Source organism: Rhodovulum sp. YNF3179, assembly GCF_050586465.1.
Taxonomy (GTDB): domain Bacteria; phylum Pseudomonadota; class Alphaproteobacteria; order Rhodobacterales; family Rhodobacteraceae; genus CAJXYS01.
The window spans coordinates 325,174-381,596 of sequence record NZ_JBOCEG010000004.1 but is presented as its reverse complement, the minus strand read 5'-3'; the positions used below and the strand labels follow the sequence as shown (position 1 = coordinate 381,596).

Below are 56,423 nucleotides of genomic sequence, written 5' to 3'. Positions count from 1 at the left end.
TGATGATCCGGACCTTGTCGGGCAGGCCCGACACCCAGACCCCGTCGGTCTGGGCGCGCAGGATCTCGACGGGCCGGAAGACGACGCGATCCTCGGGGTCCACGGTCTTGATGCCGAGCCGCCCCTCGGCACTAAGCGAGAGGATCGCGGGCGACAGGAAATGCGCCCTCGCCTCGCCCGTCGGCAGGCGCAGCTCGGCGCTGACGCCGGCGGGCACCGCCCCGTCGGCATTCGCGACCTCGACCTCCGCCGCGAAGGTCCGGGTCTCGGGATCGGCGGCGGCCCCGAGGAAGGTCAGCCGCCCGGTGCGTTCCTCGCCGGTGATGAAGCGCACCGCCGCCTCCTGCCCCTCGGAGAGACGGCCGCGGGCCTGCTGGGGCACCCGGAAGGTCACGGTCAGCGGATCGCTGTCGACGACGCGCCCGATCTCGGCGCCCAGGGCGACGAATTCCCCGGGCTCGATCGCCAGCGACTCGAGCCGCGCGGCGAAGGGGGCGCGCAGCGTCGCGTTCTCGACCGCCTCCTGCGCGGCCGCGACCTGCGCTTCGGCCGCCGCGAGCGCCGCGCGGGTGTTGGCCACGCGATCCACCGTCGCCACGCCGCGGTCGAGCAACGTCTCGGCATTCTCGAAATCCCGCCGCGCCCGCGCGAGTTCGGCCTCGGCGCGGTCGCGCTCGGCGGCACGCTGCGCCAGGCCGATCCGGGCGATGACCTGGCCGGCCTCGAGCATCGCGCCCTTCTCGGCCAGCACCTCCGCGACCTCGCCGCCGGTCTCGGCGCGGATCGCGGTCATGCGATCGGGCTGTGCCTGCCCCTCGGCCACGAAATACTGCGTGATCTGCTCCGCCGCCGAGGGGCGCACCGCGACGGCCACCGGGCCGGGATTGCCCGCCACGGCGCCGTCCCCCGCCTCCTCGGGCGCGGGAAACAGAACCCCGCTGCCGAGCCACGCCGCGAGCACGACGACAAGCGCACCGGCGATCCAGCGCGACCGCCCGGCGCCCGGATCGCTCTCGAAGGTGAGGGTTTCACGTTCTGGGGGCGCACTCGTCCTGTTCATCGCGGTCTCCCGGCACTGGTCTCACCCGCATAGATAACAGCCCCGCGCGCAACGCCAACAGCCCCCTGCCCCGGCAGGGCGCGGTATGGCGCCGCGTGTCGCTCAACCACGCCAGACCTGCACCGCAACCGCCGCGGCGTAAATCACCAGCAGGAGCACGCTCTCGAGTCCCATCCGGGCGGGGCCGTTGCGCTGGCGCAGGATCAGCCCGGCCAGCAGGACCGCCGTCATCAGCGCGCCGATAACGAGCCAGAAGAAATCGCCCGGCCCGAGAGCGGCATAGATCGGGCCGTCGCGGTACCCGATATCCGAGATCGTCAGGAAAAGCGTGTCGAAGGTGTTGCCCCCGATGATCCCGCCCACGGCAAGCTGCAGCGCGCGGCGGCGCACCGCGGCCAGCGTCGTGACCAGTTCCGGCAGCGATGTGACGACCGCCGTCATCAGCGCGCCCACCAGCGACTGCGAGAGATCGAGCCGCAGGATCAGTGATTCGGCGGTCTTGGCGATGACCCATCCGGCCACCCCCATGAACATCATCACCACCGCGAACTGCACCAGCAGCGCGACGCTGCCGCTGCGGCTGCGCGCCTCGTCAGGCGCGTCGGTGCGGGTCTCGCGCGTGCCCACCGGCCGCCACATCGGGGCCGAGCGCACCTGCCCCGTGGCCCGCACCCCGATCGCGTAGACGACCGGAATGGCGAGCGACAGCGGGTGAACGCCCCAGATCGCCACCTCCGGCGCGGTATGGGCCAGAAGCGGCAACATGAGCAGGATGAAGAGCGTCACGCACTGGAAGAGGTTGGCCAGCTCGGCGGCGGCGTGTTCGAGATTGGCGCGGCGATAGACGAGGTCGGCCAGGGCGAGGAAGGCCGTCTGCACCGCGATCCCCCCGATCCCGTTGGAAAACGCCAGCGCCGCGTGCCCGTCCAGCGCCGCGGTGAGCGACACGATGGACCCCGAGAAGGACGTCGCCGCGCCCAGCAGCACCGCGCCCGCGACCGCCTCGCCCAGCCCGGTGCGGTCCGCCAGCCGGTCGGCAAGGCCGGTCATCCGGATGCCGGCGACGAAGATCACCGCGCCGGCGGCGACGAAAAGACCGATCAGGGCCGCAAGGCCCAGGGTTTCGAACATGCGCTCCGGTCCCGAGAATGGCCGCGGATACGGGATCGCCCCGCCGGTCCGGAGTGTGTGGCAGGGCGCCGGGCGGCGCAAGGCCCGGCCCGGCGCGCGGGCCTCAGGTGATGGCCTGGATCTCCGCGATCAGGGCCGCGTCGACGCTGATCCCCTCCGCCTCGAGCCGCGCGCGCAGCTCCTGGCGGCGGCGCCCCGGCAGGCGCGCGCCCTCGGCGCCCGCGATCTCGGCGGCCATCGCCGCGAAACGCGCGGTGCCGTCCGCGAAGAGCGCCGGGTCGATGGCGACGATGCTCTGGCCGACATGGGGCGGGGCGCCTTCGCCCTCGAAGAAGGACGAGGCCTCGTAGGCATAGTTGCTGCCCGTCAGCCCGGCCGAGAGCAGCTCGACCATAAGCGCCAGCGCCGTGCCCTTGGCATCGCCCAGCGGCGCCATCGTGCCGGCCATGCCCGCGGCGGGATCGGTCGTCGGCCGGCCCTCCGGGTCGAGCGCCCAACCCTCGGGGATGGGTTCGCCCTTCTGCGCGGCGGCCATCAGCTTGCCGCGCGCCACGCGCGACAGCGACAGGTCGACGACGATCGGCGCCGCGTCACCGCCCAGCGGGCAGGCGAAGGCGATGGGGTTCGTGCCGAAGAGCGCGCGCCTGGCACCCCAGGGGGCCATCGCGGCCGGCGAGTTGGCGAACATCATCGCCACCAGCCCGTCCCTGGCCAGCCGTTCCACCACCTGTCCCACGGCCCCGGCATGGTGCGAGCGCGCGATCCCGGCGATGGCGATGCCCTGGCCGCGCACCATCGCGGGCAGGTCCGCGCAGGCGCGGTCCAGCGCCGGGTAGGCAAAGCCCGAGGCCGCGTCGACCAGCAGCGCGCCGGGGCGCACCCGCTCGGCCCGCGGCGCGGCGTGGCCATCGACCTTGCCGCTCTTGGCCTGCGCCGCGTAGGACAGCACCCGGCGCAGGCCGTGCCCGGCCTGCCCCGTGAGTTCCGCCGCGACCAGCGCCCGGGCGACGCTTTCGGCGTTCACCGGCGCGACGCGGTTGGCTTCGAGCGCGGCGGCGGCGAGGGTCTCGGCCTCGGCCGGGGACAGCACGGGCATGCTCAGGCTCCCTTTTCCAGGTGTTCCAGCACGATCCCGGCGATCATGTCCGAGACGCGCGTATTCGATTCCGCGGTCACGCCGGCGATATGCGGCGTCAGGATCAGGTTGGACAGGCCGCGGAACTTCGCGCCCGCCTCCGCGCTCAGCGGTTCGGTCTCGAAGACGTCGAGCGCGGCGCCGCCGATCCGTCCCGCCGCCAGCGCCGCGGCCAGCGCGTCTTCGTCCACCACGCCGCCGCGGGCGGCGTTGATCAGCACGGCGCCGTCCTTCATGCGGCCGAGCGCGGCGGCATCGATCATGCGGCGCGTTCCGTCGGTGAGCGGCACATGGAGGCTGACCACGTCGGCCTCGGCCAGGAGGCCGTCGAGATCCCGGCGCCCGGTTCCGCCCCAGGCCGGATCCCCCGGCGCGACATGGGGGTCATGCGCGATACAGCGCATTCCCAGCGCCACCGCCCGGCGCGCGGTCTCGCGCGCGATGGCACCGTAGCCCACCAGCCCCAGCACCTTGCCGGACAGTTCGCGCCCGACCAGCGCCTGGCGCGGCCAGTCCCCGGCGGCGACGGCGTCGCTGGCCCCGTAGGCCCCGCGCAGCAGCGCCATGGCGGCGGTGATGACGTATTCGGCGACCGACAGGTCGTTGGCCCCGGTCGCGGGGCGCACGGCGATCCCGCGCCCGGCACAGGCCGACAGGTCGATATTGTCGAGGCCGACGCCCAGCCGGCCCACCAGTTCCAGCCGCGGGGCGGCGTCCAGCAGCGCCCCCCGGACCTGCGTGCGGTTGCGCACGACCAGCACGCGAGCCTCCGGCATGGCGGCGGCCAGGTCCCCGGGCCGATCCACCAGCCCCGGGTCGTAGAGCGTGTCACAAGCGGAACGCAGCCGCCCGACGGCGGCTGCGTCCATGAATTCGGAGATGACGATCTCGGGCATCGCTCCCCCGGCGATCAGGCGCTCCGGTAGAGCTTGGTCATGACGAACTCGCGGTGGCCCAGCGCCTCGGCGGCGGTTGTGCGGCCGTTGGCGGTGCGGCGGATCATGTCGATCAGCGCGTCGCCGGCCTCGTCGATCGTCATGTCGCGGCGCAGGATGCCGGACACGTCCACGTCGATATGCTCGCTCATGGTGCGGACCGTGCGCGGGTTCGCCGTGATCTTGATGACCGGCACGATGGGATTGCCCACGACGTTGCCCTGCCCGGTGGGGAAGGTGTGCACGACGTAGCCGCCGGCCGCCATCAGCGTGACGCACTCGGCCGCGGCGGAGGAGCTGTCCATGAAGTAGAGCCCCGGCCCCGATTCGGGCGCCTCGGCCGGGTCGAGAATGTCGATGTAGCGCGAGGTGCGGCCGATTTTCTCGAGGTTGCCCAGCGCCTTTTCCTCGATGGTGGTCAGGCCGCCCTCGATATTGCCCTTGGTCGGCTGGCTATCGGACAGGTCGTTGGTCTGGTGGGCGAAGATCACGTCGTCCTGGTAGGCCTTCCACATCTTGTACCAGCGCTCGCCCACCTCCTCGTTGATGGCGCGGCTCTTGCAGATATGCTCGGCCCCGGTGATTTCCGAGGTCTCGCCGAAGCAGCCATAGATCCCCTCGGGCAGCAGCTTGTCGTACATGTTGCCCACCGTCGGGCAGGAGCCGAGGCCGGTGGTCGTGTCGCTTTCGCCGCACTTGGTCGAGACCCAGAGATCGGCAATGGGGCAGTCCTCGCGCTGAAGCTCGCTGGCCCAGTGAACGAATTCCTTGGCCCGCTTCGAGGCGTCCATGATCGTCTTGTGGTCGCCGTTCTGCTCGATCGAGAAGCCCTCGACCGGCTTGCCGGTCTTGGCGATGCCGTCCACGATCTGCTTGGTCCAGCCGGGCTCGATCCCGATCACGATCACCGCGGCGACGTTCGGGTTGGACCCGATGCCGATCATGGTGCGGAAATGCAGGTCGAGATCCTCGCCGAACTGCAGCCGGCCATAGGCATGCGGCAGCGCCAGCGTGCCCTTGATGTTGTTGCCCACCGCCTCGCAGGCGGCGTTGGAGATGTCGTCGACCGGCAGGATGATGACATGGTTGCGCACGCCGACGCGGCCGTTCTCGCGGCGGTAGCCCTTGAAGGTCAGGTTGGAAGTGTCGAAAGGCATGGCTCCGCTCCTTACCAGCGCTTGGTCTTGAGGTTGTGGGTGTGGACGTGGCCGCCCTTCTCGACACCGGCAACCATCTTGCCGATATCCTCGCCGTACTTCATCGCGGTGTCGCCCTCCTTGAGGTCCTTCAGCGCGATCTTGTGGCCGATGGGCACGTCGGACTTGGACTCCAGCTCGAAGCTGGAATTGTCCGCGGTCACGACGCAGAGCATCTTGGTCCCGGCGGTCAGTCCCTCGACGACGACGACGCCGACGTTGTCGTCTTGCTCGTGCACGAGCAGGTGCGGTGCGGTCATGAAATGTCTCCCTTTCGCCGCAGTCATGTATCTTATGTCTTATAAAAGACTCAAGACTATGGCCGAGTCAACGCTTTCCGGCTATGACTCTCCCCGGACCGCCGCGAAAGAGGTGCCCCATGGCCGAGGAACAGAGCGCCGGAATCGGCTACAAGCCGCTCTACATGCATGTGCGCGAATCGCTCGTGCAGCGGCTGATCGACGGGCGCTGGCAACCGGGCGAGATGATCCCGAGCGAAATCCAGCTCGCCCAGGAGCTGAACGTCAGCCAGGGCACCGTGCGCAAGGCGCTCGACACCATGGTCAAGGAATACCTGCTGGTGCGCCGGCAGGGGCGCGGCACCTTCGTCGCCCAGGCCGACGACGCCAAGCTCGTCTTCCAGTTCTTCCGGCTGAAGCCCGACGAGGGCGGCGCGGTCTATCCCGATTCGCAGCTGCGCGCGCTGGACCGCGCGGCGGCCACCGACGACGAGGCCGAGATGCTCGATCTCGCGCCGGGCGCGGCGGTGATCCGGATGGAACGGCTCAGGTCCATCGGCGAGACGCCGGTGATTGCCGAGACGATCACGCTGTCGGCCGATCGCTTCCCCGGCTTCCCCGAACGGGACGCGGTGCCGAACAACCTCTACCATCTCTACTCGACGCATTGGGGCATCACGATCGCCCAGGCCGAGGAAACGCTAAAGGCCGTCGCCGCCGGGGCGGATGCCGCGGCGCTAGGCTGCAGCGTGGGCGCGCCGCTGCTGCGCGTCCACCGGCTGGCGCGCGACCTGTCTGACCGTCCGGTGGAACTGCGGATCTCGCGCTGCCTGACCGATGCGCTGCACTACGCGGTCAAGCTGACCTGACCTGACCTGGCCGGTCAGGCCAGCGCCGCCTCGACCGAGTCCGCAAGCCGCGCGACGATGCGCCCGATATCGGCCTCGGTCACGATGAAGGGCGGTGCAAGCAGCACGTGATCACCGGACTTCCCGTCGATCGTCCCGCCCATCGGGTAGACCATCAGGCCGCGTGCCATCGCCTCGCGCTTGATCCGGGCATGGGTCTTGCGCGCCGGGTCGAGCGGCGCCTTGGTCTCGCGGTCGGCGACCAGTTCCAGCGCGCGGAACAGCCCCCGCCCGCGGATATCGCCCACATTGGGGTGTTGCCCGAAGGCCGCGTGCAGCGCGTCGTCAAGCTGGTCGCCCCGCGCACGGACATTGGCCATCAGATCGTCGCGCCGGATCACTTCCTGCACGGCGAGCGCCGCGGCCGCGGCCATGGGGTGGCCCATATAGGTGTGGCCGTGCTGGAAAAAGCCCGAGCCCCCGTCGAAAGCCTCGAAGATGCGGTCGGACAGCAGCACCGCCCCGATCGGCTGGTAGCCGCCGCCGAGCCCCTTGGCCACCGTCAGCAGGTCGGGCACCACGCCCTCCTGCGCGCAGGCGTGGAGCGTGCCGGTCCGGCCCATGCCGCACATCACCTCGTCGAGGATCAGCAGAACGCCGTGACGATCGCAGATCTCGCGGACATGGCGGAAATAGCCCGCGGCGGGCGGCACCGCGCCGGCCGTCGCGCCGACGACGGTCTCTGCCACGAAGGCGGCGACGTTGCCCGGGCCGAGCCGTTCGATCTCGGCCTCCAGCTGGGCGGCGGCGCGGGCGCCGTATTCGGCCTCGGTCTCGCCCTCCGCCTGGTAGCGGTAGGCGTAGCACGGCGCGACATGGGCGACATCGAAGAGCAGCGGTTCGAACTGGGCCCGCCGCCAGAGGTTGCCGCCCGCCGCCAGCGCGCCGAGCGTGTTGCCGTGATAGCTCTGGCGCCGCGCGATGACGTGGCGGCGCTGCGACTCGCCCCGCTCCACGTGGTATTGCCGCGCCATCTTTAGCGCGGCCTCCACCGCCTCGGACCCGCCGGAGACGAGGTAGACATGGCCCAGGTCGCCCGGGGCGTCCGCGACCATGCGCTCGGCCAGCCGCTCGGCCACGTCCGTCGTGAAGAAGCCGGTATGGGCGTAGGCCAGCCGGTCGAGCTGCGCGTGCAGGGCCGCGATCACCTCGGGATGTCCGTGGCCCAGGCAGGACACCGCCGCGCCGCCCGAGGCATCGATATAGGCGCGCCCGTCGGCGTCGAATAGCTCGACCCCCTGCCCGCCGACCGCGACGGCGGGGGTGGCGTGGATGTTGCGATGGAGTAGCCGTGTCATGTCGTCTTGCCGGCGGACCGGTCCCTGTTCTGCGTGTCGGCCCCATCCTGCAGCGAAACGCCTGCATCATCCAGACCGGATTTACCGCACAGTTGTATCAGAGCGACATGCCGCTGCCTGTCGGCCGGGCGGATCCCGGTCCTCAGGCCGATCTCGCGGGACGCGTCAGCGGGTAATGACAGCGATAGCGGCGGCCGTCCGGCTGCGCCGACACGCCGGGCTGCACCTGCCGGCAATAGTCGTCGGCATAGGGGCAGCGGTTGACGAAATCGCAGCCCGTGGGCCGGTTCATCAGGCTCGGCACCTCGCCGGTCAGCGCGACATGGGTGCGCCGGCGGTCCGGATCGGGCTGCGGCACGCCGCGCACCAGCGCCTCGGTGTAGGGATGCGCCGGCTGGCGGAAGATCTCCTCGGCGTCGCCCTGCTCGACGATCCGGCCCAGATACATGATCGCCAGCCGGTCGGAGATATGGCGCACCACGGGCAGGTTGTGCGTGATGATGAGATAACCGAGGCCGTGCTCGGCCTGCAGATCCGCCATCAGGTTCAGGATCTCGCCCTGCACCGACACGTCGAGCCCCGCCGTCGGCTCGTCCGCGATGATGAGCTTGGGGTTCAGCGCCAGTGCGCGGGCGACGCCGACCCGCCGGGCCTGACCGCCCGAAAGCTCGTGCGGGTAGCGCGACAGGAACGCCTTGGGCAGGCGCACGAGATCGCAGAGCCGTTCGGCCTCGGCGTCCAGGTCGACACCGCGAAGTCCGTGGATCTGGAAGGGTTCGGTCACCAACGCGCGCACCGACTTGCGCGGGCTGAGCGAGCCGACGGGATCCTGGAACATCATCGCCATGTCGCGGCGCAGCGGCTTGAAATGGCGCTCGGGCAGGTTGCGAACCTCGTCGCCCCGGAACCGGACCGAGCCGCGCTCAGCCGGGACAAGGTTCAGCACCGTCCGGCCGAAGGTCGTCTTGCCGGAGCCGCTTTCACCCACCAGCCCCACCGTCTCGCCCGGACGCACCGAGAGCGACACGTCCAGCACCGCGTCCACGAAGGGATCGCTGATCCCTTTCATGCGGGCGCGCAAAGCGCCCATCGTCTGGAACCGGACGTTGAGATCCTCGACCTCGAGGACCGGTGTGTCGCCGATCGCAGGCGCCGGCAACGGCGCCGCCGGGGCGCGGCCGCCCTGGACCACCTGCACGTCTTCGGGCGGCGGCCAGCCGGGATCCGCGGCGGGGCCGTCCAGAAGGTGGCAGCGTGCCACGCCGCCCGCCTGCCCGGCGACGTCGGGCGGCGTGCGCTCGCGACAGATATCCATGGCGCGCGGACAGCGCGCGGCAAAGATGCAGCCGCCCGGCGGGTGCGCCAGGTCCGGCACGTCGCCCGGGATCACCGGCAGGCGGCCTTGGGTGTCGCTGATCCTGGCCGGGTCGCATTCCAGCAGCGCGCGCGTGTAGGGGTGGCGCGGCGCGTGAAAGATCTGGCGCACGTCGCCGGCCTCGACCACCTCGCCGGCATACATGACCACCACTTCGTCGCAAAGCTCGGCAACCAGGCCCAGGTTGTGCGAGACCAGCACCACCGTGGCGTCGAGGTCGTTCTGGAGCTCCTGCAGAAGGTGGATGATCTGCGCCTCCATCGTCACGTCGAGCGCCGTGGTCGGCTCGTCGGCGAGGATCAGCGACGGGTCGGTCAACAGCGCCATGGCGATGCCCGCGCGCTGGCGCATGCCACCCGAGAAATGATGCGGGTACTGGTCGATCCGGGTCTCGGGATCCGGGATCCCGACCTTGGCCATCAGCTCGACCGCGCGGCGGCGCTTTTCCTCGGTGGACATGCCCTTGCGACGGTAGAGCACGTCCTGCATCTGCTCGGCATAGGTCAGCACGGGGATCTGGCTCGTCATCGGGTCCTGGAACACGACCGAGATCTCCTCGCCGCGCACGCCGCGCAGCTGCGCCTCGGTCATCTTCAGGAGGTCCCGGTCGCCGAACTCGATCGCGCCGCCGGTCACCTCGGCGTTGCCGGCCAGCAGCCCGAGGATCGACCAGAGCACGGTGCTCTTGCCCGAGCCGCTTTCGCCCACCACCCCGACGAAACGGTTCTTCGGCACCTTGAAGCTCACGTCGCGCAGCGCGTGGACCCGGCCCCGCGTGGTGCGGAAATCGACCGACAGGTTGCGGATGTCGAGCAGCGTTTCCATGGCTCAGCGTCCCCGGTTCATGCGCGGGTCGAAGACATCGCGCAGCGCCTCGCCCAGGAAGGTGAAGCCCAGCGTCGTCAGGATCAGCGGGATGCCCCCGGCGATCACCAGCCAGGGCGTGTCGCGGATCACGAGATACCCCTCGTTGAGGATCGTCCCCCAGCTGGCGGTGGGCGGCAGTACGCCGAGCCCGAGGAAACTGAGCCCGGCCTCGACGGTGACCACGACCGGCACCTCCATCGCCGCGAGGATGAGCAGCGGGCCGATCACGTTCGGCATCACGTGATGAAAGAGCACCCGCCCCATGCCCGCGCCGAGCGAGCGTTCGGCGAGGATGAAATCGGTGGACTTCAGCGCCAGCGTCGAGGTCCGCGCGATGCGGGCGTATTGCGGGATCGAGGTGACGATGACGATGGCCAGCACCAGCTCGAGGCTCGGCCCGGTCAGCGCGACCGTGGCCAGCGCCAGGACGATCGTGGGAAAGGCCCGCACCGTGTCGAAGGCCAGGAGCAGCAGGTTGTCGAGCCAGCGCGGCCCGTAGCCGGCCAGCATCCCCAGGGCCAGCCCGATCACCAGGGCCACCGACACGCCGATCGCCGCGACCTTGAGCGCCACGCGCCCGCCATAGAGCATCCGCGAGAAGGTATCGCGGCCCAGCTGGTCCGTGCCCGCCCAGTGATCCAGCGTCGGCCCGGACATGCGCGCGGGTATGTCGATCGCGTTCGGGTCGTAGGGCGCCAGCCACGGCGCGAAGATCGCGCTGGCGAAGAAGAGCAGCACCAGCGTCAGCCCGGTCACGCCCTGCCAGTTGGTCAGGAAAAGCCGGAGCTTCTCGCGGCGTTCGCGCGCCGCGGATTCCCGCAGCGCGTTCGGGACCGTCTCGGCGGCGACGCCGGACGTGTCGACGGCAGGACTGCCGGTGGCGGTTTCAGAGCGTTTCTCGGACACGGGGATCCAGCCATGCGACCATGAGGTCGGAAATGAGGGTGATGACGATGTAGAGCGAGGTCGTGATCAGGACCGCGCCCTGGACGACGGGGAAATTGCGCGCCGAGACGGTGTCGAAGATCAGCTTTCCGACGCCCGGCCGGGCAAAGATGATCTCGGCGAAGACGGTGCCCGAGAGCAGGCCGGAAAAGCCCATGCCGATCAGCGTGATCGTCGGCAGGATCGCCACCCGCAGCGCGTAGCGGAACACCACCCGTCTCGGCGGCAACCCGAAGGCGTGGGCCGAGCGGATATAGGTCTCGCCCATCACCTCGAGCATCGAGGCCCGCACCATCCGCGCCAGGTAGCCGACCCAGCTCAGCCCGATGGCGAAGGCCGGCAAGACGAGGTGCTGCGCCTGGTCCCAGGGATCGCCCGGATCGCCCGCGCCGATGGCCGGCAGCCAGCCCAGCGTCACCGCGAAGATCAGCAGCGCCCAGATGGAAACCAGGAAGGACGGCACCGCGATGGTACCGACCGAGAGCACGCCGGTCACGCGGTCCAGCCAGGTGTTCGGGCGGACCGCCGCGAGGCAGCCAAGCGGAATGCCCAGCGCCACCGCCCAGCCGAGCCCGGCGATCACCAGCACCAGCGTGAAGCCCATCCGGTCGAGCACGATCGCCGTGACGCTGCGGTCCGAAAAGACATCGACGCCCAGATCGCCCATGAAGGCGTTCTTGACGTAGATGAGGAACTGGATCGCGACCGGCTCGTCGAGATGCATTTTCTCGGAATAGCGCTGCACCGCCTCCGGCGTGGCCCTCGGGCCGAGCGCGATGGTGGCGGGATCGCCCGGGATCAGGTGCAGGAGCGAGAACAGCACCAGCACCACGGCCAGCACGACCGCCATCGAGAGTCCTACGCGCTTGGCAAGGTAGATCAGCATCGCGCCCTGTCCTTCTTTGCAGGGGCGGCGCGGGACCGCCGAAGGCCGCGCCCGGGCCTGGCCGGCCGGGCGCGACGCCCCGGATCAGGCCCGGCCGAAGCGGCGGTAGTTCAGCTCGCCCGACGGCGCGGCATTCACCACCACCTCGGCGCGGTGCACGAAGGTCTCGGGCTCGTGGTTGATCCAGACATACGCGCCGGTCTCTTCCATGACCTCCTGCATCCGCACGTAGATCTCGTGGCGCTTCGCGGGATCGGTCTCGTTGATCCCTTCCTGGTAGAGCCGGTCATACTCCTCGCTGGTCCAGCGCTCCCAGTTCCAGACACCCACCTGGTCGGAGGTGAACCACTGGGTCGCCTCGTAGGGATCGGGCGTCGTGCCGAAGCGCATCAGCCAGAGTTCCAGGTCCTGCCAGGTGTCGCCCTTGCTTTCCTGGCCCATCTCCCAGAACGGTCCGCTGTCGAGCGGCAGAACCTTCACGGTGATGCCGACGCCGGCGAGGTTGGCCTGGATGATCTGCGCGGCGAGCATCCGCTCCTGGTTGTTGAGCGTCCGCAGCGTCAGCTCCAGCCCGCTTATGCCGGCCTCGGCCAGCAGTTCGCGCGCCTTGGCCGGATCGTGGTCGTAGTAGCGCGTCTGCTGGCGCTGGCCGATCAGACCCGGGCAGATGATCCCGTAGGACTGCTTGGTCGTGCCGGAATAGGCCCCCTGCAGGATCGACTCGACGTCGACCGCGTGCTGGATCGCCCGGCGCACCGTCTTGTCGGCCAGCTTGGGGTTCTCGGTATTCATGCCCAGCCACATGTATTGCAGCTCGCCCGCGACGGTGATCTCGGCGCCCTCGGGCATGTTCGCGGTGTAGCGCGCCAGCGTGTCGGCGCCGATCTCGGTGCAGTCGAGCTCGCCGGCCTCGAAGGCCAGTTCGGCCGCCTTGACCTCGGTGATGATGTTGGCCTCGACCCGCTCGAAGGCCGGTTTCGGCCCGGTCCAGTCGGGGTTCGCGGTGAACACCGCGCGCTGACCCGGCGTCTGGTCGTAGAGATAGGGGCCGCACACCGCCGGGAAATCCGTGGTGAACTTCTCGCCCACATCCTTCATCGCCTTTTCCGACAGGACCGCGCCCGGCCCGTGGCAGAGCGTGATCATGATGAAGGGCGCGAACGGCTTGTTGAGGACGATGGTGCCGGTCCGCGCGCCGGTCACGTCGACCCGGTCGAGCGCCTCGAAATAGCCCGACCAGTCGGTGTCCTTCATCCGCTCGTAGGAATACTTGACGTCCGCCGCGGTGACCGCGCCATAGCCGCCGGTCCAGACCAGGCCCTCTTTCAGTTCGAAATCGATATGGGTCGGATCGCGCTGTTCGAGCTTCTCGACGAAGTAGGTCGGCTGCCAACTGAAGGTGCCATTGTCGGTCGTGTATTCCGCGAGGAACGGCAGGCACTGCTTCTGGGTCTCGATCTCGGTGCCCCCGGTCATGAAACCCGGATCGAGAATGTCGTTATCGCCGTCGAAGCGCAGGCGGAGCGTGGCGCCGGACTGCGCGAACGCCGCCCCCGGCAGGCCGGGCATCATGCCCAGCGCGCCAAGTGCCGCGCTCGACGCGAGGAAACCGCGCCTGGAAGTGGTGAAGCTCGTCATGGTGGTTCTCCCCGGTGGATGTTTTTCTCGGCTATGTCCGATTAGACGGGCCGCAGGCCCGGCTGACAATTTCGCGCATCGCATCACTGTAAGCGCTCAGCGCGTCAATTCGCGAAATCAAACCATGTTTCGCGGTATCCGCTCTTCCCATTCCGCCTCGTGGACCAGCGCTTCGCCCTCCCAGGCGCGCAGCCGTGCCTTGATCAGGAACGCCTCGCGATCCGCACCCATCCAGGTCTCGGTCTTGCTGCGGATCTTCCAGTCGCCCCGCGACAGCGCATGCTCCCAGGTGATCTCGCCATAGGCGTCGGCGGGATCCCCGGAAGGGATCGTGTAGGTTTCGTAGCCCTGGTTGTAGACGGTCAGGTCGTTGTTCAGGATGCGGAACGTGCCGCTGCCATCGGCGATCCGCATCACGTGCCGGTCGGCCGCGACGTCATGCACGATCTCGAAGAAATCGTCGGCATCCGGCACGTCCTCGATGTCGAGATGCGGCCCGGACTGGGGCGGGCCGAATTCCGGCAGCCCTTCGTCCGCGGGCGCGGCCGGGCGCAGCGGCAGGTCCAGCGCGCTGTGCTCGGTATGCAGGGTCAGCGTGACGGGCTCGGGCGGGGTCCAGATCATCGGGAAATAGCTGGTCGAGATCCCCAGCCGGATCCGGTGCCCGGCGCGGAACCGCTGCGCGACGTGGTTCATCGGCACCGTGACGCGGTAGCGCTTGCCCGGCTCCAGCGGTTCCGGCGTCTCGTGGCCGTTGCGATGGGTCAGGTTGAACACGCCGAAGGTGACCCGCGTGGCCGCACCGTCCGGCGCGACGTCCATCAGGCGCACGGCCACCTGCGCCACCGGCCTGTCCACCGAGATGTCGAGCATCACGCGGGCGTCGCCGGCGATCTCGACCGGCGTCTCCAGCGGGGCGGTCTCGAAGACCAGGCTGCCCGCATCCTCCGGGCGCTGGTCGGCCGGCTGATCGCCGGGCTTGGCGTAGGAACACCACTTGCCCGACCGCATCCCCACCCAGAGCGGCGAGCTGTGCGTGAATTGCGCGGGGCTCGCCGGGGGGCGCGACGACAGCCCGCCCTCGCCGGTCAGGTAGAAGGGCGTGCGCGCGACGTTGGGCGACGGCCAGGACGGCTCGGCCACCCAGCGGCCGTCGCGCATCTCGTTGACCGCGTGGGGCCTGGCGTGATCCTGCATGAAGAACCGCAGCATCGGCTCGTCCATGATGCCGGTCTCCTTGCCCTTCAGCCAGTGGTCCCACCAGCGGAGTTCCTCCTTCAGGAACCCGATGGCGGGCCCCGGCGCACCGATATGCGGATACTTGTGCGCCCAGGGGCCGACGAGGCCCTTCCTGGGACCCTGAAGGTTTTCCATCAGGCGGAACACCGCGCGGCAATAGCCATCGGCCCAGCCCGACACCGCGTAGACGGGCACCTGGATCTTCGACCAGTCCTCGCAGACCGAGCCGTGTTTCCAGAACCCATCGCGGGTCTGGTGCTCCATCCAGTTCTTGAGCCAGAGCCCGCTGTGCTGCAGGCGCTCCATCCACATGTCGCGCCAGCGCTCCCCGACATGGCGCGGATCGGGCGGCAGCGTGTTGCGGCCGAACATGATCGAGGCCCAGGACAGCTGTTCGCCCAGCACGCAGCCGTTCATGTAATGCACGTCGTCGGCATAGCGGTCGTCGGTCGAGCAGAGCGTCACCACCGATTTCAGCGCCGGCGGCTGCAGCGCCGCGACCTGCAGCCCGTTGAAACCGCCCCAGGAGATGCCGATCATGCCGACATTGCCGTCGCACCAGGGCTGATCGGCGATCCAGGCGATGGCGTCGGCCCCGTCCTGCAGTTCCTGCGGCAGGTACTCGTCCAGCATCAGCCCCTCGGAGTCCCCGGCGCCCCGCAGGTCGAGACGGATCACCGCGTAGCCGTGCCCGGCCAGGTAGGACTGCATCGTCGCGTCACGGCGCGCCGTCAGGTCGTTCTTGCGGTAGGGAATGTATTCCAGCACCGCCGGCACCGGCGCGGCCTCGGCCCCCTCGGGCATCCAGATCCGCGCGGCGAGCCTGCAGCCGTCGGGCATCGGCACCTCGACATGCTCGAATTCGCGCACCTGGTGATCGAAATCGGTGACCTGCGTCATGGGTTACTCCGCGGTTGAAGGGCAAGGGGCCGCAGCGCGGCTGTCGGGTGCAGCTTGGCGCGGGCCGGTGCTTGTTCGCAATTTCGCGCCCCTTCGCGGGTTGACACGGATTTCGCTTCGTGCCGCTGTGGATGTCATGAGCCAGACCTTCGCCCGGAACCTCGACTTCCTCTGCAGTCACTATCCCTCCATCGCGGAGGTCTGCCGGAAGCTCGAGTTCAACCGACAGCAATTCAACAAGTACCTGAACGGCCAGTCGCGCCCGTCGCGTCACAACATGCGTCGCATTTGTGACTTCTTCGGCGTCACGGAGTCGGAAATCCTGCTGGAGCCGGCCCGCTTCGAGGAACTCGTGGCCGTGCGCCGCCGCCCGGTCCTGTCCGAGTCTCTCAGCCGCCCGATGCAGCACCTGGACGCGCTCTACGGGGCCAGCCAGAGCCTGGAACGCTATGTCGGCTTCTACTTCCGCTACTTCTACTCGTTCGGCCATGCCGGGCGGATCATCAAGTCGCTCGGTACGATCTACGAGGAAGACGGCCGTCATTACTGGAAGAACATCGAACTGATCCGGGACCCGGGCGGCAGCGCGCCCGCGACGGTCAACAAGTATGTCGGGGCGGCGTTCCTGATCGCCGACAGGATCTTCCTGGTCGAATACGAATCGCTCCTGAAGAACTCGGTGACGCAGGTGACGCTCTACCCGTGCTACCGCAGCCGGGTGGATCGGCTGGTCGGCATCCAGACGGGCGGCCCGGTGCGGCGCGGCCGCAAGCCGGGCGCGTCGAAGGTGATGCTGGAATATCTCGGGCGCGACGTGGACGTGCGCCGCGCGCTGCGCCAGAGCGGACTTTTCGACCACGACGACCCGCGCATCGGGCGCGATATCGTCGAGACCATCACCAACGTGATCCCCGCCGGCGGCCATGTGCTCGAGGTGGACGAGCCCTGAACGCATCTTTTTCCGGGGCACCCCTTGACCTTCCCGTGACTGGAACCCCTATCTCCCCAACCTGGAAGACAGGAAAAGGGGCCGTCATGGCACGCGATCTGACCGCGGAGAATGCTCTGCACACCACCACCCTCCGGATCGAGGGCATGTCCTGCGCCTCGTGCGTCGGACGGGTCGAGCGTGCGATCGCGGGGGCGGACGGCGTGGAAGAGGCGTCCGTGAACCTTGCCGCCGGAACCGCCCGGGTGCGCTACCACGCGCCCACGGACCCGGCTTCGCTGGCCGAAACGGTGGAGCGCACCGGCTATCACGTGGAAACCGCCAGGATCGCGCTGGATGTCGCGGGGGCGAGCTGCGCCTCCTGCGTCGGCCGGATCGAGAAGGCGCTGGCCGCCGTGCCGGGCGTCGTCCGGGCCGACATGAACCTGGCATCGGGGCGCGCCACGGCCGAGACGCTGGCCGGCGCCGTGGACCCGGCCGACCTGGCCGCCGCCGTGCGCGCCGCCGGCTACGAGGCCCACCCGGTCCGCGACGACGCCCCCGATGCCGACGCCGCCGCCGACCGCATGGCCGCGGAGATCGCGGGCCTGCGGCGCGCGACCCTGATCGCGGCGCTGCTGACGCTTCCCGTCTTCGTGATGGAGATGGGCGGCCATGTGTTCCCGGCCTTCCGCGACTGGATCGCCGCCAGTATCGGCGCCCAGCCGGCGCGGCTGATCCAGTTCGCGCTGACCAGCGTCGTGCTGGCCGGGCCGGGCCGGCAGTTCTTCACCAAGGGCGTGCCGCTGCTGATGCGGCGGGCGCCGGACATGAACTCGCTTGTCGCGCTCGGCACCGGGGCGGCCTGGATCTATTCCACCGTCGCCACCTTCGCCCCTGCGCTGCTGCCCGAGGGCACGCGCCACGTCTATTTCGAGGCCGCCGCGGTGATCGTGACGCTGATCCTGCTGGGCCGCTGGCTCGAGGCGCGCGCCAAGGGGCGCACCGGCGCGGCGATCCGCAAGCTTGCCGGGCTGCAGGCCCGCACCGCGCGGGTCGAGCGCGACGGCGCGACGGTCGAGCTGCCCATCGAGGACATCATCGCCGGCGACCTGATCCAGGTCCGGCCCGGCGAGCGCATCGCCGTCGACGGCACGGTGACGGCGGGCCGGTCCTACGTGGACGAGTCGATGATCACCGGCGAGCCGGTCCCCGCGGCGCGCACCGCCGGCGACGAGGTGATCGGCGGCACCGTCAACACCACCGGCACCCTGACCTTCCGCGCGACGCGGGTGGGCGCGGACACGACGCTCGCCCAGATCATCCGCATGGTCGAGGAGGCCCAGGGCGCCAAGCTGCCGATCCAGAGCCTCGTCGACAAGGTCACGGCGGTCTTCGTGCCCGCGGTGATGGCCGCCGCGGCGCTGACCGTGGCCGTCTGGCTGGCCGTCGGCCCCGACCCGGCGCTGACCTTCGCGCTGGTCGCGGGCGTCGCGGTGCTGATCATCGCCTGCCCCTGCGCGATGGGTTTGGCGACGCCGACTTCCATCATGGTGGGCACCGGGCGCGCGGCCGAACTGGGCGTGCTCTTCCGCAAGGGCGACGCGCTGCAGGCGCTGGACGGCATCGGCACGGTCGCGCTCGACAAGACCGGAACGCTGACCGCGGGGCGCCCGGAACTGACGGACCTGGTGGTCGCGGACGGCTTCACGGAAGAGGATGTCCTGTCCCTGGTCGCCGCCGCCGAGAGCCGGTCCGAACATCCCATCGCCGCCGCCATCCTGCGCGGCGCGGAGGCGCGCGGGCTGGACGTCGCGGCCCCTGACAGCTTCGAGTCGATCACCGGGCACGGCATCACGGCCGATATCTCGGGCCGGCGCGTGCTGGTCGGCGCGGCCCGGCTGCTGGAACGCGAGGGCATCGACCCCGGCGCGCTGGCCGACGGCGCCCAGCGCCTCGCCGGCGAGGGCAAGACGGCGCTCTATGCCGCGATCGAGGGGCGGCCGGCGGCCGTCATCGCGGTCGCGGACCCGATCAAGCAGGGCGCCGAGGACACGGTGCGCGCCCTGCACGCGCTGGGGCTGACGGTCGCGATGGTCACCGGCGACGGGCGCCGCACCGCCGAGGCGATCGCGCGGCGTATCGGCATCGACCGGGTCGAGGCCGACGTGCTGCCCGACGGCAAGGTGGCGGCGGTGCGCGCGCTGCGCGAGACCGCGGAGGGCGGCGTCGCCTTCGTCGGCGACGGCATCAACGACGCCCCGGCGCTGGCCGAGGCCGAGGTCGGTATCGCCATCGGCACCGGCACCGACATCGCCATCGAGAGCGCCGACGTGGTGCTGATCTCCGGCGATCCCGCTGGCGTGGTCAACGCGCTGCATGTCAGCCGCGCGACGATGCGGAACATTCGCCAGAACCTGTTCTGGGCCTTCGGCTACAATACGCTTCTGATCCCGGTGGCGGCCGGCGTGCTCTACCCGGCCTGGGGGGTGCTGCTCTCGCCGATGCTGGCGGCGGGCGCGATGGCGTTGTCGAGTGTTTTCGTGCTGTCCAATGCGCTCCGGCTGCGCTGGCTCGGGGCGGTGGCCGATGACGGCGGCACCGCGGCAAAAGGAGGCGCGGCATGAATATCGGAGAAGTGGCGCAGCGCAGCGGCCTGCCGGCCAAGACCATCCGCTATTACGAGGAAATCGGCCTGGTCGCGCCGCCGCGCGATGCCAACGGCTACCGCGCCTTCCGCGAAAGCGACCTGCACAAGCTGGCCTTCCTGGGGCGGGCGCGGGCGCTCGGCTTCACCATCGAGGACTGCCGCGCGCTGCTGGCGCTCTACGAGGATCACAGCCGCGCCAGCGCCGACGTCAAGCGGATCGCGCGCCTGCATCTCGACCGGATCGACGAGAAGATCACCGAACTGCAGGCGATGCGCGGCACGCTCTCGCAGCTGATCGAGGCCTGCGCCGGGGACAACCGGCCCGACTGCCCGATCATGGAAGACCTGGCCGCCCTGCCCGATGACGGGAGCGGCTGACCGGGCTCAGCCCGGCCCGCGCTCGGGATCGTTCAGCACCGGCACGGATCCGAGCCAGTCGGCATAGGGCGTTTCCCGCGATTTTTCATAGAGCGCGCGCAGCGCCGCCAGGGGCGATTCGGCCCAGTCGACCCGCAGCGTCAGCGGCGGCGTGTCGGGCGACAGCACCAGCAGCGCGGCCGATTGCAGCCCGCGCGAGTCGCTGCCGGCGGCCGCGCCCGCCTCGAGCGCGGCGAGCAGCCGCTCGGCCATCGGCCCGGCCACGGCCCCGAAGGTGTCGCCGACCGCGTCGAGCACCGCCTCGGAGGTCAGCAGGTTGCCCGCGACGACGCCGGCATCCAGCGCCCGGCTGCCCATGGCCGCGGCGTTCGCCGCGCCGGTGAAGGCGCCGGTGTGTCCACGCAGGTCCAGCGCCGTGAGCTGGCGATGCGCGCGCCCGTGATCGCGGCCGGTGACATGGGCCACCGCGTCCGGCGCATCCACGCCGCGGGCCATTTCCGACAGGACGTCCTCCCCCCAGAAAGTGCTCGGCGCCGCGCCCTGCGAGGCCGAGAGCCCGGCGCGGATATCGCCCCTGAGAACCCAGCCGCCGACGCAGAGGCTGCCCGTCGCAGCCGCGCCGCCGAGCGTGCCGGTCTCGCGATCCAGGGCCAGCAGAGAAAAGGTCATCGCAACATCCTGTCTTGCCTGCGGCCTATTTATCATGAAAATTTTGCCAATCGCAAATTATCATGATAATTTCCGAGTCACGTATCCAACAGGGGGATCGAAAAATGAAACTTCTCACCTTGACGCGCCGCGGGCTCTTCGCCGCGGCGGGCGCCGTTCTGGCGCTGGGCCTGGCGGGCAGCCCCGGCGCGGCGCAGACGCCGCCGGGCGTGCTGGTCGTCGGCCAGATCGCGGAACCGAAATCGCTGGACCCGCACGCGGTCACGGCGGTCAACGACTTCCGCATCCTGATGAATGTCTATGACGGGCTGGTGCGCTACAAGGACGGCACGCTCGAGGTCGAGCCGGCGCTGGCGACCGGCTGGGAGATCAGCGAGGACGGCACCGTCTATACCTTCGACCTGCGCGCGGGCGTCACCTTCCACGACGGCACGCCCTTCGACGCCGAGGCCGTGGTCTTCAACTTCGAGCGCATGCTGAACGAGGATCATCCCTATCACGACACCGGTCCGTTCCCGCTGGCCTTCTTCTTCTCGGCCGTCGAGTCGGTCGAGGCCATGGACGCGACCACCGTGCGCTTCACGCTGAACGCGCCCTACGCGCCGTTCCTGTCGAACCTCGCCTACCCGACCGGGCTGATCGTTTCGCCGGCGGCGGTGCAGGAGCACGGGGCCGATTTCGGCCGCAACCCGTCGGGCACCGGTCCCTTCGTCTTCGAGGAATGGCGGTCCAACGAGCGGGTCGTGGTCGTGCGCAACGACGATTACTGGGACGGCACGGCCGGCACGGAAGCCGTCGTCTTCCGCCCGATCACCGACGCCAACACCCGCACCGCCGAAATGCTGGCCGGCGGGATCGACCTGATGGTCGAGGTGCCGCCGACATCGCTCAGCGAGTTCCAGGGCGGCGACTTCACCGTGCATGAACAGGCCGGCCCGCATGTCTGGTTCCTGATCCTGAACGCCAAGGAAGGCCCCTTCGCCGACAAGCGCGTCCGCCAGGCGGCCAACTACGCGATCAACAAGGAGGCGATCGTCAACGACGTGCTCGAGGGCACGGCCGAGGTCGCCGCCGGGCCGACGCCGCCGGCCTTTGCCTGGGCGTATAACGACGCGCTGGAGCCCTATCCCTACAACCCGGAAAAGGCGCGCGAGCTGATCGCCGAGGCCGGTGCCGAGGGCGCGGAGCTGACCTTCTACGTCACCGAGGGCGGTTCGGGGATGCTGGACCCGGTGGCCATGGGCACCGCGATCCAGGCCGATCTGGCCGCCGTCGGCTTCGATGTCAGCATCGAGACCTACGAGTGGAACACCTTCCTCGGCGAGGTGAACCCGGGCCTCGAGGGCAAGGCCGACATGGCCGAGATGGCGTGGATGACCAACGACCCGGACACGCTGCCCTTCCTGGCGCTGCGCACCGACGCCTGGCCGGACCAGGGCGGGTTCAACTCGGGCTACTATTCCAATCCCGAGGTGGACGAGCTGCTGGAAGCCGCCCGCGTGGCCACCGACCAGGCCGAGCGCGCCCGGCTCTACAAGGAAATGCAGGAGATCGTGCAGGAGGACGCGCCCTGGGTCTTCGTCGCGAACTGGAAGCAGAACGCGGTGACCAACGCGCAGGTCGAGAGCTTCACCCTGCAGCCGTCCTTCTTCCTGCTGCTCAAGGATGTCGTGAAGAACTGATCCTCCCGTAACACGACATGGTGCGGGCCGGTCTGCCGGCCCGCACCGCCCCAAGCGGAACGGAGCGTCATGGGCGGCTACATCCTCAAGCGACTGGTCTCGGCGATCCCGGTCCTGCTGGGCATCACGGTGATCGTCTTCCTGATCATGTCGCTGATCCCGGGCGATCCCGCGACCGCGATCCTGGGCTCCTACGCGACGCCCGAAAACGTCGAGAAGCTGAACCGCGACCTCGGGCTCGACAAGCCGCTGGTGCAGCGGTACTTCATCTGGCTCGGCAACATGCTCCAGGGCGATTTCGGTCGTTCCTTCAGCCTGAATCGCCCGGTGCTCGACGAGATCCTGGAACGCTTCAACGCCACGCTGATCCTGGCGGGCACGAGCTTCGTGCTCTGTGCCTTCATGGGCATCCTCGCCGGGGTCATCTCGGCCGCGCGGCAATACGGGCTGGCCGACAAGGCGATCACCTTCACGGTGCTGATCGGCATCTCGGTGCCGTCCTTCTTCCTCGGCATGATGATGATCCTGCTTTTCGCCGTGAACCTGCGCTGGCTGCCGGTCTCGGGCATGTACGCGATCTACGGGGGCGGCGATCTGCCCGACCTGATCCGGCACCTGATCATGCCGGCGCTGGCGCTGTCGGTCGTCGCCACCGGCGTGATCGCGCGGCTCTCGCGTTCGGCCATGCTGGAGGTTCTGCGCCAGGACTTCATCCGCACCGCGCGGGCCAAGGGCGTGCAGGAACGCCGCGTGATCTGGGCGCATGCGCTCCGCGCGGCGATGGTCTCGATCATCCCGGTGCTCGGCATCCAGGCGGGCTTCGTGCTGTCGGGATCCGTCTATATCGAGATCGTCTTCCAGTGGCCCGGCATCGGGCGCATGCTGGTCGACGCGATCCTCAAGCGCGACATCCTGCTGGTGCAGGGCGGCGTGGTCTTCGTCGCGGCCTGCTACGTCTTCTTCAACATCATGGTCGACGTGGCCCAGAGCCTTCTGGACCCGAGGATCAAGACATGATCGCCTTCCTCAAGCTCCTGGCCCGCAACCGGATGGCCGCGGCGGGCGGCATCGTGTTGTCCTTTGTGGTGGCGCTGGCGGTGGTCACGCCGCTGCTGCCGCTGCAGCCGCCCGACGTGACCAACACCGCCAACCGGTTCCTGCCGCCGTTTTCCGAGGGTCACCTGCTGGGCACCGACCATCTGGGGCGCGACCTGCTCTCGCGGCTGATGTGGGGCACGCGGCTCAGCCTCGCCGTGGGCGCGGCGGCGGCGATCATCGCCGCGGTGATCGGCTCGGCCATCGGCATCGTGGCCGGCTATTTCGGCGGGCGCACCGACAACATCATCATGCGCATCGTCGACATGCTGATGGCCTTTCCCTACATCCTTCTGGCACTGGCCATCGTCGCCGCGCTCGGCCCGGGGCTGATGAACGCCCTGATCGCGGTCGCCGCGGTCAACATCCCGTTCTTCGCGCGGAACATCCGCGGTGTCACCGTCGGGCTCGCGGGGCGCGAGTTCATCGACGCCGCCAAGCTGGCCGGCATGGGCCACGGACGCATCCTGGCGCAGGAGCTCCTGCCCAACGTGGTCCCCGTGATCGTCATCGCCATGTCCACCACCATCGGCTGGATGATCCTCGAGACGGCCGGTCTCTCCTTCCTCGGGCTCGGCAGCCAGCCGCCGCAGGCGGATCTTGGCTCGATGCTGGGCGAGGCCCGCTCGGCGCTGATCACCAACCCGCACACCTCGGTCGTGCCGGGGCTGATGATCTTCGTCATCGTGATGTCGATCAACCTGTTCGGCGACGGGGTGCGCGACGCGCTCGACCCGCGGCTGCGCTCGGGCGCGCTGACGCGGCCACGTCCCGCGACCATCGTCGACCGCGACAACGTCCCGGACGGACCCGGCGACGGTGTCCTCGATATCCGCGCGCTCGAGACGCAGTTCCATGTCGGCCCGCGCGTCTACCGCGCCGTGAACGAGGTGAGCCTGGCGGTTCAGCCTGGCGAATGCCTGGGCGTGATCGGCGAGAGCGGCTCCGGCAAGTCGGTGACGGCGCTGTCGGTGATGGGGCTCGTCGCCTCGCCGCCCGGCGTGATCACCGGGGGCGCGGTCTTCCATGACGGCCATGACCTGATCGGCGCGCCCTACCGCGATCTGCGCCGGCTGCGCGGTGACAAGGTCGCCTATATCTTCCAGGACCCCCTGGCGACGCTGCATCCGCTCTACCGGGTCGGCGACCAGCTGGCCGAGGCGATCCTGGTGCATCACCGCGTCGGCAAGGCCGAGGCCCGCGCCCGCGCGGTGGCGCTTCTGAAATCCGTCCGCATTCCCAACGCGGAGCGACGGATCGACGCCTACCCGCACGAGCTGTCGGGCGGCATGCGCCAGCGCGTGGGCATCGCCATGGCGCTGGCCAACGATCCCGAGGTGATCATCGCCGACGAGCCCACGACGGCGCTCGACGTCACGGTGCAGGCGCAGATCCTCGCGCTGCTCGACGACCTGCGGCGCGAGCGGGGGCTGTCGATCCTGTTCATCACGCATGACTTCGGGGTGGTGGCGCAACTCTGCGACCGGGTGGCGGTGATGTATGCCGGGCGCATCGTCGAAGAAGGTCCCACGGCCGAGGTTCTGGCGGCCCCCGCGCATCCCTACACCAAGCGCCTGATCGCCTGCGTGCCCGAGCTTGGCCAGGGCCGGCGCGAACTGGCCGCGATCCCCGGCCTGCCACCGGCGGTCGACCGGCTACCCGCCGGCTGCCATTTCGCGCCGCGCTGCGACAAGGCCCGGGAGATCTGCGGGCAGGAACCGCTGCCGCTGGCCCGGTCCGGCGCGCGGGCGGTGCGCTGCCGCTTCCCCGAGGAAGACATCGCCAGCCAGGAGGACACCGCATGACCGCCGCGCTGCGCCTCGAGCGGATTTCCAAGACCTTCCCGGTCGGCAAGCCGCTGATCGGCGCCCCGCGGGCGCTGGTGCGGGCGGTCCGCCCGGTGACCCTGGAGGTCGAGACGGGCGAGACGCTGGGCGTCGTGGGCGAGTCGGGCTGCGGCAAGTCCACCCTGGCCCGCATGCTGGTCGGGCTGGAGCCGCCCTCGACCGGCGCCATCGAGATCGAGGGCCAGCAATTCGACAACGCCGACCCCGCCGCCTTCGGGCGAATGATCCAGTACGTCTTCCAGGACCCGATCAGCAGCCTCAACCCGCGCAAGACGGTCCGCCAGATCATCGAAACGCCGCTGCGCCGGCTCTACGGCATGAACCGGGCCGATCGCGCCGCCCGGATCAGCGAGATCTTCGACAGCGTGAACCTGCGCGAGGAATTCCTCGACCGCTATCCGCACGAGTTCTCGGGCGGTCAGGCGCAGCGCATCGGCATCGCCCGCGCGCTGGCCGCGGCGCCGCGCATCCTGGTGCTGGACGAACCCGTCTCGGCCCTCGACGTCTCGGTTCAGGCGCAGGTGCTGAACCTGCTGGCCCGCCTCAAGGCCGAGTTCGGGCTGACATATCTCTTTATCAGCCACGATCTCGCCGTGGTCGAGGCCGTCAGCGACCGCGTGGCGGTGATGTATTTCGGCGCTGTGGTCGAGATCGGCAGCGCGAAACGGATTTTCAACGCGCCCCGACACCCCTATACACGACTTCTCGCCGACAGCGCCCCGGTGGTGGGCCGGCCGCTGCGCGCGCCCGAGGGCAAGGATACCGAACTGCCCGACCCCTTGAACCCGCCGACGGGTTGCGCCTTTGCCGCCCGCTGCCCGCGCGCCAGCGATCTCTGCCGGCGCGTGGAGCCCGAACTGAAACCGATGGAAGAGGACCAGCTTGCCGCCTGCCACCACCCCCTCGATCCCTGAGGACCGCGCCCCGCGGCTCAGCCGCCCGGCCCGCGTGGCCGAGGAAATCAAGTCCTGGGTCGTGGAACAGGGGCTGATGCCCGGTGACCGCCTGCCCGGGGAGGCCGAGCTGATCGAGCGTTTCGGCATGGCCAAGGGAACCATTCGCGAGGCGATGCGCATCCTCGAGGCGCAGGGCCTCGTGAAGACGCGCACCGGCCCGGGCGGCGGCAGCTTCGTCCACGAGGTGTCCGAGGAGCGCGCGCGCGCCTTGCTGGGAAACTACTTCTATTTCAAGAACCTGACCATCAAGGACATCTACCAGCTGCGCCGCGTGCTGGAACCTGAACTCGCGGCCTCGCTTGCCGGCGAGCTGACCGAGGAACAGATCGCGGCGCTCGAGGAGAACTTCCGCGACTACGCCGAGCCCGCCCGCAGCGCCGAAGAGGAACGCGCGCAGCACGTCGCCTCCCTGCGCTTCCACGCGATGCTGGCGGGCATGTCGGGCAACGCGCTGCTGCAGTTCCTGATCCGTTTCATGGCCAACATGCTGAGCGACCTGACGGTCTACCGCCGGCTCTACGACCCGCCCAACCCGGAGCTTTGGGCCATGGGCAAGCGCTACCAGGCCGAACTGATCGACGCGCTGCGCCAGGGCGACCCGGACCGCGCGCGGCTGGTGATGGCCGATCACATGGCCACGGCCCAGCGGCTGATGGAGCACCAGGAAGCCGAGATGGAAAACCGCTTCATCACCGAGACGCCGGGTTTCTGAGCGCCCCGCGCGGTCAGGCCGCGATGCGGTCGCCCAGTTTCTTGAGCATGTCGAGGCACAGCTCCAGCTGCGAGAACGAGACGTATTCGTCGGCCTTGTGCGCCTGCTCGATCGAGCCCGGCCCGCAGAGCACCGCCGACATCCCCATCTGCTGGAACAGCCCGGCCTCGGTGCCGAAGGGCACGACATCGGCGCCGTTCGCCCCGGTGAGTTCGGCGACCAGCGCCCGCGCGGCGTTCTCGTCGGCGGGCTCGAGCCCGGTGACCTCTCCGACGATATGGGTGACGATATCGGCCTCGGGCGCGACCGCCTGCATCGCCGGCAGCAGCGCGTCGCGACAATAATCTTGCAGGTCGTTGAGCACGAAGGACGCGTCCGAGGTCTGGACGGGCCGCATTTCCCATTCGACCTCGGCGCGGCTCGGGATGACGTTGTGCGCCACCCCGCCCGCGATCTTGCCGATGTTGATCGTGGTCCAGGGCGGGTCGAACCGGCTGTCGGCGGGCGCCCGGCCCTTGAGTTCCTCGCGCAGGTAGAGCAGCCGCGCCACGTAGCGCGCCGCGTATTCGGCCGCGTTCACGCCCCGGTCCGGCGACGAGCCGTGGCCCTCGAGACCCCGGAACTCGGTGGTGTATTCGTGGCAGCCCTTGTGCCCCTCGACGATCTGCATGCTGGTGGGCTCGCCGATGATCGCGATCTCGGGGCGGATCTCGCGCTCTTTCAGCTCGCGCACGAGCTGCTGGGCGCCGATGCAGCCGACCTCCTCGTCATAGGTGAAGGCGAAATGCAGCGGCCGGGTGAGCCCACGCTCGGCGAAATGCGGTGCCATCGCCAGCGCCGCGGCGATGAAGCCCTTCATGTCGCAGGTGCCGCGCCCGTAGAGATAGCCGTCGGTCTCGTAAAGCTCGAAAGGATCGGAGGACCAGTCCTGATCCTCCACCGGCACGACGTCGGTATGGCCCGACAGGACGATGCCGCCGTCGGTCTCGGGGCCGAGGGTCGCGAAGAGATTGGCCTTGAGCCCGCTCTCGTCCTGGATCAGCGCCACCCGCGCCCCGGCGCGTTCCAGCCTTTCGGCCAGGTAGGCGATCATCTCCAGGTTCGACCAGGCCGACACCGTGGGATAGGAGATCAGGTCGTGCAGGATCGCGACGGTGTCGCCAAGCTCTGACATGGGCTACTCCTTGACGAAGAGTTGCCGCGGGCGGTTGCAGAAGGTCTCGGCCGGGCCGCTCTCGCGGATGAGGATCGATTCGGTGATTTCCAGCCCCCAGTTTTCCATCCAGAGCCCCGGCATGAAATGGAAGGTCATGCCCGGCTCGAACACGGTCTCGTCCTCGCGCCGCAGCGAGATCGTCCGCTCGCCCCAGTCCGGCGGGTAGCTGATCCCGATGGGATAGCCGCATCGCGCGCCGCGGTCGATCCCGGCGCGTTCCAGCGGCGCGGCAAGCGCGTCGGCCACGTCGCAGGCGCGGTTGCCCGGCCGGGCGGCCTCGAGGCCGGCCTCGAGTCCCTCCAGCAGCGCGGAGGACGCCTCGAGCATGAAGGGCGGCGGCGTGCCCAGAAAGACCGTGCGGCAGCAGGGGGCGTGATAGCGGCGGTAGCAGCCGGAAATCTCGAAGAAGGTGGCGGCGCCTTCCTCGAAGATCTCGCCGTCCCAGGTCAGGTGCGGCGCGGCGGCATAGGGCCCGCTCGGCAAGAGCGGCACGATGGCCGGGTAGTCACCCCAGGCGCCTTCCACGCCCTCGATCGCGTCGTGGTAGATGTCGGCCACCAGGTCCTTCTTGAACACGCCGGGTTCCACCCGGTCCATGACCCCGTCGATCATCTTCTCGGTGATCCGGGCGGCGCGGCGCATGAAGTCGATCTCTTCGGCGGACTTCACCCCGCGCTGCCAGTTCACCAGCGCGGTGGCGTCGACGAGGTCGGCCTCTGGCAGTTCCTCGCGCAGCGTCAGGTAGGCCTTGGCCGAGAAATAATAGTTCTCCATCTCGACGCCGATGCGCCGGCCCCCGTAGCCGAGGTCTCGGATCATCCCGGCCAGGGCCTGCATCGGGTGGCAGACCGTCGACTGGACGTAGCGGTCGTCATACCAGGTGACGCGATCGTCCTCCATCCAGACGGTGACATAGGCGCCGTTCGCGTCCTGCCGGCGGCCCCACCAGATCGGGTCGGCGTCATGGAAGACAAGCACGCCCTGGTGGACGTAGAAGGACCAGCCGTCATAGCCGGTCAGCCAGGCCATGTTCGACGGATCCTCGACAAACAGCAGGTCGAGATCCTTTTCCGCCATCGCCGCCCGGACCTTGGTCAGGCGACGCTCGTACTCCGCAGCGCTGAACGGCGCATTCTCGATCGGCATTCCGGCCCTCTCCCCTCTCCTCCGTACCGCGCGCGCGATCGGGCACCGACGGGCCATACTGCGGCGCAGTTGACTTTGGCGCGGGTCACATGCTGCTTTGGGTCACCGTGTGCACCTGGACGCCGGGCGAAAGCGGGTCCGAGGTCGCGCTGCGGCGATGCTGCGACTCAACATGCCCTTTGTGGACGCCCTTACCCCAACACGGGCGACACCGAATTGTCCATCCGCGACAAGGAGCTGCCATGCCCCTGAGCCTAGCCGACATCTTCGACGCCCAAAAAAACATCGCCGGCGTGGCGACCGGCACGCCGCTGGTGCCCTCGCCGTTTCTGAGCGATCTCGCGGGACAGGAATTCCTGCTGAAGCTGGAGAACATGCAGCCGATCGGCGCCTTCAAGCTGCGCGGGGCGCTCAACGCGGTGATGCAACTGCCCGAGGACACGCCCGGCGTGACCTGCTGCTCGACCGGCAATCACGGGCGCGGCGTGGCCTACGCGGCCCGCGCGCGCGGCATCCGCGCGGTGATCTGCATGTCGGAGCTGGTGCCGCAGGCAAAGGTGGACGGCATCCGTGCGCTCGGGGGCGAGGTGCGGATCGTCGGGTGCAGCCAGGACGACGCCCTGGCCGAGGCGCAGCGCCTCGTCGCGGAGGAGGGGCTGACCGAGATTTCCCCCTTCGACGACCCGGCCGTGATCGCCGGACAGGGCACGATCGGGCTGGAGATGCTGACGGCGCGGCCGGACCTGCGCACGCTGCTGGTGCCGCTGTCGGGCGGCGGGCTGGCGGGCGGGGTCGCGCTGGCCGCGAAATCCATCGATCCCGCGATCCGCGTCATCGGCATCTCGATGGACCGCGGCGCCGCGATGCACGAGTCGCTCGCGGCCGGCCATCCCGTCGAGGTCGCGGAGGTGGCGAGCCTCGCCGACAGTCTCGGCGGCGGGATCGGCATGAACAACCAACTCTCCTTCGGGCTCTGCCGGGACCATCTCGACGCCACCGTGCTGGTGACCGAGGAAGACATCTACCGCGCCATGCAGACGCTCTACTACGAGGATCGCATCGTGGCCGAGGGCGCCTGCGTCGTGGGGATCGCGGCGCTCCAGGCCGGCAAGCTGCCGGCGCTCGACGGGCCGGCGGCCACCGTCGTCACGGGCCGCAACCTTGACATGGACATGTTCACCCGCATCGTGACCGGCCAGGATATCCAGCTCGGCGACTATACCGTGAAAGGCCGCGCCTATGGCACATGACATCCGCATCGCCACCGAGGACGAGCTGCGCCGCGCCGTCCGCCTGGACCTCGAGACCGTGGAGGTGATCGGGGCGGCTTTCGCCGCGCTCGCGGGGGGCGGCGTCGTGATGCCGCCGGTGATGTCGATGGACCTCGCCGCCGCCCATGGCGAGGTCGACGTCAAGACCGCCTATATTCCCGGCTTCGACGGGTTCGCGATCAAGGTCAGCCCAGGCTTCTTCGACAATCCCAAGATCGGCCTGCCCAGCCTGAACGGGCTGATGATCCTGTTCTCGGCCAGGACCGGGCTGGTCGAGGCGCTCTTCCTGGACAACGGCTATCTCACCGATATCCGCACCGCGGCGGCGGGCGCCGTCGCGGCACGGCACATGGCGCCCGCGACCGTCGAGACGGCCGGCGTGATCGGCACCGGGGTGCAGGCCCGCCTGCAGATGCAGGCCGCGCATCTGGTGCGGCCCTTCACGCGCCTGCTGGTCTGGGGGCGCGACGCGGACAAGGCCGCCGCCTGCGCCGCCGAGCTGTCCGAGACCCTGGGCGTCGCCGCCGTCCCGGTCACCGACCCGGCGCGGCTGGTGGCCGAGAGCCAGCTCGTCGTCACCACCACGCCCGCGCGCGCGCCGGTGCTGATGGCCGACTGGCTGCATCCCGGCCTGCACGTCACGGCGATGGGATCCGACCAGGCCGGCAAGAACGAGATCGACCCCCGCGCGCTGGCCACGGCGGACGCCTATGTCTGCGACCGCGTCAGCCAGTGCGAGACGATGGGCGAGCTGCGCCGCGCGCTGGAAACCGGTGACTGGCCGGGCGGCACCCCGCCGGAGCTGGGCGAGATCGTCACCGGCCGGGTCACGGCGCGGCAGCGGGACGCCGACATCACCATCTGCGACCTGACCGGCACCGGCGCGCAGGACACCGCCATCGCCACGCATGCGGCCCGCGTGATCGGGGCCGCCGGCGCCGGCACCACGATCCGGGCCTGAGCGCATGGTCCGGCTCGACGATCGCGACCTCGAACTGCTGCGGGTGCTCTCGGCCGAGGGCCGGATCACCAAGGCAGAGCTTGCCAAGCGCATAAACCTCTCGCCCACGCCCTGCTGGGAACGGCTCAGGCGGCTCGAGAAGGCGGGCGTGATCGAGGGCTACCGCGCCGAGGTCTCGCTCCGCGCGCTCGGGCCGCATGTGATGGTCTTCGTGGCCGTCGAACTGCAGGGCCACACCGCGGGAAACTTCCAGACCTTCGAAAGGGCCATGGCCAATTACGACGAGGTGATCGGCTGCTGGGCGCTCGGCGGCGGATTCGACTATCTGATGCAGGTGGTGGCCCGCGACATCGACGCCTATCAGCGCCTGATCGACGCGATGCTCGAAGCGCGGATCGGCCTCGCGCGCTACTACACCTACATCGTGACCAAGCCGGTCAAATCCTCTGCGCCGCTTCCGCTGGATCTGCTCTACGGCGCGGAATAGCAGGCGAATCCTCTGCAAAACGGCGCTACTCCAGCAGAATTCTCTGCCCGGGCCTCGGCAAATGGTCAATTTCTCTGCGCCACCCGGCATATCTCCTGTGACAGAACACACCACGGTGACAGGAGGACCGGATGACCCAGCAAACGCCCCTGCCCAAGAGCGCGCTCGCCCAGCTGGCCGATCCGCGCCTCGTGCGGCAGTTCTCCTATATCGGCGGCAAATGGTGCGGCGCGGCCAATGGCGACACGCTGGCGGTCACGAACCCGGCCGACGGGTCGTGGCTGGGCGAGGTCGCCAGCCTCTCGGCCGAAGAGAGCGCCGCCGCGGTCGACGCCGCGCATGACGCCTTCGCGACATGGTCGGGGCTGCTGCCGCAGGAGCGGTCGCGGCTGCTGCGGCGCTGGTTCGAGCTGATGATGGCGCACAAGGAAGACCTGGCGCTGATCATGACGCTCGAACAGGGCAAGCCGATCTCAGAGGCCCGCGGCGAGATCGATTACGCCGCCTCCTTCCTCGAGTTCTACGGCGAGGAAGCCAAGCGCCCGAACATCGAGGGCGTCACCAGCCACCTGCCCGACGCCGAGGTCGAGATCTGGCGCGAGCCGGTGGGCGTCGCGGCGCTGATCACGCCGTGGAATTTCCCCTCGGCCATGCTGACCCGCAAGGCCGGCGCGGCGATGGCCGCGGGCTGCACGGTCGTCGCGCATCCCTCGGGCGAAACGCCGTTCTCGGCGCTGGCCCTGGCGGAGCTGGCCGAGCGCGCCGGCATCCCCGGCGGCGCCTTCAACGTCGTCACGGGACGCGCCGGCACCGTCGTGGAACCCTGGACCAAGGCACGGCGGGTGCGCGCGCTGTCCTTCACCGGCTCGACCGAGATCGGCCGGCTGCTCTACCGCCAGAGCGCGGACACGGTCAAGCGGCTGGTGATGGAGCTGGGCGGCCACGCCCCGTTCCTGCTGTTCGCCGACGCCGACATGGACCAGGCCGTCGAGGAGGCGGTGAAGGCCAAGTTCGCCACCAGCGGGCAGGACTGCCTGGGCGCCAACCGCTTCTACGTGGAACGCCCGGTCTATGACGCGTTCTGCCGCCGCTTCGCGGCCGCCACCGAACGGCTGTCCGTGGCAAGCGGGCTCGACGATCCGGATATCGGCCCGCTGATGAACGAGAAGGCCGTCGCCAAGCAGGAAGAGCACGTCGCCGACGCCCGGGCCAGGGGCGCGCGCGTGTTGACCGGCGGCGCCCGGCACGCCGCCGGACCCCTGTTTTTCCAGCCGACCGTGCTGGCCGACGTGCCCGACGCGGCGCTGATCATGCACGAGGAGACCTTCGGGCCGGTGGCCGCCATCACCCCCTTCGACACCGAGGAGGAGGTGCTGGCCCGCGCCAACGATACCGAGTACGGCCTGGTGGCCTATCTTCACACGATGGACCCGCGGCGCATCTACCGCGCCTCGCGGTCGCTGGAATACGGCATGGTCGCCGTGAACCGCACCAAGGTCACCGGCGCGCCGATCCCCTTCGGCGGCTACAAGCAGTCCGGCATCAACCGCGAAGGCGCCCGGCTGGGGATGGAGGCCTTCACCGAAGTCAAGTATGTCTGCCGCGACTGGGCATGAGGAAAGGACAGTGACGATGCTCAAGAACGATCAACTCGACCAGTGGGACCGTGACAACTTCTTCCACCCCTCGACGCACCTGGCGCAGTTCGCCCGCGGCGACGCGCCGAACCGGATCGTCAAGGGCGGCGAGGGCGTCTATATCGAGGACCGCGACGGCACCCGCCTGCTGGACGGCTTCGCCGGGCTCTACTGCGTGAACGTGGGCTACGGCCGCACCGAGATCGCCGAGGCCATCGCCAGGCAGGCCCACGAGCTGGCCTATTACCACGCCTATGTCGGCCACGGCACCGAGGCCTCGATCACGCTGGCCAAGATGATCCTCGACCGCGCGCCGGCGCACATGTCGAAGGTCTATTTCGGGCTCGGGGGATCGGACGCGAACGAGACCAACGTGAAACTGGTCTGGTACTACAACAACGTTCGCGGCAAGCCCCAGAAGAAGAAGATCATCTCGCGCTGGCGCGGCTATCACGGCTCGGGCCTGATGACCGGGTCGCTGACCGGGCTCGAGCTGTTCCACAAGGCGTTCGACCTGCCGCTGGCGCAGGTGATCCACACCGAGGCGCCCTATTACTTCCGCCGCGACGATCTCGACATGAGCGAGGAAGAGTTCACCGCCCATTGCGCGGCCGAGCTCGAGGCGCTGATCGCGCGCGAGGGCCCCGAGACCATCGGCGCCTTCATCGGCGAGCCGCTGCTCGGCACCGGGGGCATCGTGCCGCCGCCGGCCGGCTACTGGGAGGCGATACAGCCGATCCTGAAGAAGCACGACATCCTGCTGATCGCCGACGAGGTGGTCACCGGCTTCGGGCGCACCGGATCGATGATGGGCTCGACCCATTACGGGCTTGAGCCCGACATCATCACCATCGCCAAGGGGCTGACCTCTGCCTATGCGCCGCTCTCGGGCTCGATCGTCTCGGACAGGATCTGGAAGGGTCTCGAAGAGGGCACGGACGCGCTCGGCCCGATCGGCCATGGCTGGACCTATTCCGCCCACCCGATCGGCGCGGCCGCGGGCATCGCCAACCTCGCGCTGATCGACAAGCTGGGGCTGGTCGAGAACGCCGGCCGGACCGGGCGCTATTTCGTCGACGCGATGAAGACCGCGCTGGCCGATCACCCGAATGTGGGCGAGGTTCGCGGCGAGGGGATGCTCTGTGCCGTCGAGTTCGTCGAGAAGAAGGACGGCCGCGTCTTCTTCGACCCGGACAAGAAGATCGGCGCCGCGGTCGCCGGCGCGCTGGTGCGCGAGGGGGTGATCGGCCGCGCCATGCCGCAGGGCGACATCCTCGGCTTCGCCCCCCCGCTCTGCCTGAGCGCGGCCGAGGCCGACATCATCGTCGACAAGACCCGGACCGCGGTGGCGTCGGTCCTGGGCTGAGCGCTCCCGTCGGGCGCCGGGGGGCCGTCTGCCCCCCGGACCCCCCGAGGATATTTCCGGAACGATGAAGGGTTCTGGACGCCAGGGCACGGACCGCGCTATGCGATGGGCCGAGCCGGCCCAGAAGGAGAGCGCGCCATGAGCTTCGACCGATCGATCAAGATCGCCCCCTCGATCCTGTCCGCGGATTTCGCGGATTTCGGCCGCGAATGCGCGGCGATCGAGGCCCAGGGCTGCGACTGGGTGCATGTCGACGTGATGGACGGGCATTTCGTGCCCAACCTCACCTTCGGCCCGCCCCTGGTGAAGGCGATCCGGCCCCATGTGAAGACGGTGATGGACGTGCACCTGATGATCGCGCCGGTGGATCCCTATATCGCGGCCTTCGCCGAGGCCGGCGCCGACATCATCACCGCCCATCTCGAGTCCGGGGCGCACACCCACCGCACGCTGCAGGCGATCCGCGCGAGCGGGGCGAAGGCGGGGCTCGCCATCAATCCCGGGACCGGGATCGAGGACGTGGACTACCTGCTCGACATGGTGGACCTGGTCTGCGTGATGACGGTCAACCCGGGCTTCGGCGGGCAGAAGTTCATCCATTCCCAGATCGACAAGGTGAAGCGGCTTCGCGCCATGATCGGCGACCGCCCCGTGCATATCGAGATCGACGGCGGCGTGACGCCCGAGACGGCACCGCTGGTCGCCGCGGCGGGCGCGGACGTTCTGGTCGCCGGATCGGCCGTCTTCCGGGGCGGGTCGGTCGCGGACCCCGCGCCCTATGGCGAGAACATCCGCGCGATCCGCGCCGCGGCCGAGGCCGCGACCGGGCAGATGGCCTGAGGCGGCCAGCGTGACCGGCCTGTCCCCCGGGCGCGGTGCGGTCGTCTTCGATCTCGACGGCACGCTGATCGACTCGGCGCCGGACATCCAGCAGGCCGCCAACGCCGTGCTGGCCGCCGAGGGCCTGCCCCCGATCACGGCGGAAGAGACGCGCCGCTTCATCGGCAACGGCGCAGGCGTCTTCGTCGCGCGCATGATGGCGGCGGCCGGGCGCGACCCGGAGCCGGCGGCGCATGCGCGGCTCTTGTCCGGGTTCCTCGCGCGCTACGAATCGGCGGTTCACCTGACCCGGGTCTATCCCGGGGTGGGCGGGGCGCTCGCCGCGCTGCGGGCGGCCGGGCACCGGCTGGCGATCTGCACGAACAAGCCCGTGGCCCCGGCGCGGGCGGTGCTGGCGCATCTCGGGCTTGCGCCGGTTTTCGAGGCGGTGGTCGGCGGCGACAGTCTGCCCGTACGCAAACCGGATCCGGCGCCCCTGCTGCAGGCGGTCGGCGAACTGGGCGCCATACCCGCAGTCTATGTGGGCGACAGCGAGGTCGACGCAGAGACGGCGGCCCGCGCCGGGCTGCCCTTCGCGCTTTACACCGAGGGCTACCGGAAGACCCCGGTGGACGCCCTGCCCCATGACGCGCGCTTCGACAGCTTCGCGGCGCTGCCGGGCCTGGTGGACCGGCTGATGCCCCGGACCGCGTAGCGCCCCCCCCCCCGCGTCAGCGCGCCGCGGCCGAGGCCGTCCGATTGATATATTCAAACATTGCAATCTAACGCTGTATCCCTATATACCGGCGCATGCAGAGAGATTCGGAGGACCGCATGAAACCCGACGTCAAAGCCTTCTTCGACGAAGCCACCTTCACCGCCTCTTTCGTGGTCAAGGATCCCGCCAGCGATGCCTGCGCCATCGTCGATTCGGTGCTGGATTTCGACTATGCGTCGGGGCGGACCGACACGCGCTCGGCCGACGCGATCATCCGCTACGTGACCGACCAGGGTCTCAGGGTCGAATGGATCCTCGAGACCCATGTCCATGCCGACCACCTGTCCGCCGCGCCCTACATCCAGCAGGAAGTGGGCGGCAAGATCGGCATCGGCGACCGGATCATGGTCGTGCAGGACACCTTCGGGAAGGTCTTCAACGAGGGCACCGAGTTCCAGCGCGACGGCAGCCAGTTCGACAGGCTCTTCGTCGAGGGCGACAGCTTCCGGATCGGCGCGCTCGAGGCCCGCGTGCTGCACACGCCCGGCCACACGCCGGCCTGCCTGACCTACGTGATCGGCGACGCGGCCTTCGTGGGCGACACGCTGTTCATGCCCGATTTCGGCACCGCGCGCTGCGACTTCCCCGGCGGTTCGGCCGAGACGCTCTATGGCTCGATCCAGAAGATCCTCGCCCTGCCCGACGACACCCGGATCTTCGTCGGCCACGACTACAAGGCCCCGGGGCGCGACGACTATGCCTGGGAGACCACGGTCGCCGAGGAGAAGGCCCGCAACATCCACGTGGGCGGCGATGCCGACAAGGATGCCTTCGTCAAGATGCGGACCGAGCGCGATGCGACGCTCAAGATGCCCCGGCTGATCATCCCGTCGCTGCAGGTCAACATGCGCGCCGGCCAGATGCCGCCGGCGGAAGATGACGGCAACACCTATCTCAAGGTCCCGGTGAACGGGCTCTGATCCAGACCCTCCGGCCGCGCCACCCCGGCGCGGCCCCGTTTTCCCCGCGGAGGAACGCCCAATGGAAATCAAACCCATCTCCCCCCATTTCGCGGCCTCGCCGCAGCTGCGCCCCGAGGACGTGCAACGCGCTGTAGATGCCGGCTACAAGACGATCGTCTGCAACCGTCCCGATCACGAGGGCGACGACCAGCCGACGGCCGCCGAGATGGCCGAGGCCGCGCGCCGGGCCGGGGCCGATTTCCGGTTCCTGCCGATCAAGCCGGGCTCGATCACGGCGGACCTGATGACCGCGTTCGACGACATCCTGGCCACCGCCAAGGGGCCGATCCTGGGCTATTGCCGCACCGGCAACCGGTCCTCGACGCTCTGGGCGCTGTCGAAGGCGCCGCTGCTGTCGCCGGACGCGATCCTCGCCGCGACGGGCCGCGCGGGCTATGATCTCTCCGCCCTGCGCCCGCGCCTTGCGGCGGCCTTTGAGGGCGACGTCGAGAAGGCCGCGACGATCCATCACAAGGTGGTCGTGCTCGGCGGCGGCGCCGGCGGGCTGGCCGCCATCGGGTCGCTGCTGAAACGGGCCCCGCGGCTCGACGTGGCGCTGATCGAGCCGCGCGAGGATCACTACTACCAGCCCGGCTGGACGCTGGTGGGCGGCGGGGTCTTCGACCGCGGCCAGACGCGGCGCAGGCTGCAGGAGGTCCTGCCAGAGGGTGTCGCCCTGATCCGCCAGGCCGCGGCCGGCTTCCGCCCCGACGAGAACCTGGTGGTGCTCGAGAACGGCCAGAAGGTGTCTTACGAGCAGCTGATCCTGGCCCCGGGGCTCAAGCTCGACTGGAGCGCGGTGAAAGGGCTGTGCGAGACGCTCGGCAAGAACGGCGTCACCTCGAACTACAGTTACAGCACCGCCCCCTATACCTGGGAGCTGGTGCAGTCGCTCAAGGGCGGCAAGGCGATCTTCACCCAGCCGCCGATGCCGATCAAATGCGCCGGCGCGCCGCAGAAGGCCATGTATCTCTCGGCCGATTACTGGCATCGCCACGGCGTGCTGAACACCATCGACATCGAGTTCGCCAATGCCGGCGGCGTGCTCTTCGGCGTGCCGGACTACGTGCCCGCCCTGATGGAATACATCGAGAAATACGACGCCACGCTGTCCTTCCACCACAATCTCGTGGCGGTCGACGGGCCGGCGCGCAAGGCGACCTTCGAGGTGACCGCGAACGGCGAGACGCGGACCGTCGAAAAGACGTTCGACATGCTCCATGTCACCCCGCCGCAGACCGGGCTCGACTTCATCAAGGCCTCGCCGCTCGCCGACGCGGCGGGCTGGATCGACGTCGACCAGGCGACGCTCCGTCACAGGCGTTTCGACAACGTCTGGGGGCTGGGCGACGGCGCCTCGACGCCGAACGCCAAGACCGCCGCGGCCGTGCGCAAGCAGGCCCCCGTGGTCGCGGTCAACGTGCTGAACGTGCTCGACGGCAAGACCCCGGTCGCGCAGTATGACGGCTACGGCTCTTGCCCGCTGACGGTGGAGCGCGGCAAGATCGTCCTGGCCGAGTTCGGCTATGGCGGCAAGCTGCAGCCGAGCTTCCCCAGCTGGGTGATCGACGGCACCAAGCCGACCCGCGCCGCCTGGTTCCTCAAGGAACGGCTGCTGCCGCCGATGTACTGGCAGGGCATGTTCAAGGGCCGCGAATGGCTGGCCGAACCCGACGTGACCTTCAAGCCGGTCGCGGCCGCCGAATGATCCAGCCGTGCGGGCCGACGCCACGGCCCGCGCAGAGTTTTCTCCCCGCCGGTCCCCAGGGCCGGACACCTGACGGGGCGGCCCGAACGCGAAACGGCCGCCCCGGCCTTTTTCAGGAGCGTGGACCACATGCTGAGGAAATACTTTCCTATCCTCGACTGGGGCGCCGCCTATGACCGCGACACCCTGACCGACGACCTGATCGCCGCGGTGATCGTCACGATCATGCTGATCCCGCAGTCGCTGGCCTACGCGCTGCTGGCGGGGCTGCCGGCCGAGGTGGGGCTCTACGCCTCGATCGCGCCGCTGGTGATCTACGCGGTCTTCGGCACGTCGCGCGCGCTGGCGGTGGGCCCGGTGGCCGTGGCCTCGCTGATGACGGCGGCGGCGGCGGGCCAGCTGGCCGCGCAGGGCACGCCGGAATATTACACCGCCGCGATCCTGATGGCCTTCCTTTCCGGGCTTATGCTGACGGCGATGGGGTTCCTTCGGCTGGGGTTCCTGGCCAATTTCCTGAGCCACCCGGTGATCTCGGGGTTCATCACCGCCTCGGGGCTGATCATCGCGGCGAGCCAGCTACGCCATATCCTCGGGGTGGAGGCCCATGGCCACACGCTGGTCGATATCCTCGCGACGCTCTTGGCGCATCTGGGCGACATCAACCTGCCGACCCTGGCGATCGGGGTCTTCGCCACCGGTTTCCTGTTCTGGTCGCGCAGCCGGCTGAAACCGCTTTTGAACCGCCTGGGCATCACGGGCAAGCTGGCGGGCGTCCTGACCCGCACCGGCCCGGTCTTCGCCGTCGCCGCGACGACGCTGGCCACCTGGGCGCTGGCGCTGGACGAGTCCGGCGTCGCCGTGGTGGGCGCGGTGCCGCAGGGCCTGCCCGGCCTCACCGTGCCCAGCTTCGACGTCCAGCTCTGGGCCCAGATCGCCGTGCCCGCGCTGCTGATCTCGATCGTGGGCTATGTCGAGACGATCTCGGTCGCGCAGACACTCGCCGCCAAGCGCCGCCAGCGCGTCGATCCCGACCAGGAACTCGTCGCGCTCGGCGCCTCGAACCTCGGCTCGGCGGTCTCGGGCGGCTTCCCGGTGACCGGGGGCTTCTCGCGGTCGGTGGTGAATTTCGACGCCGGCGCCCGGACCCCGGCCGCCGGCGCCTACACCGCGGTCGGCATCGCGCTGGCGACGATGTTCCTGACGCCGCTTCTCTTCTTCCTGCCCAAGGCCACGCTGGCCGCCACGATCATCGTGGCCGTGCTTTCGCTGATCGATCTTCCGGCGCTGAAACGGACCTGGGACTATTCGCGGATGGATTTCGCCGCGATGGCCGCGACGATCCTCGTGACGCTGGCCTTCGGCGTGGAGATGGGCATCATCGCGGGCGTCGGCCTTTCCATCGGCCTGCATCTCTACCGCACGTCGAAGCCCCATGTGGCGGTCGTCGGGCAGGTTCCGGGGACCGAGCATTTCCGCAACATCGACCGGCACGACGTGGTCACGCTGCCCGAGGTTTTCTCTGTCCGGGTGGATGAAAGCCTCTATTTCCCGAACGCGCGGTTTCTCGAGGATCTCGTCGCCGACGCCGTCGCCAGCGAGCCGCGCATCCGCCACGTGGTGCTGATGTGCCCGGCGGTGAACCATGTCGACGCCTCCGCGCTCGAAAGCCTCGAGGCGATCAATGCGCGTCTCAGGGACGCCAACGTGACGCTACACCTCTCCGAAGTGAAGGGACCGGTCATGGATCGGCTGGCCCGGTCCCATTTCCTCGACGAGCTGACCGGCGAGGTTTACCTGACCCAGTACGATGCGCTGCATGCCCTGGCGCCGAAGCTGGCCGAAGAGACCCTGGGCGCGGCGCGCAAGCTTGACGCCTGCCGCACGACGCGCGGCGCCTGAGCGCCGTTTTTCCCGGGCCTTTGACATTGATCAAGGCCCGGGCCGGTCCTGCGTGCCACACGCGCCGCGACACATGATGACGAGGAGACCGGGTATGGACTGGACCGACTACATGAACGCCACCAAGGATCAGGTGCGCGTGCTGAACCGCACGATTCCCGAAACCACCAAGGCCTTCGGCGCCCTGGGCAAGGCGGTGAAGGAAACCGGCGCGCTGGACGTGAAGACCAAGGAATTCGTGGCCCTCGGCATCGCGGTCGCCGACCGCTGTGAGAGCTGCATCGGCTTCCATGTCGAGGCGCTCGCCAAGGCGGGCGCCACGCGCGAGGAGGTGGCCGACGTGCTGTCCATGTGCGTGCAGATGGGCGGCGGGCCGTCGCTGATGTACGCCGCCAAGGCGCTCGACGCCTGGGACCAGCTCTGCGGCAGTTCCGAGGCCAGGGCGGCAGAGTGACCGCCGCCCGCTGAACGCCGAAGACCCCGGGGCCGCGGCCGCCGGGGTCTTTTTTCGCGCCAGGGGTCAGCCGTCCTTGCGGATGACCTCGTTCTTCGGGTCGTAGGGGCTGTCCTCGGTCACCTCGGCGTCCCAAAGCTGGTTGAACATCCGGACCTTCAGCCTGGTGCCGGGCTCGGCCAGGTCGGGGGTGACGTAGCCCATGCCGATCTGCTTGCCGAAGGCGACCGAGTAGCCGCCCGAGGTCAGCCGCCCGACCTTGGTGTCGCCGTCATAGAGCGCCTCGCGCCCCCAGGGATCGGCGTCTTCCGGGCCGTCGATCAGGACGGTCACGCATCTGGAGCGGATGCCGAGCGCCTGCATCGCCGCCTTGCCGCGGAAGTCCTTCGACAGGTCGACGAAACGGTCGAGCCCGGCTTCGAGCGGCGTGGCGTCACGGCCGAGTTCATGGCCGAAGGCGCGGTAGCTCTTCTCCTGGCGCAGCCAGTTCTGCGCCCGCGCCCCGCAAAGTTTGAGCCCATGCTTCTCGCCCGCGGCCATAAGCTGGTCCCAGAGATAGCTCGACATCTCGATCGGGTGGTGCAGCTCCCAGCCCAGCTCGCCCGTGTAGGCGACGCGGACGGCCATGACCGGGCACATGCCAAGCTCAATCTCGCGCATCGACAGCCAGGGGAAGCGCTTGTTGCCGAGCACCGTGTCCGGATCGGCGTCCTTGACGATCTCCTTGAGCACGTCACGGGATTTCGGACCGGCGATGGCGAAGACGCCCCACTGGGTGGTCGCGTCGTGGATCTCGACATAGCCGAACGCCTCGCGCTTGTCCTCGGCGGCCTTGCGGAGATAATCGCCGTCATAGGCCGTCCACGCCCCGGCGGAGACGAGGTAATAGTCGTCCTCGCCCCGGCGCACGATGGTGTATTCGGTCCGCGTGGTGCCGGCATCCGTCAGCGCGTAGGTCAGGTTGATGCGGCCGACCTTCGGCAGCTTGTTGCAGGTGAACCAGTCGAGGAACGCCGTCGCACCCGGCCCGCGCACGACGTGCTTGGTGAAGGCGGTGGCATCGAAGAGCCCGGCGCCGTTCCGCACGGCGTCGGCCTCGGCCTTGGCATACGCCCACCATCCGCCGCGGCGGAAGCTGCGCGCGTCGTGGTCGAACCCCTCCGGCGCGTCCAGCGGGCCATAGTAGTTGGGCCGCTCCCATCCGTTCACAACGCCGAACTGCGCGCCCAGCGCCTTCTGGCGATCGTAGACCGGCGCGGTGCGCAGCGGCCGGCAGGCTTCGCGCTCCTCGTCGGGATGGTGCAGGATGTAGACGTGGGAATAGGCTTCCTCGTTCTTGCGGGCGGCGTATTCCGTTGTCACCCAATCGCCGTAACGCTTGGGGTCCAGCGACGCCATGTCGATCTCGGCCTCGCCCTCGACCATCATCTGCGCGAGGTAGTAGCCGGTGCCGCCGGCGGCGGTGATCCCGAAGGAAAAGCCCTCGGCCAGCCACATGTTGCGCAGCCCCGGGGCGGGGCCGACCAGCGGGTTGCCGTCCGGCGTGTAGCAGATCGGCCCGTTGTAGTCGTCCTTGAGCCCCACGGTTTCCGAGGACGGGATCCGGTGGATCATCGACATGTACTCTTCCTCGATCCGCTCGAGGTCCAGCGGGAAGAGATCGGCGCGGAAGCTGTCGGGCACGCCGTATTCGAACCGCGCCGGCGCGTTCCATTCATAGGGGCCGAGGATCCAGCCGCCGCGTTCCTCGCGCACGTACCACTTCGCGTCGGCGTCGCGCAGCACCGGGTGCTCGGGATTGCCGGCCTTGCGGTACGCGACCAGCTCCGGGTCCGGCTCGGTCACGATGTACTGGTGTTCCACCGGGATCGCCGGCATCTTGATGCCGAGCTGGCGCGCGGTGCGCTGGGCGTGGTTGCCGGTCGCGGTGACGACGTGCTCGGCGTGAATCTCCACCTGCTCTTCGGTCGGCACGAGGTTGCCGCCCTTCTCGACCATCTTGGTGCAGGTCACGATCCATTCGCTGCCGGTCCACCGGTAGCCGTCCACCTGCATCTTGCGGACGACCTCGACACCGCGCTGGCGCGCGCCCTTGGCCATGGCCTGGGTGACGTCGGCCGGGTTGATGTAGCCGTCGCCGGGGTGGTAAATCGCACCCTTCAGGTCCTCGGTGTGGACCAGCGGCCAGCGCTCCTTGATCTGGGCGGGCGTCATCCACTCGTACTCGATCCCGACGGTTTCGGCCGTCGAGGCGTAGAGCATGTACTCGTCCATCCGCTCCTGCGTCTGGGCCATGCGCAGGTTGCCGACCACGTAGAAACCGGCATTGAGGCCCGTTTCCGCCTCGAGCGACTTGTAGAAATCCACCGAGTAGTCGTGGATGTGGCTCACCGCGTAGCTCATGTTGAAGAGCGGCAGCAGACCCGCCGCGTGCCAGGTCGAGCCGGACGTCAGCTCGTCCCGCTCCAGCAGGACGACGTCGGACCAGCCTGCCTTGGCCAGGTGATAGGCGATGGAGGCGCCGATGGCGCCACCGCCGACGACGAGCGCTTTGACGTGGGTTTTCATTGGGTCGCTCCGCGATGCAGTGTTCCTGACCCGTGTTTATCGTCCCACGAAACCCGGAAGATAAGCGTATCGACGGAATCCCTGCCGAAACCGACACGCAAGGCCCGCCATGCTCTGGAACTTGCCCCGCGCGCGGCATAGCTTGGCCTCACAGGAGGATCCGCCGATGACAAACCCGCTACTGGACGACTGGGACACGCCGTTCGACCTGCCGCCCTTCGACCGCATCTCGGACGCGGATTTCGCGCCCGCCTTCGATGCCGCGCTCGCCGAGGCCCGCGCCGCCGTGGACGCCATCGCGGCCGATCCCGCGCCACCCGACTTCGCCAACACCATCGAGGCGCTGGAGCGCACCGACCGCGCCCTCGACCGGGTGGCCGGGGTCTTCTTCAACCTGGCCGGCGCGGACAGCAACCCGGCGCGACAGGCGCTGCAGCGCGACCTGGCGCCCAGGCTGTCGGCCTATGCCTCGGACGTGGCGATGAACGCCCGGCTCTATGCCCGGGTCGAGAGCGTCTGGGCAACGCGCGACGCCGCCGGGCTGACGGACGAACAGCTGCGGCTTCTGGAATTGACCCGGCGCATGTTCCGCCGCGCGGGCGCCGGGCTCGAAGGAGACGCCCGCGACCGGCTGCGCGCGGTCAAGGAACGCCTGGCGGTGCTGGGCACGACCTTCACCCAGAACCTGCTGGCCGACGAGGCCGACTGGTCCATGGAACTGTCCGAGGCCGATCTCGAGGGGTTGCCGGGCTTCGTGGTGGACGCCGCCCGCGCCGCCGGCGCGGAACGCGGGCTCGACGGCCCGGCGATCACCTTGTCACGGTCGCTGATCGTGCCCTTCCTGCAGTTCTCGCCGCGCCGCGACCTGCGCGCGGCCGCCTGGCGGGCCTGGGCGGCGCGCGGGGCCAACGGCGGCGAGACGGACAACCGCGCGATTGCGGCCGAGGTGCTGGCGCTGCGCGCGGAACGCGCGCGGCTGCTGGGCTATGACAGCTTCGCGGCATGGAAGCTGGAAACCGAGATGGCCAAGACGCCGGACGCCGTGCGCAGGTTGCTGATGCAGGTCTGGACGCCGGCCCGCGCCCGGGCCGAGGCCGACGCCCGCGCCCTGACCGCGCTGATGCAGGCCGACGGGATCAACGGCGCGCTGGAACCCTGGGACTGGCGGTACTACGCGGAGAAACGCCGCATGGCAGAGCACGCGCTCGACGAGGCGGCGCTGAAACCGTATTTCCAGCTCGACCGCATGATCGAGGCCGCCTTCGACGTGGCCGGGCGACTGTTCGGTCTCAGCTTCCGCCCGGTGGACGTGCCGCTCTACCACCCCGACGCCCGCGCCTGGGAGGTTCGCAAGGGCGACCGCCACATGGGCATTTTCATTGCCGATCATTTCGCCCGCGCCTCGAAACGCTCGGGGGCGTGGTGTTCGTCCTTCCGCGGGCAGCGCAAGCTCGACGGCGAGGTGCGCCCGGTCGCGGTCAATGTCTGCAACTTCGCCAAGCCCCCCGGGGGCCAGCCGGCGCTGCTGTCCTTCGACGACGCGCAGACGCTGTTCCACGAATTCGGCCACGCGCTGCACGTGTTGCTCTCGGACGTGACCTACGGCTCTCTCTCGGGCACGCGGGTCGCGCGTGATTTCGTCGAACTGCCGAGCCAGCTCTTCGAGCACTGGCTCGAGGTGCCCGAGATCCTGCGCCGCTACGCCACCCACGCCGAGACCGGCGCACCGATCCCGCAGGACACGCTCGACCGGCTGCTCGCCGCGCGGAATTTCGACCAGGGCTTCGCCACCGTCGAATACACGGCGAGCGCGCTGGTGGACCTCGCTTTCCACGACGGCCCGGCCCCCGCCGATCCGGTGGCCCGACAGCAGGACGTCCTGGCCGAGATCGGCATGCCGCGCGCCATCGGGATGCGCCACGCCACGCCGCATTTCGCGCATGTCTTCGCCGGCGACGGCTATTCCAGCGGCTACTACAGCTACATGTGGTCCGAGATGATGGACGCCGATGCCTTCGCCGCCTTCGAGGAAGCCGGCGACGTGTTCGACCAGACCACGGCGGAAAAGCTCGAACGCCACATCCTGTCGGCCGGCGGCACCGACGAGGCGGACGCGCTCTATACCGCGTTCCGGGGCCGGATGCCGGGGGTCGAGGCGCTGCTCAGGGGTCGGGGGCTCGACCGGGTGGCGTAGCCGCCCGCCGGCCGCCGACCGGATCCTTGTGGATGATGACGTCGGTCTCGGGATAGGCCTTCAGGATCTTGCGGCGCAGGGCCGCACCGATGGCATGGGCCTCTTCCAGCGTCTGGGCCCCGTCAAGCTCGATATGCAGGTTCACGAAGACCCGCGCGCCCGCCGTGCGGGTCTTGAGGTCGTGAAAGCCATGCACCCCCGGATGGGCGCGCGCGATCCGCTCGATCCCGGCGATCAGCGCGGGATCGGCGCGCCTGTCCATCAGCGCGTCGAAAGCCCCCTTGCCGATGCGGGCACCGCCGAAGAGCAGGATCACGGCCGCGATCAGCGCCACGATGCTGTCCAGGCTGTAGACGCCCCAGCGCGCCGCGACGTAAAGCGAGACGATCGCGCCGATATTGGGCAGCAGGTCGCTGAGATAGTGGAGCGCATCCGCCGCGACCACCCGCGAGCGGGTCCGTCGCGCCACCCGGCGCTGCCCGATCACGAGACCCGTGGTCAGCAGGATCGAGATCCCCATGACCGCCATGCCCCAGCCCTCGGCCTCGAGCGGGCGGATATCGCCGGACATCAGCCGCAAGGCCGCGGCGCCGCCGATGGCAAGCGCGGACACGGTGATGAAGGTGCTCTGCCCGAGCGCGGCGATATCCTCGGCGGAAGAATGGCCAAAGGCGTGGTCCTCGTCGGGCGGGCGCGCCGCGTAGACCAGCGCGGCCAGCCCGCCGAGCGAGACCATCAGGTCGAGCAGGTTGTCGGCCAGGCTCGCCGCGATGGAAAGCGCCCCGGTTTCCAGCAGGGCCCAGAATTTCAGCGCGGCCAGCACCGCGGCCACGGTGACCGAGGCCCCGCCCGCGAGAATGTTCAGCCTGTCGTCGCCCTGGCCCGCCATGCCGTTCCGTCCTTCGCCCGCGCCGATCCTAGCGCCGGCGCGCGGTCGGGGCTACTCGCGGATCTCGTCGGGATCCACCCCCCAGATCGTGCTCTTGGGCACCCAGCCATCGTAGCCGCCGGCGGTGATCTCGCACCAGTCGGCACGGCAGGCGCCAAGCCGGGCGATCACGCCTTCCTCGGCCCGCGCGACGACCGTCGCGCCCGGCATCGGCTTGAGCCTGAGCGCCAGCATCTCCTCTTGCACGATGACGGTGCGCACCCCCGAGAGCAGCGCGTAATGCATCCAGCCGCCGGCGCCCTCGCGGTCGCGGACGCGCCGCCAGTGGCCGAACTCGGCCGTGATCTGGAGCGGCATGTTCTCGCGCTTGAAGACCCAGTCGACGCGATGGGTCAGGCTCGGGCCGCGGCGCACGTTGCCCTCGCTGGCCTTCATCGACACGAACCGCGGCAGCGGCAGATTCGTCACCGGGCCGCGCCCGTCGGCCAGGCCGGTCGCAAAAGATTGAAAAACAAAGAGAATGGCCAGGGCAAACGCCCCCATCACCCGACCGGTCATGCCCTGCGCCTGCCCGTTTTCATTTATCGCTGCCTCCGGGGATCTTTCGCCCGCTTTCGCCTTGCCCCCGCGGCGCGGAGTTTGTCACTATGCCCCGAGGAATTCCAGCACAGGATGGAGGGACATGCCTGCCCAGAAACTGAGTGTTGTCGTCACGCGACGGTTGCCGGAGCCGGTCGAGACCCGGATGAAGGAGCTCTTCAACGTCGAGCTGCGCGAGACCGACGCAAAGATGGACCGGTCCGAGCTGACCGCCGCCATGCAGCGCGCGGACGTGCTCGTGCCGACCATCACCGACGAAATCGATGCTGGGCTGCTGGCGCAGGCCGGGGAAAAGCTGAAGCTGATCGCCAATTACGGCGCCGGTTTCGACCATATCGACGTGGCGACGGCGCGGCAGCGCGGGATCCTCGTCTCCAACACCCCGGGCGTCCTGACCGAGGACACGGCGGACATGACCATCGCGCTGATCCTGACGGTGATGCGGCGTTTCCGCGAGGGATCCACCATCATGCAGTCGGGCGAATGGGCGGGCTGGTCGCCCAACGCCCTGCTGGGCCACCGGGTCGGCGGCAAGCGGCTGGGCATCCTGGGCATGGGGCGGATCGGCACGGCGGTCGCACGCCGCGCCCGCGCCTTCGGCATGCAGATCCACTACCACAACCGCCGGCGGGTCCACGAGACGATCGAGGACGAACTCGAGGCGACCTACTGGGAAAGCCTCGACCAGATGGTCAGCCGGATGGACATCCTGTCGATCAACTGCCCGCACACGCCGTCCACCTTTCACCTGATGAACGCCCGCCGCCTGAAGCTGATGAAGCCCGAGGCGGTGATCGTGAACACCTCGCGCGGCGAGGTGGTCGACGAGAACGCGCTGACGCGGATGCTGCGCGCGGGCGAGATCGCGGGCGCCGGGCTGGACGTGTTCGAGCGCGGCACCGAGGTCAATCCGCGGCTGCGCGGGCTCGATAACGTGATGCTGCTGCCGCATATGGGCTCCGCCACCCATGAGGGGCGGATGGAAATGGGCGAGAAGGTCATCATCAACATCAAGACCTTCGCGGACGGGCACCGCCCGCCCGACCAGGTCGTGCCAAGCATGCTCTGAGCCGGGGCGCGCCCGTCAGCTTTCGGCGGGCGCGCCGCAGACCGGGCAGCCGGCGCGGCGGCTGACCGTCATCACGCGGTTCTCCCCCCAGAGCGCGTCGTAGAACATCAGCCGCCCGCGCAGCGACTGGCCCGCGCCGGCCACGTCCTTCACCGCCTCCACCGCCATCATGGACCCCACGACGCCGGGCAGCGCCCCGATCACGCCGGCCTCGGCGCAGGACGGCGCGAGCCCCTCGGCCGGGGCCTCGGGAAAGACGCAGGCGTAGCATGGCGCCCCCCGCGCGGGGTCGTAGAGGCTGATCTGGCCCTCCCACTGGGTGATGGCCGCCGCGATCAGCGGCGTTTCGGTCGCCACGGCCGCGCGGTTCACCAGGTAGCGCGTGTCGAAATTGTCCGAGCCGTCGAGCACCAGGTCGTAGTCCGCGAAAAGCGCCGCGGCGGTTTCCGCGTCGAGCCGGCGGCGATAGGGCCGCACGGTCACATGCGGGTTGAGCGCGGCGATCGCCGCCTCGGCCGAAAACACCTTGGGCATGCCCTGCCGCGCATCCGTGTGGATCACCTGGCGCTGGAGGTTCGACAGGCTGACCTCGTCATCATCCACCACGCCGATCGTCCCGACCCCCGCGGCCGCGAGATAGAGCAGCGCCGGCGAGCCGAGCCCCCCCGCGCCGACGACCAGCACGCGCGCGTCCCTGAGTTTCTTCTGCCCGGGCCCGCCTACCTCGCGCAGCACGATGTGCCGGGCGTAGCGTTCGAGTTCCTCCTCCGAAAACGGGCCCTGCCGGGTCTCGGGCACCGGGGGGGCGGCGCGCCCGCGCAGCCAGCGCAGCCCCTGGCCATAGGCCAGCACCCCGGCACCAAGCCCCAGCACGATCAGCCAGTTGACGAGCGAACCGCCCGTCGCGCTGCGCAAGGGATGCCCCGCCGGCAAGAGGATCTGCACCAGGATCACGCCGCCCAGGATCACGCCGATCATCACCGCTTGCGGCCCGGCGGGCACCTTCATGATCCGGCCGAGCAGCAACAGCCCGCCGATCAGCGCAAGAACCCAGAGCATCAGCCGCGCCCCGTCGATCCGAACCCGCCGGTCCCCCGCGACGTCTCGCCCAGGGTCTCGGCCAGTTCGACGCGCGCCTGCACGACGGGCGCCACGACCATCTGCGCGATCCGGTCGCCGTGATGGACCTTGTATGGCGCCTCCCCCAGGTTGATCAGGATCACGCCCAGCGGCCCGCGATAGTCGCTGTCGATCGTGCCCGGCGTGTTGGCCAGCGTGATGCCGTGCTTCAGCGCGAGACCCGAGCGTGGCCGGACCTGCATCTCGTAGCCGGGCGGGATCTCGACCCGCAGCCCCGTCGGCACCAGCGCGCGGGCGCCGGGCGCCAGCGTCACGCCGGCGGCGCGGTCCGCGTCCGCCAGGTTGGCACGCAGATCCGCCCCCGCGGCGCCCGGCGTCTCGTAGGCGGGCAGCGGCAGCGACCGGTCGGAATCCGGTTCGCGGGTGAAACGCAGCGCCGGCGTCATCCGGCCAGCGCCTCGGCGATCCGGTGGGCCAGGCGCGCGGCCACCTCGGTCTTGGAAAGGCGCGGCCAGCTTTCGGCGCCCGCCTCGGTGATCAGGGTCACCGCGTTCTCGTCGCCGCCCATGATCCCGGTCCCGGGCGAGACGTCGTTGGCGAGGATCCAGTCGCAGCCCTTGCGCGTTCTCTTGGCCCGGGCATTGGCCGTGACGTCGTCGGTCTCGGCGGCGAAACCCACGACCAGCGGCGGCCGGCCGCGTGTCATCCCGGCGACCGTGGCGAGGATGTCGGGATTCTCGACCAGTTCCAGCGCCGGGGCGGCTGCGCCCGGTTTCTTCTTGATCTTCGACCCCGTCGCCCCGGCCACGTGCCAGTCAGCCACCGCGGCGGCGAAGACGGCGGCATCGGCCGGCAGCGCGGCCTCGACCGCGGCGAGCATCTCGCGCGCGGTCTCGACCCGTTTCACGGTGACACCCGCCGGCGGCGGGACGTCCGCCGGGCCGGTGACGAAGACGACCTCGGCCCCCAGCGCCGCCAGCGCCCGCGCGATGGCCGTGCCCTGCGCGCCCGAGGACCGGTTGGCGATGTAGCGCACCGGGTCGATGGGCTCGTGCGTCGGCCCCGACGTCACGACGACCTTGCGGCCCGTCAGCGGGCCGCTGGCCAGGGCCGCGGCCGCCGCCGCGACGATCTCGGGCACCTCGGCCATGCGGCCCGGCCCGTATTCGCCGCAGGCCATGTCACCCTCTGCCGGGCCGACAAGGGCGACGCCGTCCGCGGCCAGTCGCGCGGCATTGCGCCGGGTGGCGGGATGCTCCCACATGCGCACGTTCATCGCGGGCGCGATCATGACCGGCGTGTCGGTCGCCATCAGCAGGGTCGAGGCCAGGTCGTCGGCATGCCCGTTCGCCATCTTCGCCATCAGGTCGGCCGTCGCGGGGGCCACCACTAACAGGTCGGCAGCGCGGCTGAGCTCGATATGGCCCATCTCGGCCTCATCGGTCAGGTCGAAGAGATCGCGATAGACCTTCTCGGCGGCCAAGGCCGAAGCCGAGAGCGGGGTCACGAACTCTTCCGCCGCGCGGGTCAGCACCGGCGTAACCGCCGCGCCCTGCTCGCGCAGACGGCGGATCAGCTCGAGACTCTTGAACGCCGCGATACCGCCGCCGACGATCAGGAGAATGCGTTTGCCTGCAAGCATATGGGCGCCCCTCCGGCCTTTGCTCGGTTCTACGCGCCCGCCGCCGCGCGCGCAAGCGCGGCTCAGTCGCCGCGGAAGGCCGCGCAGGGGTCGGCGCGGTCCGCCGGCGCGGTGACGAGCCAGCGATCATAGGGCGCCGGCGGCAGCGGGTCCGACTCCAGCTGGCCAATGCTGAGCACCTCCAGCCCGGGCCGCGCGCGGCGCAGCGCGGCGGGAACGCCGCGGCGCAGATGGGCATGGCCATTGCCGGTGACAAGCGCGACCGGGGTGCCGTGCATCTCCGCCGCCTCGACCACCGCGCGTGCCAGCGCCGCGTCGCGCAGGCGCTGCGCCGCGACCATGCCCGGCAGCATCTCCGGTGGCAGGGCATCGCAATGGGCGGCCATCTGGTCGGCTTCGCGGGCCGTCTGTTCCGCTTCCGGCAAGGGGGCGGCGAGACCATACTCCGCCGCCCCTTCACCGAAGATCGCGGCCGGATCCTCGCCCATGGCGCGGCGCACGGTCGCGCGCGGCAGCGCACCGCCGACGATGGCGGCCCCGGGGGCCGCGGTGAAGAGCGGGTGATACATCGCGAAATCGGGCCAGCCGGACTCCGCCCAGCCCAGCGCCTCGGCCAGGGCGACGGGATCGGCGCGGTTCCCGGGCGTTACCTGCGCCGCCTGTTCGGGGCGCAGCATCTCGAACACGACGGCCGCCGGTTCGAGCGCGGCCAGCGCGCGGGCCTGGTTCTCGTGATGGCGGGGGTTGTCGTGAACCTCGCCCAGGATCACCACGTCGGCCCGCGGCAGCGTGTCCAACGCGGCAGGTTCCATGCGCATGGCCCCCGCGATGGCGGGGGCCAGGCAGACGGTCAGAACGAAAATGGCGAGGCGTGTCATCATACGCAGAGATAGGCACGGGAAGGCGGGTTTCGCAACGCCTTCAGGCCAGCAGCGCCATCACCTCGCCGGACTGGGACTGGAGGCTCTTGCGCATCTTGCCGAACGCCGCCGCCTCGAGCTGGCGGACACGCTCTTTCGACAGGCCGAGCTCGTTGCCGAGGCTTTCGAGCGTGCGGGCTTCCTCGCGCAGCTTGCGCTCCTTGACGATGTAGCGCTCGCGCTCGTTCAGCACGCCCATGGCCGCGACCAGCCATTCGCGCAGCTGCGCCATGTCATGGTCCTGTTCCACCATCTCGGAGGCCTGGCTGCCCTCGTCCTCGATGGTGTCCATCCATTCGCGGCCCTCGTCCTCGGCCGACTGGGTGGCGTTGAGCGAGAAGTCGGAGCCGGACAGCCGGCCTTCCATCATTTCGACGTCGTGCAGCGGCACGCCGACCTCGGTGGCGATCATCTGGCGCAGCTGGTAGCCGTCCAGGTCCTCGCCGCGCGCAGAGGCCTCGCGTTCGAGGCGCGCCTGCACCCGGCGCATGTTGAAGAAGAGCGTCTTCTGGCTCGAGGTCGACCCGGTGCGCACCATCGACCAGTTGCGCATCACATAGTCCTGGATCGACGCCTTGATCCACCACACCGCGTAGGTGGAGAAGCGCACGCCGCGATCCGGATCGAACTTGTCGGCGGCTTTCATCAACCCCAGACCGGCTTCCTGGATCAGGTCGTTCATCGGCGCGCCGTAGCGCTTGAACTTCGCCGCCATGGAGATCGCGAGACGCATGTAGGCGGTCACCAGCCGGTGCAGCGCCTCCTCGTCCCGGTGGTCGCGCCAGGCATAGGCCAGCTGCAGTTCCGTCTCAGCGTCCAGCAGTTCCGCCTTCATGGCGATGCGGGACATTGACTGGTCCGAATTCGTGTCGAGCGCCATGTGATCCCCTCTCGGCTAGCAACGTCTCTTCCGAATGTCGTTCGCAGGGATTACGCGCCGCGGACCGTTTCGGATCACGAAAGAATCGTAAACCGTTCCCGGCTGGCCGTTCACGTTCTTGTTAACTGCCCGCGCCGCGCCGGCGCGGCGCATCGGCGCCGGATGCCGTGGCGCCAGGGCCGCCCGTCCTCGTCACCGTCCTGATCTTAACGCTTCGCTAACCGCTTTTCCGCTAGCCGTTAACCACCTGATCGACGGAGGAAGCATGGTCGCACGGGCCTATACCGTGGCCTTCGAGGGGGTCGAGGCCCGGCTCGTCGAAATCCAGTGCGCCGTAAGCCCCGGCCTGCCGGCCTTCACGCTTGTCGGCCTGCCCGACAAGGCGGTATCGGAAGCCAAGGAGCGGGTGCGCGCCGCGCTGACGGCGATGTCCATCGCGCTGCCGTCGAAGCGCATCACCGTCAATCTCTCGCCCGCGGACCTGCCCAAGGAGGGCAGTCATTTCGACCTGCCGATCGCGCTGGCGCTGCTGGCCGCGCTCGACGTGCTGCCCGAGGACGAGGTTGCGCGCACCGTGGCCCTGGGCGAGCTCTCGCTCGACGGCTCGCTCGTGCCGGTGATCGGCGCGCTGCCGGCGGCGCTCGCCGCCGCCGAGGCCGGCTGCCAGCTGGTCTGCCCGCAGGCCTGCGGCGCCGAGGCCGCCTGGGTCGGCGCCGCCGCGGTCCATGCGCCCGCGAGCCTTCTCGAGACGGTCAACCACTTCACCGGCCGGGCCGTCCTGCCCGCCGCGGAACCCGGCGAGGTGAACGCCGCCCCGGCCGAGCGCGACCTGCGCGACGTCAAGGGGCAGGAGCGGGCCAAGCGCGCGCTGGAGATCGCCGCCGCCGGACGGCATCACCTCCTGATGGTCGGCACGCCCGGATCGGGCAAGTCGATGCTCGCCGCACGGCTGCCGGGCCTGCTGCCGCCGCTCAGCGCCGCCGAGGCGCTGGAGACCTCGATGATCCACTCGCTCGCGGGGCTCCTGGACGAGGGCGGGATTTCGCGCACGCGGCCCTACCGGACGCCGCATCACACCGCCTCGATGGCCGCGATCGTGGGCGGCGGCAAGGGCGCGAAGCCCGGCGAGATCAGCCTCGCCCATAACGGGGTGCTGTTCCTCGATGAGTTTCCCGAGTTTCCGCGCGCCGTGCTCGAAACCCTGCGCCAGCCCATCGAGACCGGCGACGTGGTCGTGGCCCGCGCCAACGCCCATATCCGCTATCCCTGCCGGTTCCTGCTGATCGCCGCGGCCAACCCGTGCAAGTGCGGCTACCTGCCCGACCCGGCCCGCGCCTGCGCCCGCGTGCCCCAATGCGGCGAGGACTATCTCGGGCGGATCTCCGGGCCGCTGATGGATCGCTTCGACCTGCGGATCGAGGTGCCGCCCGTATCGATGGAAGATCTGGACATGCCGGCCTCGGGCGACGGGTCCGGCGATGTCGCCGCGCGGGTCGCCGCCGCGCGCGCCCTGCAGGCCGACCGTTTCGCCGGGCGTCCGGGCACGCGGGTGAATGCCGATGCCGAGGGGGCCGCGCTGGAAGAGATCGCCACCCCGGATGCCGAGGGACGCGCGCTGCTGACCAGGGCGGCGGACCGGTTCGGGCTGTCGGCGCGCGGCTATCACCGCGTGTTGCGCGTCGCGCGCACCGTCGCCGATCTCGACGGCGCCGGGTCGATCCGCGCGCCCCATATCGCAGAAGCCATCGGCTACCGCATCGTCACTCAGGCGTGAGGCGCCCGTCGACGAAGCGCGCCACCCGGGCCAGCGCGGCGTCGGCCTCGGGCAGCGTGCCCTGGAAGATCGGCCAGACATGGGGCAGGTCTTCCCACAGGTCGAAGGTCACCCGCGCGCCTTCGGCCCGCAGCCGCTCGGCCATGCGGGCCACGTCGTCATGAAGGATCTCGGTGCGCGCGGCCTGCAGGAAGACCGGCGGACAGCCCGGATAGCGGCCGAAGAGCGGGGAGGCTCGCGGATCGGACGGATCGGCCGCGCCGACATAGTAGTCGCGCAATTCCGTCACGCGATTGGCCGGCAGCAAGCGGTCGATCTCGGCGTTCCGGTCGAGCGAGGCGCCCGACAGCGTCAGGTCGGTCCAGGGCGACAGCGCGAAGAGCCCCGCGGGCAGGTCCGCGCCAGCCCGGCAGAGCATGCCGAGAAGCGCCAGCGCAAGCCCGCCGCCGGCGCTGTCGCCGCCCAGCACGATCCGTGCCGGGTCGTAGCCCCGCGCGAGCAGCGCCTCCCAGGCCGCCCGGGCATCCTCGACGGCGGCGGGAAAGGGGGTCTCGGGCGCCTTGCGGTAGTCGGGCAGGCAGGCGGCCCGGCCCGTGAGCCGCGAAAGCCGCGCCAGCATGGCCTTGTGGGTCTGCGGCGAGCCCATCACGTACCCGCCGCCGTGGAAATAGAGGATGATCTCCGGCCCGCCGGTCCCGCATCCCGCCGAGGCCCAGAGCGCCGGGATGGCGCCAAGGCGATCCTCGAGATAGAGCGCCCCGGGCGGGTCGGGAAACAGGAGCCGTGCCGCCCGTTCGAAGGAACGGCGCGCCTCGGCGGGTTCGGGCACGCGCGCGAGCCAGGGCTTCTCGACCCGCTGGAGCCAGAGGTTGAGAAGCCTCAGGCGCAGGGTCATGCGCCGCCGCGCCGGGACTCGATCGCCTCCCAGATCCGGCCGGCCACGTTGGTGCCGTCGAACCGTTCCAGTTCCTGGATGCCGGTGGGCGAGGTCACGTTGATCTCGGTGAGCCAGCCCCCGATCACGTCGATCCCGACGAAGACCTGGCCCTTCTCGCGCAGCATCGGTCCGATGGCCGCGCAGATCTCGCGGTCGCGGTCGGAAAGCTCGGCCTTCTCGGCGCGCCCGCCCACATGCATGTTGGACCGGGTCTCGCCCTCGGAGGGCACGCGGTTGATGGCCCCCACCGGCACGCCGTCGACCAGGATCACGCGCTTGTCGCCGGCGCTGACGTCGGGCAGGAATTTCTGCGCGATCAGCGGTTCGCGATTGATGCCCTCGAAGAGTTCGTAGAGCGCGTTGAAGTTCCGGTCGTTCGGGTCGAGCCGGAACACGCCCGCGCCCCCGTTGCCGTAGAGCGGCTTCAGGATGATGTCGCCATGGGTTTCCTTGAACTGTTTCAGCGTGGCGAGATCGCGCGCGATGGTGGTGGGCGG

General features: G+C 69.6%; 48 protein-coding genes (2 of these 48 only partly in view). 23 read left to right on the top strand and 25 right to left on the bottom strand.

The genetic code is table 11. The features are described 5' to 3' along the window. The 6 genes from ACQ5SP_RS09530 to ACQ5SP_RS09505 all read right to left on the bottom strand — a co-directional run. Positions 1-1,060, bottom strand: partial view of an efflux RND transporter periplasmic adaptor subunit gene (locus ACQ5SP_RS09530; protein ID WP_430938125.1) — the 5' portion only. Its footprint begins 125 nt before the window's first position; 1,060 of the gene's 1,185 nt are visible here — the first part of the coding sequence; its start codon is at positions 1,058-1,060; its stop codon lies off the left edge, out of view. Between the two features lie 102 nt (positions 1,061-1,162). Then, the gene (locus ACQ5SP_RS09525) at positions 1,163-2,191 is read right to left on the bottom strand and encodes a sodium:calcium antiporter (protein WP_430938124.1); all 1,029 of its coding nucleotides are present in this window, start codon (positions 2,189-2,191) and stop codon (positions 1,163-1,165) included. A gap of 103 nt (positions 2,192-2,294) precedes the next feature. After that, positions 2,295-3,287, bottom strand: coding sequence for an Ldh family oxidoreductase (locus ACQ5SP_RS09520; RefSeq protein WP_430938123.1), 993 nt, complete (start codon positions 3,285-3,287; stop codon positions 2,295-2,297). Positions 3,288-3,289: 2 nt separating this feature from the next. Continuing rightward, a complete protein-coding gene (locus ACQ5SP_RS09515; protein WP_430938122.1) occupies positions 3,290-4,222 on the bottom strand; it encodes a hydroxyacid dehydrogenase in 933 nt (310 codons plus the stop codon). A gap of 14 nt (positions 4,223-4,236) precedes the next feature. Then, positions 4,237-5,418, bottom strand: coding sequence for a UxaA family hydrolase (locus ACQ5SP_RS09510; protein WP_430938121.1), 1,182 nt, complete (start codon positions 5,416-5,418; stop codon positions 4,237-4,239). 11 nt (positions 5,419-5,429) lie between these two features. Beyond that, positions 5,430-5,717 carry a UxaA family hydrolase gene (locus ACQ5SP_RS09505; protein ID WP_430938120.1) on the bottom strand — a complete coding sequence of 96 codons (288 nt, stop codon included), beginning with the start codon at positions 5,715-5,717 and terminating at the stop codon, positions 5,430-5,432. Positions 5,718-5,836: 119 nt separating this feature from the next. Here ACQ5SP_RS09505 and ACQ5SP_RS09500 point away from each other — a divergent pair, with 119 nt between their 5' ends. Beyond that, positions 5,837-6,565, top strand: coding sequence for a GntR family transcriptional regulator (locus tag ACQ5SP_RS09500; protein WP_430938119.1), 729 nt, complete (start codon positions 5,837-5,839; stop codon positions 6,563-6,565). A gap of 14 nt (positions 6,566-6,579) precedes the next feature. Here ACQ5SP_RS09500 and ACQ5SP_RS09495 read toward each other — a convergent pair whose 3' ends face one another. The 6 genes from ACQ5SP_RS09495 to ACQ5SP_RS09470 form a co-directional block, all read right to left on the bottom strand. Continuing rightward, on the bottom strand, positions 6,580-7,902 hold the full coding sequence (locus ACQ5SP_RS09495) for an aspartate aminotransferase family protein (protein ID WP_430938118.1): 1,323 nt from the start codon (positions 7,900-7,902) through the stop codon (positions 6,580-6,582). A gap of 142 nt (positions 7,903-8,044) precedes the next feature. Then, on the bottom strand, positions 8,045-10,102 hold the full coding sequence (locus ACQ5SP_RS09490) for a dipeptide ABC transporter ATP-binding protein (RefSeq protein WP_430938117.1): 2,058 nt from the start codon (positions 10,100-10,102) through the stop codon (positions 8,045-8,047). Positions 10,103-10,105: 3 nt separating this feature from the next. Beyond that, positions 10,106-11,050: an ABC transporter permease gene (locus tag ACQ5SP_RS09485; protein WP_430938116.1), complete on the bottom strand. Its 945-nt coding sequence runs from the start codon at positions 11,048-11,050 to the stop codon at positions 10,106-10,108. Beyond that, positions 11,031-11,975, bottom strand: a complete 945-nt coding sequence (locus ACQ5SP_RS09480; protein WP_430938115.1) for an ABC transporter permease — start codon at positions 11,973-11,975, stop codon at positions 11,031-11,033. The genes ACQ5SP_RS09485 and ACQ5SP_RS09480 overlap by 20 nt, the downstream gene beginning before the upstream one ends. An 84-nt stretch (positions 11,976-12,059) precedes the next feature. Then, on the bottom strand, positions 12,060-13,613 hold the full coding sequence (locus ACQ5SP_RS09475) for an ABC transporter substrate-binding protein (protein WP_430938114.1): 1,554 nt from the start codon (positions 13,611-13,613) through the stop codon (positions 12,060-12,062). A 117-nt stretch (positions 13,614-13,730) separates the two neighbouring features. Then, positions 13,731-15,752, bottom strand: coding sequence for a CocE/NonD family hydrolase (locus ACQ5SP_RS09470; RefSeq protein ID WP_430938113.1), 2,022 nt, complete (start codon positions 15,750-15,752; stop codon positions 13,731-13,733). 136 nt (positions 15,753-15,888) lie between these two features. Here ACQ5SP_RS09470 and ACQ5SP_RS09465 point away from each other — a divergent pair, with 136 nt between their 5' ends. From ACQ5SP_RS09465 to cueR, 3 genes are all read left to right on the top strand, one after another. After that, positions 15,889-16,701, top strand: a complete 813-nt coding sequence (locus ACQ5SP_RS09465; RefSeq protein ID WP_430938112.1) for a helix-turn-helix domain-containing protein — start codon at positions 15,889-15,891, stop codon at positions 16,699-16,701. A gap of 86 nt (positions 16,702-16,787) precedes the next feature. Further along, positions 16,788-19,307: a heavy metal translocating P-type ATPase gene (locus tag ACQ5SP_RS09460; RefSeq protein WP_430938111.1), complete on the top strand. Its 2,520-nt coding sequence runs from the start codon at positions 16,788-16,790 to the stop codon at positions 19,305-19,307. Further along, positions 19,304-19,708, top strand: coding sequence for a Cu(I)-responsive transcriptional regulator (gene cueR, locus ACQ5SP_RS09455; RefSeq protein ID WP_430938110.1), 405 nt, complete (start codon positions 19,304-19,306; stop codon positions 19,706-19,708). Before ACQ5SP_RS09460 ends, cueR begins: the two co-directional genes overlap by 4 nt. A 6-nt stretch (positions 19,709-19,714) precedes the next feature. Here the strand turns inward: cueR and ACQ5SP_RS09450 are convergent, their stop codons facing one another. Beyond that, positions 19,715-20,377, bottom strand: coding sequence for a DUF1028 domain-containing protein (locus tag ACQ5SP_RS09450; RefSeq protein ID WP_430938109.1), 663 nt, complete (start codon positions 20,375-20,377; stop codon positions 19,715-19,717). Between the two features lie 104 nt (positions 20,378-20,481). Between ACQ5SP_RS09450 and ACQ5SP_RS09445 the strand changes: the two genes are divergently transcribed. The 5 genes from ACQ5SP_RS09445 to ACQ5SP_RS09425 all read left to right on the top strand — a co-directional run bounded on the left by ACQ5SP_RS09445 (position 20,482) and on the right by ACQ5SP_RS09425 (position 26,669). Next, positions 20,482-22,059 (top strand): ABC transporter substrate-binding protein, encoded by a 1,578-nt coding sequence (locus tag ACQ5SP_RS09445; protein ID WP_430938108.1) that lies wholly within the window; start codon positions 20,482-20,484, stop codon positions 22,057-22,059. A gap of 69 nt (positions 22,060-22,128) precedes the next feature. Continuing rightward, a complete protein-coding gene (locus ACQ5SP_RS09440) occupies positions 22,129-23,076 on the top strand; it encodes an ABC transporter permease (protein ID WP_430938107.1) in 948 nt (315 codons plus the stop codon). Continuing rightward, positions 23,073-24,959, top strand: a complete 1,887-nt coding sequence (locus ACQ5SP_RS09435; RefSeq protein ID WP_430938106.1) for a dipeptide/oligopeptide/nickel ABC transporter permease/ATP-binding protein — start codon at positions 23,073-23,075, stop codon at positions 24,957-24,959. Before ACQ5SP_RS09440 ends, ACQ5SP_RS09435 begins: the two co-directional genes overlap by 4 nt. Then, entirely contained in the window at positions 24,956-25,915 is a 960-nt protein-coding gene (locus ACQ5SP_RS09430) for an ABC transporter ATP-binding protein (RefSeq protein ID WP_430938105.1), read from the top strand. The genes ACQ5SP_RS09435 and ACQ5SP_RS09430 overlap by 4 nt, the downstream gene beginning before the upstream one ends. Further along, positions 25,884-26,669 carry a FadR/GntR family transcriptional regulator gene (locus ACQ5SP_RS09425; protein ID WP_430938104.1) on the top strand — a complete coding sequence of 262 codons (786 nt, stop codon included), beginning with the start codon at positions 25,884-25,886 and terminating at the stop codon, positions 26,667-26,669. The genes ACQ5SP_RS09430 and ACQ5SP_RS09425 overlap by 32 nt, the downstream gene beginning before the upstream one ends. A 13-nt stretch (positions 26,670-26,682) precedes the next feature. Here the strand turns inward: ACQ5SP_RS09425 and argE are convergent, their stop codons facing one another. After that, complete coding sequence (gene argE, locus ACQ5SP_RS09420) at positions 26,683-27,843, bottom strand: acetylornithine deacetylase (RefSeq protein WP_430938103.1); 1,161 nt, start codon at positions 27,841-27,843, stop codon at positions 26,683-26,685. Positions 27,844-27,846: 3 nt separating this feature from the next. Next, the gene (locus tag ACQ5SP_RS09415; RefSeq protein ID WP_430938102.1) at positions 27,847-29,031 is read right to left on the bottom strand and encodes a M24 family metallopeptidase; all 1,185 of its coding nucleotides are present in this window, start codon (positions 29,029-29,031) and stop codon (positions 27,847-27,849) included. Between the two features lie 242 nt (positions 29,032-29,273). Here ACQ5SP_RS09415 and eutB point away from each other — a divergent pair, with 242 nt between their 5' ends. From eutB to ACQ5SP_RS09360, 11 genes are all read left to right on the top strand, one after another. After that, positions 29,274-30,281, top strand: a complete 1,008-nt coding sequence (eutB, locus tag ACQ5SP_RS09410) for a hydroxyectoine utilization dehydratase EutB (protein WP_430938101.1) — start codon at positions 29,274-29,276, stop codon at positions 30,279-30,281. Further along, entirely contained in the window at positions 30,271-31,263 is a 993-nt protein-coding gene (locus tag ACQ5SP_RS09405) for a cyclodeaminase (protein WP_430938100.1), read from the top strand. The genes eutB and ACQ5SP_RS09405 overlap by 11 nt, the downstream gene beginning before the upstream one ends. A 4-nt stretch (positions 31,264-31,267) precedes the next feature. Continuing rightward, positions 31,268-31,750 (top strand): Lrp/AsnC family transcriptional regulator, encoded by a 483-nt coding sequence (locus ACQ5SP_RS09400; protein ID WP_430938099.1) that lies wholly within the window; start codon positions 31,268-31,270, stop codon positions 31,748-31,750. 131 nt (positions 31,751-31,881) lie between these two features. Continuing rightward, a complete protein-coding gene (locus ACQ5SP_RS09395) occupies positions 31,882-33,366 on the top strand; it encodes an NAD-dependent succinate-semialdehyde dehydrogenase (RefSeq protein WP_430938098.1) in 1,485 nt (494 codons plus the stop codon). A 16-nt stretch (positions 33,367-33,382) separates the two neighbouring features. Beyond that, positions 33,383-34,753 carry an aspartate aminotransferase family protein gene (locus ACQ5SP_RS09390; RefSeq protein WP_430938097.1) on the top strand — a complete coding sequence of 457 codons (1,371 nt, stop codon included), beginning with the start codon at positions 33,383-33,385 and terminating at the stop codon, positions 34,751-34,753. Positions 34,754-34,891: 138 nt separating this feature from the next. Beyond that, on the top strand, positions 34,892-35,593 hold the full coding sequence (gene rpe, locus ACQ5SP_RS09385; protein WP_430938096.1) for a ribulose-phosphate 3-epimerase: 702 nt from the start codon (positions 34,892-34,894) through the stop codon (positions 35,591-35,593). A 19-nt stretch (positions 35,594-35,612) separates the two neighbouring features. Next, on the top strand, positions 35,613-36,287 hold the full coding sequence (gph, locus tag ACQ5SP_RS09380) for a phosphoglycolate phosphatase (protein WP_430938169.1): 675 nt from the start codon (positions 35,613-35,615) through the stop codon (positions 36,285-36,287). 119 nt (positions 36,288-36,406) lie between these two features. After that, a complete protein-coding gene (locus ACQ5SP_RS09375; protein ID WP_430938168.1) occupies positions 36,407-37,270 on the top strand; it encodes an MBL fold metallo-hydrolase in 864 nt (287 codons plus the stop codon). A 61-nt stretch (positions 37,271-37,331) separates the two neighbouring features. Further along, positions 37,332-39,020 (top strand): TIGR01244 family sulfur transferase, encoded by a 1,689-nt coding sequence (locus ACQ5SP_RS09370; RefSeq protein WP_430938095.1) that lies wholly within the window; start codon positions 37,332-37,334, stop codon positions 39,018-39,020. A gap of 129 nt (positions 39,021-39,149) precedes the next feature. Beyond that, positions 39,150-40,919, top strand: a complete 1,770-nt coding sequence (locus ACQ5SP_RS09365) for a SulP family inorganic anion transporter (RefSeq protein WP_430938094.1) — start codon at positions 39,150-39,152, stop codon at positions 40,917-40,919. A 94-nt stretch (positions 40,920-41,013) separates the two neighbouring features. Beyond that, a complete protein-coding gene (locus ACQ5SP_RS09360; protein ID WP_430938093.1) occupies positions 41,014-41,373 on the top strand; it encodes a carboxymuconolactone decarboxylase family protein in 360 nt (119 codons plus the stop codon). Between the two features lie 66 nt (positions 41,374-41,439). On the opposite strand, the gene ACQ5SP_RS09355 is transcribed toward ACQ5SP_RS09360, so the two are convergent. Next, a complete protein-coding gene (locus ACQ5SP_RS09355) occupies positions 41,440-43,941 on the bottom strand; it encodes a GcvT family protein (protein ID WP_430938092.1) in 2,502 nt (833 codons plus the stop codon). 166 nt (positions 43,942-44,107) lie between these two features. Here ACQ5SP_RS09355 and ACQ5SP_RS09350 point away from each other — a divergent pair, with 166 nt between their 5' ends. Beyond that, positions 44,108-46,135, top strand: a complete 2,028-nt coding sequence (locus ACQ5SP_RS09350; RefSeq protein ID WP_430938091.1) for a M3 family metallopeptidase — start codon at positions 44,108-44,110, stop codon at positions 46,133-46,135. Here the strand turns inward: ACQ5SP_RS09350 and ACQ5SP_RS09345 are convergent. After that, the gene (locus tag ACQ5SP_RS09345) at positions 46,104-47,024 is read right to left on the bottom strand and encodes a cation diffusion facilitator family transporter (protein WP_430938090.1); all 921 of its coding nucleotides are present in this window, start codon (positions 47,022-47,024) and stop codon (positions 46,104-46,106) included. The genes ACQ5SP_RS09350 and ACQ5SP_RS09345 overlap by 32 nt on opposite strands. Positions 47,025-47,075: 51 nt before the next feature. Next, positions 47,076-47,567, bottom strand: a complete 492-nt coding sequence (locus ACQ5SP_RS09340; RefSeq protein ID WP_430938167.1) for an SH3 domain-containing protein — start codon at positions 47,565-47,567, stop codon at positions 47,076-47,078. 139 nt (positions 47,568-47,706) lie between these two features. Between ACQ5SP_RS09340 and ACQ5SP_RS09335 the strand changes: the two genes are divergently transcribed. Continuing rightward, positions 47,707-48,693, top strand: coding sequence for a 2-hydroxyacid dehydrogenase (locus ACQ5SP_RS09335; RefSeq protein WP_430938089.1), 987 nt, complete (start codon positions 47,707-47,709; stop codon positions 48,691-48,693). 15 nt (positions 48,694-48,708) lie between these two features. On the opposite strand, the gene ACQ5SP_RS09330 is transcribed toward ACQ5SP_RS09335, so the two are convergent. The 5 genes from ACQ5SP_RS09330 to ACQ5SP_RS09310 all read right to left on the bottom strand — a co-directional run bounded on the left by ACQ5SP_RS09330 (position 48,709) and on the right by ACQ5SP_RS09310 (position 53,215). Next, entirely contained in the window at positions 48,709-49,752 is a 1,044-nt protein-coding gene (locus ACQ5SP_RS09330; protein ID WP_430938088.1) for a HesA/MoeB/ThiF family protein, read from the bottom strand. Continuing rightward, the gene (gene dut / locus ACQ5SP_RS09325; protein WP_430938087.1) at positions 49,752-50,219 is read right to left on the bottom strand and encodes a dUTP diphosphatase; all 468 of its coding nucleotides are present in this window, start codon (positions 50,217-50,219) and stop codon (positions 49,752-49,754) included. The genes ACQ5SP_RS09330 and dut overlap by 1 nt, the downstream gene beginning before the upstream one ends. Continuing rightward, the gene (gene coaBC, locus ACQ5SP_RS09320) at positions 50,216-51,415 is read right to left on the bottom strand and encodes a bifunctional phosphopantothenoylcysteine decarboxylase/phosphopantothenate--cysteine ligase CoaBC (RefSeq protein ID WP_430938086.1); all 1,200 of its coding nucleotides are present in this window, start codon (positions 51,413-51,415) and stop codon (positions 50,216-50,218) included. The genes dut and coaBC overlap by 4 nt, the downstream gene beginning before the upstream one ends. A gap of 62 nt (positions 51,416-51,477) precedes the next feature. Then, positions 51,478-52,296 carry a ChaN family lipoprotein gene (locus tag ACQ5SP_RS09315; RefSeq protein ID WP_430938085.1) on the bottom strand — a complete coding sequence of 273 codons (819 nt, stop codon included), beginning with the start codon at positions 52,294-52,296 and terminating at the stop codon, positions 51,478-51,480. 40 nt (positions 52,297-52,336) lie between these two features. Next, complete coding sequence (locus ACQ5SP_RS09310) at positions 52,337-53,215, bottom strand: RNA polymerase factor sigma-32 (RefSeq protein ID WP_430938084.1); 879 nt, start codon at positions 53,213-53,215, stop codon at positions 52,337-52,339. Positions 53,216-53,480: 265 nt separating this feature from the next. Here ACQ5SP_RS09310 and ACQ5SP_RS09305 point away from each other — a divergent pair, with 265 nt between their 5' ends. After that, the gene (locus tag ACQ5SP_RS09305) at positions 53,481-54,989 is read left to right on the top strand and encodes a YifB family Mg chelatase-like AAA ATPase (RefSeq protein ID WP_430938083.1); all 1,509 of its coding nucleotides are present in this window, start codon (positions 53,481-53,483) and stop codon (positions 54,987-54,989) included. Here ACQ5SP_RS09305 and ACQ5SP_RS09300 read toward each other — a convergent pair. Together ACQ5SP_RS09300 and gshB are read right to left on the bottom strand one after the other, a co-directional pair. Further along, positions 54,976-55,884 carry an alpha/beta hydrolase gene (locus ACQ5SP_RS09300; protein WP_430938082.1) on the bottom strand — a complete coding sequence of 303 codons (909 nt, stop codon included), beginning with the start codon at positions 55,882-55,884 and terminating at the stop codon, positions 54,976-54,978. The genes ACQ5SP_RS09305 and ACQ5SP_RS09300 overlap by 14 nt on opposite strands. Then, positions 55,881-56,423, bottom strand: the 3' portion of a protein-coding gene (gene gshB / locus ACQ5SP_RS09295; protein WP_430938081.1) for a glutathione synthase. It continues 405 nt past the right edge of the window; 543 of the gene's 948 nt are visible here — the last part of the coding sequence; the start codon falls outside the window, past its right edge; it ends in the stop codon at positions 55,881-55,883. Before gshB ends, ACQ5SP_RS09300 begins: the two co-directional genes overlap by 4 nt.

What these genes read in the sequence shown, in the direction of transcription:
- ACQ5SP_RS09515 (WP_430938122.1), bottom strand. Translation starts at nt 4,222, where the DNA reads ATGCCCGAGATCGTCATCTCCGAATTCATGGACGCAGCCGCCGTCGGG.
- ACQ5SP_RS09510 (WP_430938121.1), bottom strand. Translation starts at nt 5,418, where the DNA reads ATGCCTTTCGACACTTCCAACCTGACCTTCAAGGGCTACCGCCGCGAG.
- ACQ5SP_RS09525 (WP_430938124.1), bottom strand. Translation starts at nt 2,191, where the DNA reads ATGTTCGAAACCCTGGGCCTTGCGGCCCTGATCGGTCTTTTCGTCGCC.
- ACQ5SP_RS09350 (WP_430938091.1), top strand. Translation starts at nt 44,108, where the DNA reads ATGACAAACCCGCTACTGGACGACTGGGACACGCCGTTCGACCTGCCG.
- ACQ5SP_RS09470 (WP_430938113.1), bottom strand. Translation starts at nt 15,752, where the DNA reads ATGACGCAGGTCACCGATTTCGATCACCAGGTGCGCGAATTCGAGCAT.
- ACQ5SP_RS09475 (WP_430938114.1), bottom strand. Translation starts at nt 13,613, where the DNA reads ATGACGAGCTTCACCACTTCCAGGCGCGGTTTCCTCGCGTCGAGCGCG.
- coaBC (WP_430938086.1), bottom strand. Translation starts at nt 51,415, where the DNA reads ATGCTTGCAGGCAAACGCATTCTCCTGATCGTCGGCGGCGGTATCGCG.
- ACQ5SP_RS09460 (WP_430938111.1), top strand. Translation starts at nt 16,788, where the DNA reads ATGGCACGCGATCTGACCGCGGAGAATGCTCTGCACACCACCACCCTC.
- ACQ5SP_RS09300 (WP_430938082.1), bottom strand. Translation starts at nt 55,884, where the DNA reads ATGACCCTGCGCCTGAGGCTTCTCAACCTCTGGCTCCAGCGGGTCGAG.
- argE (WP_430938103.1), bottom strand. Translation starts at nt 27,843, where the DNA reads ATGTCAGAGCTTGGCGACACCGTCGCGATCCTGCACGACCTGATCTCC.
- ACQ5SP_RS09480 (WP_430938115.1), bottom strand. Translation starts at nt 11,975, where the DNA reads ATGCTGATCTACCTTGCCAAGCGCGTAGGACTCTCGATGGCGGTCGTG.
- ACQ5SP_RS09365 (WP_430938094.1), top strand. Translation starts at nt 39,150, where the DNA reads ATGCTGAGGAAATACTTTCCTATCCTCGACTGGGGCGCCGCCTATGAC.
- ACQ5SP_RS09330 (WP_430938088.1), bottom strand. Translation starts at nt 49,752, where the DNA reads ATGCTCTGGGTTCTTGCGCTGATCGGCGGGCTGTTGCTGCTCGGCCGG.
- ACQ5SP_RS09355 (WP_430938092.1), bottom strand. Translation starts at nt 43,941, where the DNA reads ATGAAAACCCACGTCAAAGCGCTCGTCGTCGGCGGTGGCGCCATCGGC.
- ACQ5SP_RS09345 (WP_430938090.1), bottom strand. Translation starts at nt 47,024, where the DNA reads ATGGCGGGCCAGGGCGACGACAGGCTGAACATTCTCGCGGGCGGGGCC.
- ACQ5SP_RS09465 (WP_430938112.1), top strand. Translation starts at nt 15,889, where the DNA reads ATGAGCCAGACCTTCGCCCGGAACCTCGACTTCCTCTGCAGTCACTAT.
- dut (WP_430938087.1), bottom strand. Translation starts at nt 50,219, where the DNA reads ATGACGCCGGCGCTGCGTTTCACCCGCGAACCGGATTCCGACCGGTCG.
- ACQ5SP_RS09435 (WP_430938106.1), top strand. Translation starts at nt 23,073, where the DNA reads ATGATCGCCTTCCTCAAGCTCCTGGCCCGCAACCGGATGGCCGCGGCG.
- ACQ5SP_RS09415 (WP_430938102.1), bottom strand. Translation starts at nt 29,031, where the DNA reads ATGCCGATCGAGAATGCGCCGTTCAGCGCTGCGGAGTACGAGCGTCGC.
- cueR (WP_430938110.1), top strand. Translation starts at nt 19,304, where the DNA reads ATGAATATCGGAGAAGTGGCGCAGCGCAGCGGCCTGCCGGCCAAGACC.
- ACQ5SP_RS09440 (WP_430938107.1), top strand. Translation starts at nt 22,129, where the DNA reads ATGGGCGGCTACATCCTCAAGCGACTGGTCTCGGCGATCCCGGTCCTG.
- ACQ5SP_RS09395 (WP_430938098.1), top strand. Translation starts at nt 31,882, where the DNA reads ATGACCCAGCAAACGCCCCTGCCCAAGAGCGCGCTCGCCCAGCTGGCC.
- ACQ5SP_RS09360 (WP_430938093.1), top strand. Translation starts at nt 41,014, where the DNA reads ATGGACTGGACCGACTACATGAACGCCACCAAGGATCAGGTGCGCGTG.
- ACQ5SP_RS09305 (WP_430938083.1), top strand. Translation starts at nt 53,481, where the DNA reads ATGGTCGCACGGGCCTATACCGTGGCCTTCGAGGGGGTCGAGGCCCGG.
- ACQ5SP_RS09310 (WP_430938084.1), bottom strand. Translation starts at nt 53,215, where the DNA reads ATGGCGCTCGACACGAATTCGGACCAGTCAATGTCCCGCATCGCCATG.
- ACQ5SP_RS09490 (WP_430938117.1), bottom strand. Translation starts at nt 10,102, where the DNA reads ATGGAAACGCTGCTCGACATCCGCAACCTGTCGGTCGATTTCCGCACC.
- ACQ5SP_RS09505 (WP_430938120.1), bottom strand. Translation starts at nt 5,717, where the DNA reads ATGACCGCACCGCACCTGCTCGTGCACGAGCAAGACGACAACGTCGGC.
- ACQ5SP_RS09520 (WP_430938123.1), bottom strand. Translation starts at nt 3,287, where the DNA reads ATGCCCGTGCTGTCCCCGGCCGAGGCCGAGACCCTCGCCGCCGCCGCG.
- ACQ5SP_RS09450 (WP_430938109.1), bottom strand. Translation starts at nt 20,377, where the DNA reads ATGACCTTTTCTCTGCTGGCCCTGGATCGCGAGACCGGCACGCTCGGC.
- ACQ5SP_RS09430 (WP_430938105.1), top strand. Translation starts at nt 24,956, where the DNA reads ATGACCGCCGCGCTGCGCCTCGAGCGGATTTCCAAGACCTTCCCGGTC.
- ACQ5SP_RS09340 (WP_430938167.1), bottom strand. Translation starts at nt 47,567, where the DNA reads ATGGGGGCGTTTGCCCTGGCCATTCTCTTTGTTTTTCAATCTTTTGCG.
- ACQ5SP_RS09500 (WP_430938119.1), top strand. Translation starts at nt 5,837, where the DNA reads ATGGCCGAGGAACAGAGCGCCGGAATCGGCTACAAGCCGCTCTACATG.
- ACQ5SP_RS09400 (WP_430938099.1), top strand. Translation starts at nt 31,268, where the DNA reads ATGGTCCGGCTCGACGATCGCGACCTCGAACTGCTGCGGGTGCTCTCG.
- eutB (WP_430938101.1), top strand. Translation starts at nt 29,274, where the DNA reads ATGCCCCTGAGCCTAGCCGACATCTTCGACGCCCAAAAAAACATCGCC.
- ACQ5SP_RS09335 (WP_430938089.1), top strand. Translation starts at nt 47,707, where the DNA reads ATGCCTGCCCAGAAACTGAGTGTTGTCGTCACGCGACGGTTGCCGGAG.
- ACQ5SP_RS09315 (WP_430938085.1), bottom strand. Translation starts at nt 52,296, where the DNA reads ATGATGACACGCCTCGCCATTTTCGTTCTGACCGTCTGCCTGGCCCCC.
- ACQ5SP_RS09445 (WP_430938108.1), top strand. Translation starts at nt 20,482, where the DNA reads ATGAAACTTCTCACCTTGACGCGCCGCGGGCTCTTCGCCGCGGCGGGC.
- ACQ5SP_RS09375 (WP_430938168.1), top strand. Translation starts at nt 36,407, where the DNA reads ATGAAACCCGACGTCAAAGCCTTCTTCGACGAAGCCACCTTCACCGCC.
- ACQ5SP_RS09390 (WP_430938097.1), top strand. Translation starts at nt 33,383, where the DNA reads ATGCTCAAGAACGATCAACTCGACCAGTGGGACCGTGACAACTTCTTC.
- ACQ5SP_RS09405 (WP_430938100.1), top strand. Translation starts at nt 30,271, where the DNA reads ATGGCACATGACATCCGCATCGCCACCGAGGACGAGCTGCGCCGCGCC.
- ACQ5SP_RS09370 (WP_430938095.1), top strand. Translation starts at nt 37,332, where the DNA reads ATGGAAATCAAACCCATCTCCCCCCATTTCGCGGCCTCGCCGCAGCTG.
- rpe (WP_430938096.1), top strand. Translation starts at nt 34,892, where the DNA reads ATGAGCTTCGACCGATCGATCAAGATCGCCCCCTCGATCCTGTCCGCG.
- ACQ5SP_RS09495 (WP_430938118.1), bottom strand. Translation starts at nt 7,902, where the DNA reads ATGACACGGCTACTCCATCGCAACATCCACGCCACCCCCGCCGTCGCG.